The 57,671-nt window shown below is 58.2% G+C and carries 54 protein-coding genes; 40 read left to right on the forward strand and 14 right to left on the reverse strand.

Features of this window, described 5'->3' with window-relative positions:
• Both HMPREF0183_RS12455 and HMPREF0183_RS04060 read right to left on the reverse strand, forming a co-directional pair.
• Window positions 1–367, reverse strand: a 367-nt coding sequence (locus HMPREF0183_RS12455; RefSeq protein WP_156798123.1) for an IS3 family transposase, incomplete at its 3' end; no start/stop codon positions are given.
• Window positions 364–681, reverse strand: a complete 318-nt coding sequence (locus HMPREF0183_RS04060) for a transposase (protein WP_005883074.1) — start codon at window positions 679–681, stop codon at window positions 364–366. The genes HMPREF0183_RS12455 and HMPREF0183_RS04060, both read right to left, overlap by 4 nt.
• A 229-nt stretch (window positions 682–910) precedes the next feature.
• On the opposite strand from HMPREF0183_RS04060, the gene guaB reads away from it, so the two are divergent.
• The 13 genes from guaB (at window position 911) to HMPREF0183_RS04125 (ending at window position 13,163) form a co-directional block, all read left to right on the forward strand.
• Complete coding sequence (gene guaB / locus HMPREF0183_RS04065) at window positions 911–2,437, forward strand: IMP dehydrogenase (protein ID WP_005883078.1); 1,527 nt, start codon at window positions 911–913, stop codon at window positions 2,435–2,437.
• A 118-nt stretch (window positions 2,438–2,555) separates the two neighbouring features.
• On the forward strand, window positions 2,556–3,440 hold the full coding sequence (gene thiM, locus HMPREF0183_RS04070) for a hydroxyethylthiazole kinase (protein WP_005883080.1): 885 nt from the start codon (window positions 2,556–2,558) through the stop codon (window positions 3,438–3,440).
• The gene (thiE, locus tag HMPREF0183_RS04075; RefSeq protein ID WP_005883081.1) at window positions 3,437–4,138 is read left to right on the forward strand and encodes a thiamine phosphate synthase; all 702 of its coding nucleotides are present in this window, start codon (window positions 3,437–3,439) and stop codon (window positions 4,136–4,138) included. The genes thiM and thiE overlap by 4 nt, the downstream gene beginning before the upstream one ends.
• Before the next feature lie 50 nt (window positions 4,139–4,188).
• Complete coding sequence (thiD, locus tag HMPREF0183_RS04080) at window positions 4,189–5,043, forward strand: bifunctional hydroxymethylpyrimidine kinase/phosphomethylpyrimidine kinase (protein WP_040348001.1); 855 nt, start codon at window positions 4,189–4,191, stop codon at window positions 5,041–5,043.
• Between the two features lie 48 nt (window positions 5,044–5,091).
• The gene (locus tag HMPREF0183_RS04085; RefSeq protein WP_005883085.1) at window positions 5,092–5,847 is read left to right on the forward strand and encodes a TenA family protein; all 756 of its coding nucleotides are present in this window, start codon (window positions 5,092–5,094) and stop codon (window positions 5,845–5,847) included.
• 80 nt (window positions 5,848–5,927) lie between these two features.
• Window positions 5,928–7,073, forward strand: coding sequence for an alcohol dehydrogenase catalytic domain-containing protein (locus HMPREF0183_RS04090; protein WP_005883087.1), 1,146 nt, complete (start codon window positions 5,928–5,930; stop codon window positions 7,071–7,073).
• A 20-nt stretch (window positions 7,074–7,093) separates the two neighbouring features.
• On the forward strand, window positions 7,094–8,212 hold the full coding sequence (locus tag HMPREF0183_RS04095; protein ID WP_005883089.1) for a GuaB3 family IMP dehydrogenase-related protein: 1,119 nt from the start codon (window positions 7,094–7,096) through the stop codon (window positions 8,210–8,212).
• Between the two features lie 27 nt (window positions 8,213–8,239).
• The gene (locus tag HMPREF0183_RS04100) at window positions 8,240–9,049 is read left to right on the forward strand and encodes an SURF1 family protein (RefSeq protein WP_005883091.1); all 810 of its coding nucleotides are present in this window, start codon (window positions 8,240–8,242) and stop codon (window positions 9,047–9,049) included.
• Between the two features lie 30 nt (window positions 9,050–9,079).
• Window positions 9,080–9,535 carry a DUF3817 domain-containing protein gene (locus tag HMPREF0183_RS04105; protein ID WP_005883093.1) on the forward strand — a complete coding sequence of 152 codons (456 nt, stop codon included), beginning with the start codon at window positions 9,080–9,082 and terminating at the stop codon, window positions 9,533–9,535.
• Window positions 9,536–9,568: 33 nt separating this feature from the next.
• Window positions 9,569–11,149: a glutamine-hydrolyzing GMP synthase gene (gene guaA / locus HMPREF0183_RS04110; RefSeq protein ID WP_005883095.1), complete on the forward strand. Its 1,581-nt coding sequence runs from the start codon at window positions 9,569–9,571 to the stop codon at window positions 11,147–11,149.
• A gap of 102 nt (window positions 11,150–11,251) precedes the next feature.
• Window positions 11,252–11,860, forward strand: coding sequence for a biotin transporter BioY (locus HMPREF0183_RS04115; RefSeq protein WP_245527104.1), 609 nt, complete (start codon window positions 11,252–11,254; stop codon window positions 11,858–11,860).
• A complete protein-coding gene (locus HMPREF0183_RS04120) occupies window positions 11,857–12,552 on the forward strand; it encodes an energy-coupling factor ABC transporter ATP-binding protein (protein WP_005883098.1) in 696 nt (231 codons plus the stop codon). The genes HMPREF0183_RS04115 and HMPREF0183_RS04120 overlap by 4 nt, the downstream gene beginning before the upstream one ends.
• Complete coding sequence (locus HMPREF0183_RS04125) at window positions 12,549–13,163, forward strand: energy-coupling factor transporter transmembrane component T family protein (RefSeq protein WP_005883100.1); 615 nt, start codon at window positions 12,549–12,551, stop codon at window positions 13,161–13,163. The genes HMPREF0183_RS04120 and HMPREF0183_RS04125 overlap by 4 nt, the downstream gene beginning before the upstream one ends.
• Here HMPREF0183_RS04125 and HMPREF0183_RS04130 read toward each other — a convergent pair.
• Window positions 13,160–14,335, reverse strand: coding sequence for a glycosyltransferase family 4 protein (locus HMPREF0183_RS04130; RefSeq protein WP_005883102.1), 1,176 nt, complete (start codon window positions 14,333–14,335; stop codon window positions 13,160–13,162). The two genes, HMPREF0183_RS04125 and HMPREF0183_RS04130, sit on opposite strands and share 4 nt — an antisense overlap.
• Window positions 14,336–14,509: 174 nt before the next feature.
• Between HMPREF0183_RS04130 and HMPREF0183_RS04135 the strand changes: the two genes are divergently transcribed.
• The 5 genes from HMPREF0183_RS04135 to rpsI all read left to right on the forward strand — a co-directional run bounded on the left by HMPREF0183_RS04135 (window position 14,510) and on the right by rpsI (window position 19,760).
• Window positions 14,510–15,208: a LemA family protein gene (locus tag HMPREF0183_RS04135; RefSeq protein WP_040348004.1), complete on the forward strand. Its 699-nt coding sequence runs from the start codon at window positions 14,510–14,512 to the stop codon at window positions 15,206–15,208.
• Window positions 15,209–16,120 (forward strand): tRNA pseudouridine(38-40) synthase TruA, encoded by a 912-nt coding sequence (gene truA / locus HMPREF0183_RS04140; RefSeq protein WP_005883106.1) that lies wholly within the window; start codon window positions 15,209–15,211, stop codon window positions 16,118–16,120.
• A 143-nt stretch (window positions 16,121–16,263) separates the two neighbouring features.
• Window positions 16,264–18,510: a bifunctional metallophosphatase/5'-nucleotidase gene (locus HMPREF0183_RS04145; RefSeq protein ID WP_005883108.1), complete on the forward strand. Its 2,247-nt coding sequence runs from the start codon at window positions 16,264–16,266 to the stop codon at window positions 18,508–18,510.
• A 288-nt stretch (window positions 18,511–18,798) separates the two neighbouring features.
• On the forward strand, window positions 18,799–19,242 hold the full coding sequence (gene rplM, locus HMPREF0183_RS04150; RefSeq protein WP_040348006.1) for a 50S ribosomal protein L13: 444 nt from the start codon (window positions 18,799–18,801) through the stop codon (window positions 19,240–19,242).
• 26 nt (window positions 19,243–19,268) lie between these two features.
• The gene (gene rpsI / locus HMPREF0183_RS04155) at window positions 19,269–19,760 is read left to right on the forward strand and encodes a 30S ribosomal protein S9 (RefSeq protein ID WP_005883112.1); all 492 of its coding nucleotides are present in this window, start codon (window positions 19,269–19,271) and stop codon (window positions 19,758–19,760) included.
• Window positions 19,761–19,918: 158 nt separating this feature from the next.
• On the opposite strand, the gene HMPREF0183_RS04160 is transcribed toward rpsI, so the two are convergent.
• Entirely contained in the window at window positions 19,919–20,695 is a 777-nt protein-coding gene (locus HMPREF0183_RS04160) for a hypothetical protein (RefSeq protein ID WP_005883114.1), read from the reverse strand.
• Between the two features lie 198 nt (window positions 20,696–20,893).
• On the opposite strand from HMPREF0183_RS04160, the gene glmM reads away from it, so the two are divergent.
• Window positions 20,894–22,246, forward strand: coding sequence for a phosphoglucosamine mutase (gene glmM, locus HMPREF0183_RS04165; protein WP_040348008.1), 1,353 nt, complete (start codon window positions 20,894–20,896; stop codon window positions 22,244–22,246).
• Between the two features lie 15 nt (window positions 22,247–22,261).
• Window positions 22,262–22,696, forward strand: coding sequence for a hypothetical protein (locus HMPREF0183_RS04170; RefSeq protein WP_040348011.1), 435 nt, complete (start codon window positions 22,262–22,264; stop codon window positions 22,694–22,696).
• Between the two features lie 45 nt (window positions 22,697–22,741).
• Here HMPREF0183_RS04170 and HMPREF0183_RS04175 read toward each other — a convergent pair whose 3' ends face one another.
• Window positions 22,742–24,619 carry an ABC transporter ATP-binding protein gene (locus HMPREF0183_RS04175; RefSeq protein WP_005883120.1) on the reverse strand — a complete coding sequence of 626 codons (1,878 nt, stop codon included), beginning with the start codon at window positions 24,617–24,619 and terminating at the stop codon, window positions 22,742–22,744.
• A gap of 23 nt (window positions 24,620–24,642) precedes the next feature.
• Entirely contained in the window at window positions 24,643–25,674 is a 1,032-nt protein-coding gene (gene coaA, locus HMPREF0183_RS04180; RefSeq protein WP_005883122.1) for a type I pantothenate kinase, read from the reverse strand.
• Window positions 25,675–25,801: 127 nt separating this feature from the next.
• Between coaA and glmS the strand changes: the two genes are divergently transcribed.
• Both glmS and HMPREF0183_RS04190 read left to right on the forward strand, forming a co-directional pair.
• Window positions 25,802–27,706, forward strand: a complete 1,905-nt coding sequence (gene glmS, locus HMPREF0183_RS04185; protein WP_005883124.1) for a glutamine--fructose-6-phosphate transaminase (isomerizing) — start codon at window positions 25,802–25,804, stop codon at window positions 27,704–27,706.
• A gap of 33 nt (window positions 27,707–27,739) precedes the next feature.
• Window positions 27,740–28,267, forward strand: coding sequence for a holo-ACP synthase (locus HMPREF0183_RS04190; RefSeq protein WP_005883126.1), 528 nt, complete (start codon window positions 27,740–27,742; stop codon window positions 28,265–28,267).
• 21 nt (window positions 28,268–28,288) lie between these two features.
• Here HMPREF0183_RS04190 and HMPREF0183_RS04195 read toward each other — a convergent pair whose 3' ends face one another.
• Window positions 28,289–31,519: a beta-phosphoglucomutase family hydrolase gene (locus HMPREF0183_RS04195; protein ID WP_005883128.1), complete on the reverse strand. Its 3,231-nt coding sequence runs from the start codon at window positions 31,517–31,519 to the stop codon at window positions 28,289–28,291.
• A 119-nt stretch (window positions 31,520–31,638) separates the two neighbouring features.
• On the opposite strand from HMPREF0183_RS04195, the gene HMPREF0183_RS04200 reads away from it, so the two are divergent.
• The 9 genes from HMPREF0183_RS04200 to HMPREF0183_RS04240 are packed head-to-tail and all read left to right on the forward strand — an operon-like array spanning window position 31,639 to window position 38,951.
• Window positions 31,639–32,853 carry a M20 metallopeptidase family protein gene (locus HMPREF0183_RS04200; RefSeq protein WP_050775344.1) on the forward strand — a complete coding sequence of 405 codons (1,215 nt, stop codon included), beginning with the start codon at window positions 31,639–31,641 and terminating at the stop codon, window positions 32,851–32,853.
• A gap of 1 nt (window position 32,854) precedes the next feature.
• Window positions 32,855–34,267 (forward strand): NAD(P)H-hydrate dehydratase, encoded by a 1,413-nt coding sequence (locus HMPREF0183_RS04205; protein WP_005883132.1) that lies wholly within the window; start codon window positions 32,855–32,857, stop codon window positions 34,265–34,267.
• Complete coding sequence (gene alr, locus HMPREF0183_RS04210) at window positions 34,264–35,418, forward strand: alanine racemase (protein WP_005883134.1); 1,155 nt, start codon at window positions 34,264–34,266, stop codon at window positions 35,416–35,418. The genes HMPREF0183_RS04205 and alr overlap by 4 nt, the downstream gene beginning before the upstream one ends.
• Window positions 35,415–35,900 carry a tRNA (adenosine(37)-N6)-threonylcarbamoyltransferase complex ATPase subunit type 1 TsaE gene (tsaE, locus tag HMPREF0183_RS04215; RefSeq protein ID WP_005883136.1) on the forward strand — a complete coding sequence of 162 codons (486 nt, stop codon included), beginning with the start codon at window positions 35,415–35,417 and terminating at the stop codon, window positions 35,898–35,900. The genes alr and tsaE overlap by 4 nt, the downstream gene beginning before the upstream one ends.
• On the forward strand, window positions 35,897–36,538 hold the full coding sequence (gene tsaB, locus HMPREF0183_RS04220) for a tRNA (adenosine(37)-N6)-threonylcarbamoyltransferase complex dimerization subunit type 1 TsaB (RefSeq protein ID WP_005883138.1): 642 nt from the start codon (window positions 35,897–35,899) through the stop codon (window positions 36,536–36,538). The genes tsaE and tsaB overlap by 4 nt, the downstream gene beginning before the upstream one ends.
• Entirely contained in the window at window positions 36,535–36,951 is a 417-nt protein-coding gene (locus tag HMPREF0183_RS04225; protein ID WP_005883140.1) for a GNAT family N-acetyltransferase, read from the forward strand. The genes tsaB and HMPREF0183_RS04225 overlap by 4 nt, the downstream gene beginning before the upstream one ends.
• Before the next feature lie 2 nt (window positions 36,952–36,953).
• Entirely contained in the window at window positions 36,954–37,424 is a 471-nt protein-coding gene (locus HMPREF0183_RS04230) for an SRPBCC family protein (protein ID WP_005883142.1), read from the forward strand.
• On the forward strand, window positions 37,421–38,485 hold the full coding sequence (gene tsaD / locus HMPREF0183_RS04235) for a tRNA (adenosine(37)-N6)-threonylcarbamoyltransferase complex transferase subunit TsaD (RefSeq protein ID WP_005883144.1): 1,065 nt from the start codon (window positions 37,421–37,423) through the stop codon (window positions 38,483–38,485). Before HMPREF0183_RS04230 ends, tsaD begins: the two co-directional genes overlap by 4 nt.
• Window positions 38,478–38,951, forward strand: coding sequence for an NUDIX domain-containing protein (locus HMPREF0183_RS04240; RefSeq protein WP_005883146.1), 474 nt, complete (start codon window positions 38,478–38,480; stop codon window positions 38,949–38,951). Before tsaD ends, HMPREF0183_RS04240 begins: the two co-directional genes overlap by 8 nt.
• Window positions 38,952–39,106: 155 nt before the next feature.
• Here the strand turns inward: HMPREF0183_RS04240 and HMPREF0183_RS12050 are convergent, their stop codons facing one another.
• From HMPREF0183_RS12050 to HMPREF0183_RS04255, 3 genes are all read right to left on the reverse strand, one after another.
• On the reverse strand, window positions 39,107–40,015 hold the full coding sequence (locus HMPREF0183_RS12050) for an endonuclease domain-containing protein (protein WP_083801439.1): 909 nt from the start codon (window positions 40,013–40,015) through the stop codon (window positions 39,107–39,109).
• Between the two features lie 313 nt (window positions 40,016–40,328).
• Window positions 40,329–41,477: a glutamate--cysteine ligase gene (locus HMPREF0183_RS04250; RefSeq protein ID WP_005883149.1), complete on the reverse strand. Its 1,149-nt coding sequence runs from the start codon at window positions 41,475–41,477 to the stop codon at window positions 40,329–40,331.
• Between the two features lie 42 nt (window positions 41,478–41,519).
• Complete coding sequence (locus HMPREF0183_RS04255; protein ID WP_005883151.1) at window positions 41,520–42,380, reverse strand: sulfurtransferase; 861 nt, start codon at window positions 42,378–42,380, stop codon at window positions 41,520–41,522.
• Between the two features lie 54 nt (window positions 42,381–42,434).
• Between HMPREF0183_RS04255 and HMPREF0183_RS04260 the strand changes: the two genes are divergently transcribed.
• Window positions 42,435–44,045, forward strand: coding sequence for a glycoside hydrolase family 3 N-terminal domain-containing protein (locus tag HMPREF0183_RS04260; RefSeq protein ID WP_005883153.1), 1,611 nt, complete (start codon window positions 42,435–42,437; stop codon window positions 44,043–44,045).
• A 51-nt stretch (window positions 44,046–44,096) separates the two neighbouring features.
• Here the strand turns inward: HMPREF0183_RS04260 and HMPREF0183_RS04265 are convergent, their stop codons facing one another.
• The gene (locus tag HMPREF0183_RS04265; protein ID WP_005883155.1) at window positions 44,097–45,311 is read right to left on the reverse strand and encodes a class I SAM-dependent methyltransferase; all 1,215 of its coding nucleotides are present in this window, start codon (window positions 45,309–45,311) and stop codon (window positions 44,097–44,099) included.
• A gap of 33 nt (window positions 45,312–45,344) precedes the next feature.
• On the opposite strand from HMPREF0183_RS04265, the gene rsmA reads away from it, so the two are divergent.
• The gene (gene rsmA, locus HMPREF0183_RS04270; protein WP_040348015.1) at window positions 45,345–46,205 is read left to right on the forward strand and encodes a 16S rRNA (adenine(1518)-N(6)/adenine(1519)-N(6))-dimethyltransferase RsmA; all 861 of its coding nucleotides are present in this window, start codon (window positions 45,345–45,347) and stop codon (window positions 46,203–46,205) included.
• Window positions 46,202–47,179 carry a 4-(cytidine 5'-diphospho)-2-C-methyl-D-erythritol kinase gene (locus HMPREF0183_RS04275; RefSeq protein ID WP_005883159.1) on the forward strand — a complete coding sequence of 326 codons (978 nt, stop codon included), beginning with the start codon at window positions 46,202–46,204 and terminating at the stop codon, window positions 47,177–47,179. The genes rsmA and HMPREF0183_RS04275 overlap by 4 nt, the downstream gene beginning before the upstream one ends.
• 27 nt (window positions 47,180–47,206) lie before the next feature.
• Here the strand turns inward: HMPREF0183_RS04275 and HMPREF0183_RS04280 are convergent, their stop codons facing one another.
• The 3 genes from HMPREF0183_RS04280 to HMPREF0183_RS04290 are packed head-to-tail and all read right to left on the reverse strand — an operon-like array spanning window position 47,207 to window position 50,510.
• A complete protein-coding gene (locus HMPREF0183_RS04280; protein ID WP_005883161.1) occupies window positions 47,207–48,016 on the reverse strand; it encodes a M56 family metallopeptidase in 810 nt (269 codons plus the stop codon).
• A 5-nt stretch (window positions 48,017–48,021) separates the two neighbouring features.
• On the reverse strand, window positions 48,022–48,378 hold the full coding sequence (locus HMPREF0183_RS04285) for a BlaI/MecI/CopY family transcriptional regulator (RefSeq protein WP_005883163.1): 357 nt from the start codon (window positions 48,376–48,378) through the stop codon (window positions 48,022–48,024).
• Between the two features lie 53 nt (window positions 48,379–48,431).
• Complete coding sequence (locus HMPREF0183_RS04290) at window positions 48,432–50,510, reverse strand: BCCT family transporter (protein WP_005883165.1); 2,079 nt, start codon at window positions 50,508–50,510, stop codon at window positions 48,432–48,434.
• 150 nt (window positions 50,511–50,660) lie between these two features.
• On the opposite strand from HMPREF0183_RS04290, the gene HMPREF0183_RS04295 reads away from it, so the two are divergent.
• From HMPREF0183_RS04295 to HMPREF0183_RS04320, 6 genes are all read left to right on the forward strand, one after another.
• Window positions 50,661–51,008, forward strand: a complete 348-nt coding sequence (locus HMPREF0183_RS04295) for an ArsR/SmtB family transcription factor (RefSeq protein ID WP_005883167.1) — start codon at window positions 50,661–50,663, stop codon at window positions 51,006–51,008.
• The gene (locus HMPREF0183_RS04300) at window positions 51,005–52,144 is read left to right on the forward strand and encodes an MFS transporter (RefSeq protein WP_005883169.1); all 1,140 of its coding nucleotides are present in this window, start codon (window positions 51,005–51,007) and stop codon (window positions 52,142–52,144) included. The genes HMPREF0183_RS04295 and HMPREF0183_RS04300 overlap by 4 nt, the downstream gene beginning before the upstream one ends.
• A 91-nt stretch (window positions 52,145–52,235) precedes the next feature.
• Window positions 52,236–54,032, forward strand: coding sequence for an ABC-F family ATP-binding cassette domain-containing protein (locus tag HMPREF0183_RS04305; RefSeq protein WP_005883171.1), 1,797 nt, complete (start codon window positions 52,236–52,238; stop codon window positions 54,030–54,032).
• Between the two features lie 1,055 nt (window positions 54,033–55,087).
• Window positions 55,088–55,228, forward strand: coding sequence for a hypothetical protein (locus HMPREF0183_RS13215; protein WP_245527105.1), 141 nt, complete (start codon window positions 55,088–55,090; stop codon window positions 55,226–55,228).
• Window positions 55,229–55,455: 227 nt separating this feature from the next.
• The gene (locus HMPREF0183_RS13485) at window positions 55,456–56,217 is read left to right on the forward strand and encodes an ABC transporter ATP-binding protein (protein WP_156798128.1); all 762 of its coding nucleotides are present in this window, start codon (window positions 55,456–55,458) and stop codon (window positions 56,215–56,217) included.
• Window positions 56,214–57,635: an FtsX-like permease family protein gene (locus HMPREF0183_RS04320; RefSeq protein WP_005883177.1), complete on the forward strand. Its 1,422-nt coding sequence runs from the start codon at window positions 56,214–56,216 to the stop codon at window positions 57,633–57,635. The genes HMPREF0183_RS13485 and HMPREF0183_RS04320 overlap by 4 nt, the downstream gene beginning before the upstream one ends.
• Window positions 57,636–57,671 lie beyond the last annotated feature (36 nt).

Genomic DNA, 57,671 nt, shown 5'->3' on the forward strand with positions numbered 1-57,671 from the left:
CCAAATCCGGGCGCAAATCCGGCACGTTAGGCTTGCAAGTGGTTCTAGGCACACGTCCTTTACTCTTGCCAGACACACCGGCCAGGCGCATCAGCCGAGCGGTTTGTTCACGACCGATATCGATTCCGTCGCGACGAAGAGCATGCCACATCTTCCGCACACCGTAAACACCGTAATTATCTCTATGCACTGTACTAATGCGTTCAACCAGCACAGCGTCACGAAGACGACGAGCACTGAGTCCACGGGCTTTGGACTGGCGATAACCACGCGAGGTGATGAACCCACCAGCCCGGCTATTCTTCAACGTCTTACAGATGAACTCGACACAGAAACGATTCCGATACTCATCAATGAACCGGATCATTTCCGACGTTTCGGGTCGAGTTCCGAGGCGAAAAAAGCTGAGGCAGCTTTCAGCAGCTCATTCGTGTCACGCAGCTCCTGATTCTCACGGCGTAGCCTCGCGTTTTCCGCGACCAAATCCTCAGGCATTGGCTCTGAGATCTTTCCAGCGCGGCGAGCCTGCTGAGTCCACTGACGAGCCGTGTGCCATGAAACCCCCAATTTAGGGGCCACTGCCTGACACGCGGCCTGCATCGACATGTTCTCTGCCAAGAAACGGTCCTCTACAAGACGGACCACACGGTCCTTCGCATCCTGATCAAATTTCCTTGGCATGTTCCAAATTTTCCCATCTACTCAAACGGAACAAAACCTGGGACACTTCAGAGTACGAAAACGCCCACCGGGAACAGCAATCAACTCAGACCGCCGACGCGGAACTTATCGACGCCAGGTAACCACTGTCTATGAAACCCGGGGCTTGACACTCACACCCTTATGGTCATGACTGCCAGTCGAAAGCGTTAGGATTGCCTGTATCGGCAGGACGAAGGGGAAGAATCCAATGAGCGAAGTTGAACAGCATTTCCGTGAAGCAGAAAACCCATTTTCACTTACTGGTTTGACCTACGACGACGTACTGTTGCTCCCCGGAGACACTGACGTCATCCCATCTGAAGCGTCGACCCGCACCCGGTTAACACGCGAACTCGACATCAACATTCCCCTGATCTCAGCCGCCATGGACACGGTGACAGAAAGCCGGATGGCCATTGCCATGGCACGGATCGGTGGAATTGGAATCATCCACCGCAACTTGAGCAAAGAAGACCAAGCTGCCCAGGTCGACTATGTGAAGCGCTCCGAATCGGGCATGATCACCGACCCCGTGACCATCACTGCCGACAAGACCTTGCAAGAACTCGACGAAATGTGCGGCCAGTACCGCATTTCGGGCTTGCCGGTCGTGGACGACAACGATGTGCTCGTCGGAATCATCACCAACCGTGACCTGCGGTTTGTTCCACGAGCAGAGTTCACCACCACAACGGTTGGCGAAGTCATGACAAAATCTCCTCTGATCACAGCGCCTGTGGGTGTGAGCTCAGAGGAAGCCTTTGAACTTCTGGCTGAACACAAGATTGAGAAACTGCCGCTCGTTGACGACAACAACGTGATCCGCGGTCTCATCACGGTGAAGGACTTCGTCAAGAGCGAAGAGTACCCCCTGGCGTCCAAAGACTCCGAAGGTCGCTTGCTTGTTGGTGCAGCCGTTGGTTTCTACGGTGACGCTTTAGAGCGTGCTGGCCTCCTTGCTGAAGCTGGTGTTGACGTGCTTGTGGTTGACACGGCAAACGGCCACGCACGCGGTGTCACCGACATGATCAAAACCCTCAAAAAAGACCCCGCGTTCTCTAACGTCCAAGTCATTGGCGGAAACGTCGCTACTCGCGAAGGTGCCCAAGCACTCATCGACGCAGGCGCTGACGCTATCAAAGTGGGCGTTGGGCCGGGGTCAATCTGCACCACTCGAATCGTGGCAGGTGTGGGTGTCCCACAGGTCACCGCGATTCACCTGGCCTACCAGGCTGCACGCGAAGCTGGCATTCCGGTGATCGGAGACGGTGGCCTCCAGTACTCCGGTGACATCGGAAAAGCCCTTGTTGCAGGTGCGGACTCAGTGATGCTGGGCAGCCTTTTGGCCGGATGTAAAGAAGCTCCCGGTGAACTGCTCTTGGTCAACGGTAAGCAGTACAAGACATACCGTGGCATGGGCTCTTTGGGTGCCATGGCGCCACGCAAGGGCCGTTCGTACTCCAAGGACCGCTACTTCCAGGCCGATGTCGCCACTGACACTGACCTCATCCCAGAAGGTGTAGAAGGCCGGGTCGCCTACCGTGGTGAACTCAAGAACGTTGCCTACCAGCTCACGGGTGGACTGCGCCAAACTATGTTCTACGTGGGAGCGCGCACCATCCCTGAGCTCAAAGCGCAAGGTCGGTTTGTGCGCCTGACAGCTGCGGGACTGAAAGAAAGCCACCCACACGACATTCAAATGACGGTGGAAGCGCCTAACTACCAGTCGCGCTAAGGAGGGTTAGCAAAACTCACACAGCACAGGTACAGTGTGATGCAGACTCGGGGTGCCGTTGAAGGCTGAGATCATACCCGTGAACCTGTTTGGTTAAGACCTGCGAAGGGAAGTCAGCATGACATCTGTATCTGAAAGCCGTACTGGAAACGCTTCAGAATTCACTCCTGCGTTTCTCACTCACATGCGTGAACTCACGCCCCTGGTGCAATGCATCACCAATACCGTGGTGCAAGAAGTTGCTGCGAACATTCTGCTCGCATCCGGCGCCTCACCTGCCATGGTTGACCACGAAGCTGACGCAGCCGCATTCGCCAAGGTCGCCAATGGTGTGTCTGTGAACTTTGGGACCCCCAGCTCGCACACGTACTTGTCCATTGACGCTGCCGTGCAGCAACGCACCGAGGACGGAACCACCTGGGTGCTAGACCCCGTTGGTCTGGGCGTGGCTCCGTTCCGAACCGCCCGGGTCTTCCGGGCTTTAAGCGAACGCCCCACCGTGGTGCGCGGAAACGCCTCAGAGGTGGCGGGACTTGCCGGAATGGGTCAGGGTGCCCGAGGTATCGAAGCAGTTGACGACGTCGAATCGGCTTTGCCTGCCGCGAGTAAGATCAGCAACGAATACGGTTCCGTTGTCGCGATCTCTGGCCCCACCGACGCGATCGTCACCACAATCGACGGCACCACCTATGTCAGCCACGTTGAAGGTGGATCCACTTACATGCCTCTCGTCGTTGGAACCGGCTGCTCCTTGGGCGCGCTCGTAGCAGGGTACGCAGGAACAGCCCACCACTTCCTCGGCGAATCAGCCACCACTGAAGAAAAACTCACCCGCTACCACCAAGCCACCGTGACCGCGCACGCACACTTCGCGGCAGCCGGTCTGCGAGCACACGAACTGGCAGACGGGCCAGGCAGCTTCAAAGTTCACTTCCTGGACCAGCTCCACGAAGTTACCGAAACTGACCTGCACGCAATCAACGTGACTACGGAGGAACTGTGACCAACCCGCGTTTGAAAGACATCGACGGGTCTCTGTACTTCATCACCGACACCAAAATGTGCGAACAGGCGGGACGCACGGTGGCGCAAACGGTTGAGCTTGCAGTAGCCGGAGGCGCCGGAATTGTGCAAGTGCGCGACAAGCACGCCACCGACGCCACGTTCGCCGAACTCACGCTGAGCGTTCTCGAAGCCGTCGAGAACGCCCGGAGCGCTTACAACATCACGCGCCCCGTGCCTGTTTTTGTTAACGACCGCGTCGACGTCGCAGCCAGCCTCATCAACGACGGCCACGACATCCACGTCCACGTGGGACAAGACGACACGAGCGTGCCACGTGTCCGCGAACTCATCGGCAACTCCCCGCTGATAGGCCTGTCAGCCAACACTCCGGAAGAAATCGAAGTTGCCCGCACACACGGCGACTTCGGAAACGGGGGAGTGGACCTTCTGGGCGTGGGGCCCGTATGGGACACCGCAACCAAAGAAGGCGCCCCAGCTGGGCTCGGAATCGACACGCTCAAAAACCTCACAGCCATCTCGGCGATTCCTGTCTTTGCCATTGGCGGAATCAACGCGGAACGGGCAGCGCAACTCAAGGACACCTCGGTCTCGGGAGTGTGCGTGGTATCAGCAATCTGCCTTGCCGCAGACCCACAAGCCGAAGCGCACAAAATCTACGACGCATTTCGCAACTGACCCTCGTGGGGGAACCCAAACCAACCACCCCACACGATAAGGAGATCGACATGTCACGACCCCCTGTCGCGTTGAGTATCGCGGGAACCGACCCCTCCGGTGGAGCAGGTGTTCATGCCGACTTAAAGACCTTTACGGCCCTGCGCGCATACGGAACTTCGGTGATTACCGCGCTGGTCGCCCAAAACACGCACGGAGTCTCCCGCGTGTACGGGATTGACACCGACTTCGTGTCTGACCAGTTTGACTCGGTGCTGACGGACATGCCCGTGGACGCGACCAAAACTGGGATGCTGGGCACGCGGCAGCTCGTGGAAATGGTTGCAGAACGCGCCGGCCGAGGTGGTCTAGGCTTCCTCGTTGTTGACCCTGTCATGGTGGCCACCTCCGGGCACCGCTTGCTAGAAGAGGACGCCGTGGATGCCGTGCGGACGCTCATGGTGCCCGCCGCCCATGTCATCACGCCCAACCTCCCTGAAGCTGCGTTGCTCTTAGGTGACGACGTTGAGCCCGCCCACGACCTCGACACCATGCGCTACCAGGCACGCGAACTGATCGAACGTGGCGCTCGCGGTGTGCTCGTGAAAGGAGGACACGGGGAAGGTGATGAAGTCCTCGACGTGCTGGCGCTCAACGACGGCACCGACGTCACTCTCACCGAATACCGCCACCAGCGCATCACCACCCCCAACACCCACGGAACCGGGTGCACGCTCTCGGCTGCGATCACCGCGCTTGCTGCCCGGCAGGCGTTGGAAGGAACCCTCGATGTTCCCGAGGTGGTCGGGACGGCCCTTGACTACCTCGCCCGCGCTTTGGAATCAGGCAAAGACTGGACACTGTCACTCGACCCCAACGGGGCCCACGGCCCCGTCGACCACATGGTCACCATCCCAACCCCATGAAGTCCCACCGACAGCCCCCTAAAACCCACCCCACTGAAAGGAACACTCATGACTGCGACGACCTCGGCCGCCGAAATTGGTCGTGAACTACGTAACCTTTACGTTGCCGGCCCCCGTACGCAAGCCCTGTGGGACTCCTGCGACGACATCATCACCGCAACCGAAAACCTCACGTACCTGCAGGAACTCGCAGCCGGTGACCTGGACGCACGCGCGTTCACCAACTACCTCATCCAGGACGAAATCTACCTAGACGGGTACGCACGCACCATGCTTCTGCTGGGGCACCGAGCCGCCACCAACGACGACATGCGGTTCTGGGCGACCTCGGCGGGAACCGCCGTTGCAGTAGAAAACGAAATGCACGAAGCTCTGCTGGCGTCCGACGAATTCTCACACCACATTGCCGAACTCAACGACGAAAACGGCAAACCAGTCGCTTCCCCTACAACCCTGGGATACGTGTCATTCCTCATGGCAACCGCCACAACTGAACCGTACGAGGTGGGTGTGGCTGGCGTTCTCCCATGCTTCTGGGTATACGCCCACGTGGGCAAGGTGCTCACCCGTTTGGTAGGCGACGGAATGGCCACGCACCCGTACAAGCAGTGGATCGAAGAGTACGACTCAGAAGACTTCGACGCTGGCACACGTGAGGCTGTCAAGATTCTGGAACGCGAACTGGAAAACGCGCGCCCCGCAGAACGCGAAAAGATGGAAAAGACTTTCCGTCAGGCGTGCATGTATGAACTGCACTTCTGGGCGTCTGCACGTGTTGTGGAACGTTTTGAACTCGTGAAGTAATAGTTCGCTAGAACCCCTCACTTTGCGTTGAGTTGCGCATACCATGAGTGCAACGCAGATTTGCCAGGTCAGGAGGGTTCATGAAAATCACCGGTGCGGTCTTACGCGAAATGCGTGCGCAACGCCCCTACGCGCAGTCCCGTCCCATCGACATCACGTCAGTGGAACTGGACGAACCCGGCCCTCATGAAGTGCTCATCCGCATGACCGCAGCCGGGCTGTGCCACTCTGACCTGTCAGTGGTGGACGGCAACCGACCTCGGCCCCTTCCCATGCTTCTTGGGCACGAAGGTGCCGGGGTCGTCGAAAAGGTGGGCGAAGGCGTCACCGAATTTACCCCCGGCGACCACGTGGTGACGGTGTTCTTGCCACGGTGCGGGCAGTGCGCCAACTGCGCGACCGACGGCAAGCTTCCATGTACGCCCGGGACCGCGTCGAACAACGCGGGCGTCTTGCCGTTTGACGGGGAAATCCGCCGGCTCAGCGAATCCGGTGACAGCACCCACCCTCGGGCTGGGCAGCCCGGCGAACCCATCAACCACCACTTAGGCGTGAGTGTGTTCGCCACCCACGCTGTTGTCAATGCTGCCTCAGTCGTCAAAGTGGGGTCCGACGTCCCGCCCCAGATCGCAGCGCCCCTAGGTTGCGCGGTTCTCACCGGGGGAGGCGCCGTGCTGAACGCGGGCAAACCTGCTCCCGGCGACGACATCATGGTCGTTGGCCTGGGCGGCGTGGGCATGGCGGCCCTACTCACCGCGTTGAGCGTGGGGACCGAGGAAGTGATCGGTGTGGACGCCAACCCGGAAAAGTTGGAGCGTGCCCGTAAATTGGGTGCGTCCCAGGTGTACACCCCCGCCGAGGTGGCAGAAGCTGGCGTGAAAGCCCCCGTTGTGATCGAAGCAGCGGGGCACCCGAAAGCGTTTGAGACCGCGTATTCAGCCACAGCCGTGGGCGGAACCACGGTAACCGTGGGACTGCCTGCTCCGGATGCGATTTCTCAGATTCACCCGTTGACCTTAACCGCTGAAGCCCGCACCGTTGTAGGCTCGTATTTAGGGTCCGCGGTGCCATCGCGTGACATTCCTCAGTACGAACAGATGTGGCGCGAAGGGAAACTGCCTGTTGAAGAACTGGTTTCTGGAATCGTGCGCCTGGACGACATCAACGCCGCCATGGACACGCTTGCAGACGGTAAGGCTGTTCGACAGGTGGTTCTCTTCGACTGACCGTGCGATACCCTTAAAGGGTGAGTAACGAAGTTGAAATTGGTCGCGGTAAGCGGGGGCGTCGCTCCTATTCTCTTGACGACGTAGCGGTGATTCCCGCTCGACGAACTCGTGACCCTCAAGACGTTTCGCTGGCATGGCAGATCGACGCCTACCACTTTGAACTCCCGTTCATTGGCGCACCCATGGATTCGGTTGTCTCACCGGCAACGGCGATTGCATTGGGCAAGTTCGGCGGGCTGGGTGTGTTGGACCTGGAAGGCTTGTGGACTCGATACGAAGACCCACAGCCGTACCTGGACGAAATCGCATCGCTTCCAGAAGACCAGGCGACCGTGCGCATGCAAGAAATCTATTCTGAACCGGTCAAAGCTGAACTCATTACGGCGCGGTTAAAGGAAATTCGTGAAGCAGGCGTGACAGTCGCTGGGGCTCTTACTCCGCAACGCACGCAAGAGTTCTGGAAGACCGTGGTCGAAGCTGGAGTTGACCTGTTTGTGATTCGCGGGACCACGGTCTCTGCGGAGCACGTCTCAAGCGAAGCTGAACCGCTCAACCTCAAACGCTTCATTTACGAACTCGACGTTCCGGTCATTGTTGGTGGTGCTGCCACCTACACGGCAAGCCTGCACCTCATGCGTACCGGAGCTGCCGGTGTTCTCGTTGGTTTTGGTGGCGGGGCCGCATCAACTACCCGCCGTACTTTGGGAATTCACGTTCCCATGGCTACCGCGATTGCCGATGTTCACGCAGCTCGCCGAGACTACATGGACGAATCGGGTGGGCGCTATGTCCACGTGATTGCTGACGGTGGTTTGGGCACATCCGGTGACATTGTGAAGGCATTTGCGATGGGTGCCGACGCCGTGATGCTCGGTTCTACCTTGTCGAGGGCAGAAGAAGCTCCGGGACAAGGGTTCCATTGGGGAGCCGAAGCTCACCACCCGCACTTGCCACGTGGCCGGCGGGTAGAGATGGGAACCGTTGCGCCACTTGAGCAGCTACTTTTTGGACCCGGCCACTCCGCAGTGGGCGAGGTCAACCTGGCTGGCGCACTGCGCCGGTCCATGGCGACCACCGGGTACTTGGACCTCAAGGAATTCCAGCGCGTCGACGTGACGGTCGCTCCGTACGTTTAAGAGGGTTTATAAGGGAACTGTCACTGTATGTTGCGTTTGGCTTTCACGCCCAGATGGATCGGGAGGTTTGTTCTTGTTCTTGCTTTAGCAACTGCTTTTGTCTTCCTGTCCATGTGGCAGGTAGACCGCGCGCAACACAAGAACGATGTGCAAACCAGTGCGTACGCCGATGACAAAACCCCGCTGAATGAGGTTGTTTCGGCTCAAGTTCCCATGCCGTCGCGTGACACCGACCGTCTGGTAGAAGTCAGCGGATCCTATGTTCCTGAAGCCACAGTGCTCGTTGAAGGGCGTCACCAGAACGGGCAAGCTGGTTTCTGGGTTGTCACCATGTTCACCGTTGATCACGCGCAACTGGGAGGCGGGCTCAGCGGTGATAAACCCGTTGCGATCCCTGTTGTCCGAGGTTTTACCGCTGATGAGGCGACCGCACGTAACTCGCAGGCTCCGTCAGGCACACACACGCTCGTTGCGCGGATTGGTCCCACAGAAGCCCCCGAACCCTCTGTGGGTGACAAGGTCGTGACCACGGTTTCTACCGCGCAGCTCGTCAACTATTTTGACGTTTATTCGTATGGCGCCATGCTGTTTCCGGAACCGGATCAGCGCGCTCAAGCATCAGGGCCCGAACTCGAACACGTGACGTTCCACGCGCAAGAATCCGGCGGTTTGGATGTGCAATCAGCCTTCTACGCAGTGGAATGGCTAGTGTTTGCCGGATTCGCGTTTTATATTTGGTGGCGACTCTTGCGCGACGAATACCGCAGGCAAACAAAAGACGAGCACCAGCACTTCGTTGTTGTAAAAAAGCCAGGCCAAAAGAACCTGGACAACTAGCGCTTCGCTAGCTATTGGAGAGGACATACCGTGCAGGATCCGCAAGACCAGCGACCCGAGTTTGACGAACACGCGCACGACCCGGAAACCGTATTTACGGTCTCACGTTACACCTCGGCACGTAATGCGGAACGTTTCTACCGTGTCATGGCCCTCATCACGGGGACCATGCTGATGATTCTGACGCTTGAAATGATCTACAAGTACATCATTACCCCGCTCATGGGTGGTGATCCTTCAACCGCACTCCTCATTGGAAACTTCAACTTAGGAGCCGCGATCGCGATCTGCCACGGGTGGTGCTACGTGGTGTACTTGGTGGCGAGCTGGTGGCTCACCTCCTCCATGAAGTGGTCGCTACGCCGGATGCTCGTGTTGGCTCTTGCCGGTGTTGTTCCCGTCATGTCGTTTATCTGGGAACGCAAGGTACACCATGAGGTAGAACGGCGTTTAGACGAAGCTGTTGTCATTGCGCCAGCAGATTAAATCCTCCCCGTGTTAGCTCGATAGGATAACGGTATGCAACCTTCAATTCCCACTGCTTCGCGCCCCGTTCTAGTGGTGGATTTCGGAGCACAGTACGCCCAGCTGATCGCACGCCGTGTTCGTGAAGCCGGCTTGTTCTCTGAAGTCATCCCGCACACTGCTCCTGCTCAAGATTTTGTGGACCGGAACCCGGTGGCCATCGTGCTTTCTGGTGGACCGTCTTCTGTCTACGCTGAAGGGGCTCCCCGTTTGGATCCCGAGGTGTTTGAACTGGGTGTTCCCATGTTCGGCATCTGTTATGGGTTCCAGTCAATGGCACACAACCTGGGTGGCAAAGTTGCCCACACAGGATCCCGGGAGTATGGATCAACGCCACTGACCGTGGCAGGGTCCTCGCAGCTATTAGACGGCCAGCCAGAAAACCAAACGGTGTGGATGTCGCACTCGGACTCGGTGGCTGAAGCCCCTGAAGGGTTCACCGTTGTCGCATCCACCCCAGGTGCACCCGTTGCTGCGTTCGAATGTGCTGAACGCAAGCTCGCCGGTGTGCAGTGGCACCCGGAAGTGCTCCACTCCGAGTACGGTCAGGCAACCCTTGAGAACTTCCTGCACTCGATCGCAAGTCTCGAACCAACGTGGACTGCCGGAAATGTCATCGACGAACAGGTTGAATTGATCCGCCAACAGGTGGGGGACAAGCAGGTGATCTGCGCGCTGTCCGGTGGCGTTGACTCCGCAGTTGCGGCCGCTCTGGTTCACAAAGCAGTGGGCGATCAGCTCACGTGTGTTTTTGTTGACCACGGTCTGTTGCGCAAGGACGAACGCAAACAGGTCGAACAAGACTATGTGGCCTCAACGGGTGTGCGTCTAGTGACGGTTGACGCCGCCGATCAGTTCGTAAACGAACTGGCTGGCGTCACGGATCCTGAAACGAAGCGCAAAATCATTGGGCGTGAGTTCATCCGCGTGTTTGAAACAGCTGCTGCTGACTTGGTTGCCCAGTCACGCAACGACGCTGAACCGATCGAATTCTTGGTCCAGGGCACGCTGTACCCAGACGTGGTGGAATCCGGAGGTGGCTCTGGCACCGCCAACATCAAGAGCCACCACAACGTAGGCGGCTTGCCCGAAGACTTGCAGTTCAAGCTAGTCGAACCTCTGCGTGCGCTGTTTAAAGACGAAGTTCGTGAAATTGGGCGTGAGCTGGGCTTGCCTGAAGTTATTGTGGGGCGCCAGCCGTTCCCAGGCCCTGGTCTGGGTATTCGCATCATTGGTGAAGTCACCCGGGACCGCCTCGATGTACTCCGTGAAGCAGACGCCATTGCGCGCGAAGAACTGACGCGAGCAGGACTGGACGACAGCATTTGGCAGTGCCCCGTTGTGCTCCTTGCCGATGTGCGTTCGGTGGGTGTGCAGGGCGACGGCCGTACCTACGGCCACCCAATTGTTTTGCGTCCGGTGTCCAGTGAAGATGCCATGACGGCCGACTGGACTCACGTGCCATACGATGTGCTATCCACGATTTCTAACCGCATCACCAACGAAGTGGACGAAATCAACCGCGTGGTTCTCGACATCACGTCGAAGCCGCCGGGCACGATCGAGTGGGAGTAGCTCGGCGGAGCATAGTGCCCAGTTGCGTCTCCTGAACACTGTTCAGTTACACTAGGTGAGATTTCACCCAAGGTGGGTGAACCTGTGTACAAGGAGAACTACGTGTCTACTTCCACCGCGCCTGAAACACGTCGCGCACCACAACCGCGCAGCGTAGGGATGGATGTTGCATATATTGCCGTTTTCGCTGCCCTCATTTGGGTGTCTGCACTCATTCCACCTATCCCTGTTGGAGGAGTCGGTGTTCCGATTACGGTGCAGACCCTCACGATCGCCATCACCGGAATGGTCTTGGGAGCGTGGCGCGGGTTCGCGGCAACCGGTCTGTACATCGTGCTGGGCCTGATCGGGTTGCCCGTGTTCGCTGGCGGCTCGGGAGGTCTGGGTGCTCTCGCCGGCCCCAGTGCGGGCTACCTGGTATCCTTTCCGTTCTTCGCCGGGCTCATTGGTCTGTTGGCTCAGATTTCAGTGAAGAAACTGACCGGTGTGAAACTGTGGCTGGCTCTTGTGGGTGCGGCTCTGGTTGCCCGTTACCTCATCGTATGGCCAATCGGCGCCTTTGGCATTCACCTCAACGGTGGAGTGCCACTTGGAGCGGCCTTCCTGGCAGACATTCCGTTCTGGCCAGGTGACTTGGTGAAGAACATCCTCGCCGGTGCTATTGCGCTCATGATCCACCGCGCATTCCCCACCGTGCTGGTGCGCCGGTGATCACTTTCGACGGCGCACGCGTTGCGATCGACGAAGTCGGAGGGCCCGAAAGGGTCCTCCTGGACACCACCTCGGTCACGCTGACACAGCCAATGACGTCAGTCATTGGCCCCAACGGATCGGGCAAAACTACGTTCCTTCAGATGATCAACGGTCTGATGGCGCCCACCTCGGGCGATGTTCGCGTAGGCGAACTCAGCGTCACCCAAAACCTCAAGGACGTACGCAAGCGCGTGGGGTTCGTCTTCAGCGACCCCGCGGCCCAGCTGGTCATGCCCACGGTGGTCGAAGACGTGCAGTTGTCCCTGCGCCACCTGCCCAAGGCTGAACGCAAACCGGCGGCCATGGCCATGCTCACCGAACTGGGAGTGGAGGACCTGGCCAGCCGTTCCGTCTACGAACTGTCTGGCGGGCAACGCCAGTTGGTCGCCTTGGCAACTGTGCTGGCGGTAGACCCTGAGGTTTTGGTGCTCGATGAGCCGGCGACGCTCCTGGACTTGAAGAACACGCTTCTGTTGCGGCGCACTCTGCGTGAACTGGTGGACCGGCGCGGGGTTCAGGTGGTGTTTTCGACTCACGACCTGGACTTCGCTTTGGACGGGCATGAGTGCGTGTTTATCGACGGCGGCCAGGTGTGTGGCAAGGGCGCCCCGGCCGAGGTCGTTGCCGAGTACCGAGCGAGTGTCGCATGAGGCGTCGGCAGCAGTTTTTGGGTGTGTGCTCGCCCCGCCGTGGGTGGTTGCACGCGACTCCTGTGGGCCTAAAGTTCGCGTCACTGACGGTGCTGACGCTGGTGGTGATGCTTGCCCGTAATCCCTTTGTGAACGCTGGCCTCATCGTGGCGCTGGTGATCATTGGGTTAACAGCCAAAATGGGTTTGGGACAGATTCTGGGACCCATTCGACGCATGTGGCTGATCTTTGTGCTGTTGGTGGCGTTTCACGTGTTCTTGAGCGACTGGTGGAACGCCGCGCGCATCATCACGGTGATGATCACATGTGTGGTGGGCGCGCAGATCTTCATGCTGTCCACGCCCTTGTCAGTTTTGTTGGACCTTTTCAACATGCTGGTGAAACCGTTGAAGTTCGTAGGTGTCCGCCCACAAGTGCCAGCACTTGCGGCGGCGATTGCGGTGCGTAGCGTTTCCTACTTGGCGGACCTGGCTGACACAGCAAAGGATGCTGCCAGTGCACGCGGGTTAGAAAACGACATTCGCGCACGCACCGTGCCGGTGATGCTAGGTGCTGTTAAATACGCCCAAGACACCGGGCGTGCGCTCGAAGCCCGCGGGATTCTGGATTAGCTGACTCGGTCCTGCGCCCACCGAGGAGCCCCGATGAGCGAGCGGCCAATCACCTGAGGCGCAGGAGAGTCGATCGCCGCCGCGTAGTGACCTACGAGCTGCGAGCACACGCTCTTCCATGTGCGCCCCAAAACCACCTTGCGGGCCGCTTCACCGAACGCTACGCGCTTAGCGTCGTCGCCCACCAGGTCACGAACATGGTCTTCCATAGCAGCGAGGTCCCCAGGTGTGTACAGCCACCCGGTGCGGGAGTGGTCGACCAGGTCCAATGGGCCACCTCGGGCGGGAGCAACCACAGGCACGGCACTTGCCATTGCCTCCTGGATGGTCTGGCAGAACGTTTCAAACTCGCCGGGGGACACCATGACATCAAAGCTGGCAACCGCCTGCGCCAAAGCGTCCCCACCCAAGAAGCCGGTGAAAACAGCGTTAGGTAGAAGCTGTTGCAAGCGAGCGCGCTGCGGTCCTTCACCCACGATGACCAACTGAACGTTAGGGATGTTGCCCAGCCGAACCAAGTCCTCGACCTGCTTCTCAACCGCCAGGCGCCCCACAAAACCAACGATCTTCTTGCCCTCAGGGGACATGCGCGCCCGCCACTCTTCCGAACGGTGGCTGGGGTCAAAGCGGGTGGAGTCAACACCTCGGGCCCACAGACGCACATCAGCCACCCCGTGGCTGTGCAGCTGGTCGATGGTGAATGACGATGGAGCAAGAGTCAGGGATGCATGCTGGTGGATGTTGCGCACGTGGTTCCACATGAGGTTTTCCACTCCGCGTAGACCGTAGCGTGCGGCGTAAGCGGGCACTTCAGTCTGGTAGACAGCAACCGAGGGGATGCCCAGGTCCTGTGCCGCGAGCACGCCGCGCCACCCAAGGACGAACGGGGAGGCCAGGTGGACAACGTCGGGGTCGTAGTCGGCCAAAATGCGACGGATACGAGGGACACCGCCGGGGGCAACACGAACCTTGCGATATCTGGGCATCGCAAAAGAGGGCACTCGAATAATTCGAGCGCCCGAAAGTTCTGTGGGGGAGTCGTGGCGAGTTCCAGGAGCGATCACGATGACGTCGTCACCACGTTCCGCTAAGTGTTCAAGGACTCGGACAACCGTGTGGACCACGCCGTTGGTCTGGGGTAAGAAGGACTCAGCAATAATCGCAACTCTCACACCAGCATTAGACCCCAGTGAAGTAACATGAAAACGGTGTCAGTGCGAACACTGGCTAACTAAACGGTAAACTTAACTGGTGGGTAACTAATTCGATGAGTGGACGAAGCACTTGATGCTGAGTCGAAGTCGTTGATATCCGCTGAAAGTGTCGTTGAACTAAAGGAGCAGACAGTGACGTGGGCTTTGGCAATTCTTCTGATTGTCCTGGTCATTGTTGCTGTTATTGCGATTGGTCTGGTTGTCCGGAACAATCAGCTATCACTTGCCCGCGACCTGTGTTTAGAAGCGCTGCGCCAAGTGAATGTGCAACGTGAACAGCGACACGCGCTCGTGCCAGGGTTTGTGAGCCTCGCACGCTCATGCCGGGACAATGACGGTAAACGTAACGGTGTAGTTAGTGCCTCAGTCGAACAATGCGACGAAGCAGGGCGCGAACTCTCGGCTGCCCTTACCCAAGCCGTGTCGGTAGGTACGGAAGAATCAGCCACCCCCGGCGACACAACGGCCAGTGTTGGGCCAGCGGAAGATCAGCTCACCTCGGCCATTGACGCGCTAGCGCACGCTGCCCGCGTGCCAGGCGAGGTCACGGACGCCGACGAAACATGCCGGATCCAACTCCACGACCTCTACGAACACCTCCTCATGGTCGAACACCGTCTGTCAGCCGCCGTGCGCTACTACAACATGGTGGTAACGCAGTATTCGACGATGCGTTCCTCGTGGGTATCCCGCCCACTGACGGGTGTGTATCGGAAGTTCGCCCACATCGCATACACCCCCAACGATTTTTCCGACAACGTACCCAACACGCTCCGAGTGCCAGAACGCGAAAAAGGAACAGGCTACCGGCCAGGAAGCGTGTTCGGCTAAGTGACGGCTTCCAATACAGAAGAATCAGGCCAACTGGATCATCCGCACCAGCGTTTCCGGATCGACTTGGGGTACGTGGGCACCCACTTTCACGGGTGGGCGCTTCAACCGCATCTGCGGACCGTGCAAGGGGAACTCGAAACCGCGCTCGCCCGAATCCTCAGCGCCCCCGTTCGCGTGACGGTTGCAGGCCGTACGGACGCCGGCGTGCACGCGCGCAGGCAGGTCGTTCACGTGGACATTCCGCACACCGATTTTCCGCGGCTGGTGGGGCAACCTCGGGCGCGGGCCGAGCAACGAACACCGGCGCGAGGCTTGACGTCCCGGTTGCGAGGTGTGCTTGCCCGTCAGGACGCCAGTGACATTGTGATTCACGATGTGACGGCTGTTCATGCTGATTTTGATGCTCGATTTTCTGCTCTGTGGCGTTCATACACCTACCGGTTGGCTGATCCCCAGGCTTTTACCGACCCGTTGACCGCGGCTTTTACCGTGGAGCACCGGGCTGAGTTGGACGTGGCTGCGATGAGTGCCGCTGCCCAGCAGGTGTGCGGCCTACGCGACTTCTTGCCCTTCTGTAAACCGCGCGAAGGCTCGACAACAATCCGCACTTTGGAAGAACTCCGGGTGGAGCGCGTTGGAAGTGGCGTGATCGAATTTTTCTTACGCGCCGACGCCTTTTGTCACCACATGGTGCGTGCCCTGGTGGGTGGGCTTGTCAAAGTGGGTGAAGGTAAGTGGGGACCGGGCAGGTTGGCTGGTATGTGTGAAGAAGCCGGCCGAGGTGGTTCCGAATTTCCGATGTTTGTCTTCCCAGCGCACGGATTGGTTTTGGAAGACGTGGGGTACCCCGAACCGGGTGAGTGGGCTGTGCGCAATCAGCAAACCCGCGCGCGGAGAGACGCTGATTAGTGCGGGGTGGCGTGGAACTGTGAGTCGCTTTTGTAACTGGCTCACATAATTTACTCAGTTATTGCTCTGGTTTACCTCAAGTTCACGCTGCGCTGATAGAAATTGAGAGCATTTGTTAATTTCACTCCCTTGACGAGGACATTATGAAGCGAACAACCCGCGCTTTTGCGGCTGTGTCAGCACTCGCTGTCGTGTCGCCGCTTGGAACGCTCCCAGCATTTGGTACAGCTGACAAGGGCACCGAATTCCAGATCCTGAACATTACAGACTTCCACGGTCGTATCGGCTCCGGCATTGGCGCCGACCTTGCGGGCGCCGTTACTGACAACCGTCAGGAAAACTCCACGTTCTTGTCCGCGGGTGACAACATCGGTGCATCCACCTACGCATCGTCGTCACAACAGGACAACCCCACCCTTGAATACCTCGACGCACTTGGACTAGACGCATCTGCCGTAGGTAACCACGAATTCGACCGCGGATTCGACGACATCAAGTCACGCAACACCAAGTTCGAGCACCTGGGTGCCAACGTTGTGAAGAAGGGAACCGACGAACCGGCGTTCCCTGCGTACACCACTTACGATGTCAACGGTGTGAAAGTAGCAGTCATTGGTGTTGTCACCACGGACACCAAGACTCTGGTATCCCCAAGCGGTATCAAGGGGATTGACTTCATTGACCCTGTCAAGGCAGTGAACAAGGCAGCGAAAGAACTTGAAGCATCAGACGAAAAGCCTGACATCACGATCCTGGAAGCGCACACGGGTCCTTCCTCTGCAGGAAGTATTGAAGAAGCTACCGGATCGAACGACGAATTCGCTTCCCTGGTAGAAAAAGCTGACCCTTCGATTGACGCGATGTTCTTTGGCCACTCACACATCAAGATGAACCTCACGGCCAAGATTCCAGGAACCGACCGCACACGTCCAGTTGTGCAGGCTGGTAACTACGGTAACGCTCTTGCTGACGTGCGCCTTACCTCAGAAGGAAACGGCGACTGGACTCTCAAGTCCTCCGAACTGATTGACGTTAAGGGTAAAGCAACCGAAAGCAACGTTCCTGCAGACGTCAAGAAGATCATCGACGACGCAGAAGCTAAAGCGCAGGAAGTTGGATCGGTTAAAGCCGGTGAAATCACCGAAGACATCACGCGCGCATTCAAAGAAGACGGGTCAGAAGACCGCGGTGCAGAAAGCACCCTGGGGAACCTCGTTGCAGACGCGCTGAAGGAAGGTGTCACGTACTCCAACCTGGAAGAAGCTGACTTCGGTATCACCAACCCAGGTGGTCTCCGTACTGACATGAAGATGGACGACTACTTTGGTGAAGGCAAGCTGAAGGAAGACAAGGGTGTTGTCACCGACGGTGAACTCAACCAGGTTCTTCCGTTTGCTAACGACCACGGTGTTGTCACCATGAAGGGTGAAGACGTCATCGAACTCTTCGCTCAGCAGTGGCAGCCGGCTGAAGCGTCGCGCCCATTCCTCCACCTCGGTATCTCAAAAGAACTGAGCGTTGTCTACGACTCAAGCGCTAAAGACCCAGCCAAGCGTGTGAAGTCAGTCAAGGTCAACGGAGAAGACATTGACCCTGCAAAGGAATACCGCGTAGCTACCCTGTCATTCTTGGCAAACGGTGGTGACAACTTTGGCGCGTTTGCAAAGGGTAAGTTCGAACAGTCGGGTCTCACCGACTTTGAAATCTGGCAGAAGTACTTCGAGAAGAACTCGCCAGTATCGCCTGACAAGAAGGAACGCCAGGCAGACTTTGCACACGACATTCTCGGCAACGGAAGCGCAACTGCCGAAGTTCACACACCTGACACCACCAAGAACAACTTCTACCTCAAGATCGATTCGAAGGTCGAAGCCGAAAACCTTCTCTTTACCGTTGAAGCACCAAAGGGCTACGACGTGGAATGGGAAGACTCCAAGGTGATCGAAGGAACCAAGAACACGGTTCGTGTCGACAAGGTCAAGGCCGGCGAAACGCAGGTGAAGTTCCGCCTGGTGCGCAACTCCGACAAGACCGACGGTGCGAAAGAGTTCAACACCACCCTGGTCGCTGACCCAGCCGCAAAGTGGTGGGACAACAACCCACTCCCAATCCTGCGTGAAACCAAGGTGGGATTCGTGTCTGAAGAAAAGCCTGGCGACGATTCCGACGAAGCCACGCCTGGCGACGGTGGACAGGACGACAAAGGTAAAGACAAAGACGGTTCCGACAAGGGCAAGGAAGGCTCCGACAAGGGCAAGGACACGGACGCCAGTGACGGCAAGCCACTGCCTCGCACCGGTACGGAAACCGCTGGCATGATTGCCGCTGGAATCGCATTGTTGGCCGTTGGTGCAACAGCAGTTGGACTTACCCGAGCCCGCCGCAAGTAACAGCACACAGGTGAGTGGCACCTCGGCGAAGGTGACCCCACCCACCCCGTGAGCGAAGCCACCATTCGACCCCTCCCAAGCATTTGCCTGGGAGGGGTCGAATGCATTAGATTAGGTAGTCGTTGCGTACGTCAATGCACATGCCACAAAACCTCTAGTCGCGTTGCAGGTTGAGGCGAAGGTGCTCTTCGTACAACATGACAGAACTGCACTGGCGGTCTCTAAAGATCACGACCTTTGAGAACACGCGCGGTGCCGCACAAACTAGAGACGAAAAGAAGGCTACACTTGCGTACCTATACTCCGAAGCCCGGCGACATCGAGCGCCAGTGGCACGTCATTGATGCCACTGACGTCGTACTTGGTCGACTTGCTTCGCAGGCAGCTCGTCTGCTTCGCGGCAAGCACAAGGTGACATTTGCCCCTCACGTTGACACGGGCGACTACGTGATCATCATCAATGCTGAAAAAGTTGCTCTGACCGGTGCCAAGCTGGAACAGAAGCGCGCATACCGCCACTCCAACTACCCTGGCGGAATCAAGAGCGTGAACTATGCAGAACTGATGGCTACCAAGCCTGTTCTGGCAGTTGAAAAAGCCGTTGCAGGTATGGTTCCTAAGAACCGCCTCGGCCGTGAACAAATGCGCAAGTTGAAGGTGTACGCGGGGCCTGAGCACCCACACGCATCACACAACCCGCAGACCTACGAAATCAGCCAGGTTGCGCAGTAAGCGCCCCAGGCACTGACAGGAGAATCATGGCTGAAAACATCAACGAAGAAGTCGAACTGACTGAATACTCGACCGAAACCCCTGCTGGCCAGGGCGAAGCTGCAACTGGTGGCCGTGGGCAGTCGCTCACTGCTCCAGGTGCTGGAGTTGGACGTCGTAAGCAGGCTATTGCTCGCGTGCGTTTGGTTCCTGGTTCCGGTGAATGGAACATCAACGGTCGCGACCTTGCAACCTACTTCCCGAACAAGCTCCACCAGCAGCTGGTCAACGAACCGTTCCGCCTGCTGGACCTGGAAGGACGCTTTGACGTGTTCGTCCGCCTGCAGGGTGGAGGACCTTCCGGTCAGGCTGGGGCTGTTCGTTTGGGAATTGCTCGTTCGCTCAACGAGATTGACCGCGAAAACAACCGCCCAGAACTGAAGAAGGCTGGATTCCTGACCCGTGACGCTCGCGTACCTGAGCGTAAGAAGGCTGGTCTGAAGAAGGCACGTAAGGCACCTCAGTTCTCGAAGCGTTAATTACGTCTTACACACGTGTGGCCCCGGTATATACCGGGGCCACACGGCGCAAAGCGAGCGAAACTACGCAAAATATTGCGTAGTTTCGCTCGCTTTGCGCCGTTTCGTGTCACTAAAGGTGAACGATGTTCTGAAACCAGACATACTGGGCAGGTTGGCTAGGCAGATGTTGAACCAGTAGTTTGCGGCGTTTTGGGTTTAGGGGTCCGAGGTTCCTCAGGGTTTGCGTTGTGTGCCGCCTGGGGGAGTGTGCTGTCGATAGCCAGGGCAACCATTCCTGCGGACAGACACATTGTTCCCAACGTCCAGACTCCCAGAACAATGAAACTCTCAATGACCGCCAAACTCAGAAGCGCGATAACCCCAATAACCACGGGTAGTGCATAGCCCACAGGGAAACCGTTGATGCGCACGTTGAGTCCAAAGCATGCTGCGCACGCTATGAGCAACACGGGTGTGATGAAAGCAGAGATCTGGAAGCCCGCGGGCATCGAGATTGATAACGCCCCAATGGTGGGTAGAACAATAGCGACGACTCCCAGCACGCGGACGACGGTCAGGGTAATGCGCCGTTCACGTTCTGAACGGTGCTCAAGCGCAAGTGTCAAAGCATATCCACCGAGGACAAAAGCCTGACCAACGAAGAACACCCACAAATCAGATTCAGCGTCGATGATAAGTGTGAACAAGCCCACGGCTACAAGCGCAAGCAGGCTACTACCAGCCCACGTCAACCGGTGGAGGGAGTGCGTGAGGTGAAAAAGATACGGAACACATGCGATGACGCCTGGGATGAGAACCAGAAGGCCAATACCAAAGCCGTTGACAATAGGGTTTGCCGGTTCTTGCGGAAAGAACAACACGGCGCAGTAAAGCGCGAGCGATGTTGTTGCGAAGAGTGTTGTCAGTGATGTAAAAACGTATAACTTGTTCATGGTGCCTCTTTCTTTAGCCTCGCGGACATGCGAGTGTTTGTATTCACTATGGCACCGCGGCGTCTGCCTTTTGTTTCAAAAGTGGTATCGGTTGGGTAAAGTTCCTTTACGTGTAAAAGCTGGGTGTAAAGCGCACTAACGGTGTCAGTGCCTCTAGCTGCACTTGAGCAAACTGTCGTAGATGTGAAAGTGAGACTCATGGGTCGTCTGTTTGGAACCGATGGAGTGCGCGGACGCGCAAACCGAGACATCACGGCACGGTTGGCTCTCCAATTATCGGTTGCAGCGAGCCGGGTGCTAGCCAAGCCAGAACAGGCGGTGAACCACCGCCCGCGTGCGATCGTTGGCCGTGACACCCGAATCAGCGGAGATTTTCTGTCAGCTGCAGTAGCGGCGGGAATTGCTTCAACGGGCGTCGATGTGTGGGACGCAGGTGTGCTCCCAACGCCCGGTGTCGCTTATGCCGTGAAAGCCACGGGGGCTGAGTTCGGTGTGGTTCTTTCTGCTTCTCACAACCCCATGCCAGACAACGGCATCAAGTTCTTTGGTCCGGGGGGAACCAAACTTGACGACGCTATCGAAGATGAGATCACCGCTCTCGTTGACGTGAACTGGGATCGTCCCACCGCCGAGGCCGTTGGGCGCATCCAGCGCTACCCGGCTGCCGCAGATGAATTTACCGAACACTTGGTCGCCGGGTTGGGCGAAGAGGTGACACCCCTTAAGGGACTCACTGTTGTGGTTGACTGTGCCCACGGAGCCGCCTCCGTTGTGGGCCCAGCGGCTCTGCGTCAAGCAGGAGCCGACGTCATTGTGACTGCCGCAGAACCAACGGGGCTGAACATCAACGACGGGGTTGGCTCCACCCACATCGACAACCTCCAGCGTGCCGTCATCGAACAATCCGCAGACCTGGGTGTGGCATTCGACGGGGACGCCGACAGGTGCTTGGCCGTGGACGCGCGTGGACGCGAAGTCAACGGTGACCAGATCATGGGAATCCTGGCGATTGGGCTGAAAGAAGACGGTGCACTCGCACACGACACTCTGGTGACTACGGTTATGAGTAACCTGGGCCTCCGCCTGGCCATGGAACGCTACGGTATTGATACGGTACAGACCGCGGTGGGGGACCGGTACGTTCTCGAACGCATGAAAGCAGACGGTTACTCCCTGGGTGGCGAACAGTCCGGGCACATCCTCATGCTTGACCACGGCTCTACCGGCGACGGAGTCCAAACAGCGCTCCACCTCATGCACCGCATGGCCACGTCAAAGCGGACGCTTGCCGACCTTGCAGCAGAAATCCCGAACCTGCCTCAAGTCCTCATCAATGTGAAAGACGTTGACAAGAGCCGCACTGCTGACCCTGTGGTCGCAGCTGAAGTCACAGCAGTGGAAAAGGAACTGGGAACAACTGGGCGAGTTCTCCTTCGAGCTTCCGGGACTGAGCCAGTCATTCGCGTCATGGTAGAAGCCGAAAGCGAAGAAGTCGCTCAACAGCAGGCTCAGCGCCTGGCCGATGTCGTTAAGCCCCAACTGGCACTGTAAATGACACCCAGATTCGTGACCGCCATCGCGGCAGCCGGGGCAACTGCTGTTTCAACCCTCATCACCTCGGCAGTGTCCCTGGCGTTGCGCCCTGTCACGCACGACGGTCTGCTGTTCGTCTTCAGCCGGTTAACCACCTCGGTGCTGGTCGTAGGGGCTATCGCAGCAGGCCTTGCCTTGATCTTTGGGTTTGTGCGCGCGAACTATCCTGGGCACCCGGCGGCACGCAATCCTGGCAACCCAAAATGGTTGGCGCTCACAGCCTTATTTGTGGCGGTGGGGCCACCGGTCATCATGTACATGCTCACAGTTATGTGGCTCACCAACGCCATGTATGTAGGGGCGCTGGCCCTTCTTGTTGGTCTCATTGCCGGACCACTCTTTGCGGTGGCAATGCGACCCATGAGTCGCCTGATTAGTGAACCCGGGGCAGCTGGCAAGAAAGCGTAAGCAGCGCAACCTTAGAGGGCCGTTACTGGCTGATGCAGGAAGCTTTCACGTAGTTTCCTGGTCCGCAAACTGGGTTTCGTACAGTTCGGCATACCGGCCACCGGCAGACAGCAACTCGGAGTGCGAACCGCGCTCCACGATGTGCCCACCTTCTACCACCAAGATCTGCGATGCCGAACGCACGGTTGACAAGCGGTGAGCGATCACAATAGCCGTGCGGCCGGTCATCGCTTCGTTCAGCGCCTGCTGTACCGCCACCTCGTTCGTGGAATCCAAAGCACTCGTCGCCTCGTCCAACACCACAATCGGAGGAGCCGCCAGGAGCAAACGCGCAATCGTCAACCGTTGCCGTTCACCTCCAGAGAGCCGATACCCACGTTCCCCAATCACCGTGTCAACCCCGTCAGGCAAAGCTTCGACAACACGGTCCATGCGGGCACGGTGCAAGGCGGACTGGATTTCCTCATCTGTGGCATTCGGCTTAGCAAGCAATAGGTTTTCGCGAATCGAATCGTGAAACAAATGCCCATCCTGTGTCACCATGCCAACGCCTGCCTTGAGATCCGCAAACGCAAGGTCACGGGCATCAATACCGCCCAAACGCACACACCCCGAAGTAGGGTCGTACAAACGCGGAACCAAAGACGCAATCGTCGACTTACCCGCCCCAGACGAACCCACGAGCGCAACTGTTGACCCGGCAGGCACCGTGAACGAAATGCCGTGCAACACCTCGGCGGACTCCCGCGTATCCAACGCAGCCACGTCCTCTAAAGACGCAAGCGACACCTCCGCAGATGTGGGGTACGTGAAGCGTACGTCATCAAACTCCACTGACAGCGCACCCCGTGGCAAGGCATGCGGGTGAGCAGGCTCAGTGATGATGGGCTTGAGGTCTAAAATCTCAAAGATTCGCTCAAAGCTCACAACAGCGCTCACAAAGTCCATCCGCGCGTTCGCAAGCATGGTCAACGGTGCATAAAGGCGGGTGAGAAGCATTGCCAAGGTGACCACCATGCCCGCGTTGAGCTGACCCTGCACGGCTTCGAAACCTCCCAAGCCGTACACCAGCGCAAGAGCTAAAGCCGACACCAAAGTCAGAGCCGTCACGAATGTGGTCTGCAACATGGCAGTCCGAACCCCAATTGCGCGGACACGATCGGCACGTTGCGCAAACTGGGCAGACTCACGATCAGGCGAACCAAAAAGCTTCACCAACGTGGCGCCACCAGCGTTAAAACGTTCAGTCATTCGGGTAGACATCGCCGCGTTGAGATCAGATGCCTCGAACTGAAGTGTGGCCAACTTCGAAGCCAAGAACCGTGCAGGCAACAGATAAATAGGAAGCAGAACCAGCGACAAAACCGTGACCTGCCACGAATATGCAAACATGACACCCAGCGTGAGCAAAAGAGCCACAAGATTCGACGCAACAGACGGCAACGTGTTCGCAAACGCGCGCTGAGCTCCCATGACGTCGGTACTCAAGCGTGAAATCAACGCCCCAGTGCGTGTGCGGTTGAAAAACGCCACCGGCATGGTCTGCACGTGATCGAACACAGCCGTACGCAAATCAAAAATGAGACCTTCGCCCACCTGTGCCGAAAACCACCGGTTGATCAAAGACAGCGCGGCATCCAAAAGAGCAATCGCACCCATCGCTACCGCAAGCCACACAATCGTGGACACCGGCCCACCGTCAGTAATCGCATTGACAACCCGGCCAGACAGAGTTGGAGTAATGACACCCAACAGCGCGGCCAAAGCTGAAAGCAAAACGTAGGCCACCATGCGACCGCGATGACGACGGGCAAAGATGAAAATCCTGCCCACCGTGGACCAACTCACCGACTGCGACTTACCACCGTACTTTTGTGCGGCCGTGGCACGCCGCAACACCATATGCGGTGAAATGTTCGACATTCAGATCCCTTAAGTAGCCACGCTTACAGCTTCCGCAACTGGATGCTCTTCACCTTGTGGTCACTTGCCTTTTTCAGAATCAAGTCCGCACGACCTCGGCTAGGAAGAACATTTTGCGACAAATTAGGTGCGTTAATAGAGTCCCAAATTTCTCCCGCCAACGTGACAGCCTCTTCACGCGTCAACTGCGAATACTTGTGAAAGTACGAGTCAGGACGGGAAAACGCGCCCTCCTGCAGGCGCAAAAAGCGGCGAATGTACCACTCGCGAATGTCGCTCGTGTTGGCATCCACGTAAACGGAGAAATCAAAATAGTCACTCACGGCCACGCCAATGCGGCCGTCAGGGCGTGGACGCGGAGCCTGGAGAACATTCAACCCCTCAACGATCACAACATCGGGGGAGCGGACCGTCACCTCGGCGCCGTCAATAATGTCATACGTGTGGTGGGAATACACGGGAGCGCGAGCCTCCGGTGCACCTGCCTTGATCTTCGCCAAGAACCGCAGCAGCCGCCTGCGGTCGTAGGACTCCGGGAAGCCCTTCCGGTCAGCGATCCCACGGCGCTCGAGTTCCGCGTTTGGGAACAGGAAGCCATCGGTTGTGATGAGTTCGACCCGTGGGGTGTCTGGCCACCGTGACAACATTTCACGCAGAAGGCGCGCCGTCGTTGATTTACCAACTGCCACAGAACCCGCAACGCCAATAACAAAAGGGGTGCGCTTAGGTGTGACGTCCTTGCCCTTTTCACGTAACGGGGTGAAGAATTCGCGCGTCATCTGATACTTGTTGCCCCGGGCGGCAACGTACACGCTCAGCAGTTCGGACAGTGGAAGGTAAACGGAGCGAACCTCGTCTAAGTCGATGCGCTCACCCAAACCGCGCAGTCGCTCAACTTCCTTTTCCGTCAGCGGCGAGGATGTGGTTTCCGCAAGCGCTGCCCACGACTCTCGATCGAAGAGCCAGTAGGGCGACGGCAGTGAGTCCGAATCTGGCCGCAAACCGGCCAGGCGCCGTGCGGGATCAAGGTTGGTGAGCGCATTCATAGCCCACATTGTCCCACTTTTCCCACACCCTTCCACTTTCAGTGGCACAACGGGCTTATCAGGGGGGCGTAAAAGTGAATGTACCTTTTTCGTCCTGTATTTCTCGCTTGGTTAGGCAATCGGTACGATTGGTCCCATGTGTGGAATTGTGGGATATGTTTCAACTTCTCGTGCCCAGTTTGCAGGCGGGTCTGAGCAGGCAACAGCAGGTCGCGACCATTCAGCTATCGACGTGGTCATGGGTGGTCTCAAGCGCATGGAATACCGCGGTTACGACTCCGCTGGTGTAGCGCTTGCAACCCCTGGCCAGCCGCTTTTCAGCGAGAAAAAATCCGGTAAGTTGTCTAACCTCAAGGACGTGTTGGAGACTCACCAGATTCCGGACGCCACCACAGGAATTGGTCATACGCGATGGGCTACGCACGGCGGCCCCACTGACCAGAACGCCCACCCTCACCTGGCCGATGACGGCAAGTTGGCCCTCATTCACAACGGAATCATTGAGAACTTTGCGCCGTTGAAAGAACGACTTGAAGCTGAAGGCGCTCAGTTTGTGTCTGAAACCGACACGGAAGTTGCCGCTCAGCAGCTGGCCAAGAACTACCGGGAAACAGGTAATCTGACCGAAGCCATGCGCATCACTGCAACTCAGCTTGAAGGTGCGTTCACACTCCTAGCTATTCACCAAGACGTTCCGGACACGGTTGTGGCTGCTCGCCGCAACAGCCCACTGGTCGTTGGCCTAGGTGACGGCGAAAACTTCCTTGGCTCAGACGTCGCAGCGTTTATTGACTACACGCGCGATGCAGTTGAAATTGGTCAAGACCAGATCGTGACCATTACCCCGGATTCAGTCGACATTATCGACACTGACAACAACCCGGTGGAAGGGAAGTCGTACACGGTTGACTGGGACCCAGCGACCGCTGAAAAGGGCGGCTTCGCATCGTTCATGGACAAGGAAATCCATGACCAGCCTCAAGCTGTTGCTGACACTCTGTTGGGTCGCATGGACCAACATGGTCACCTGCAGCTGTCAGAGATGAATATTGACGAATCGGTGCTCAAGAGCATTGACAAGATCGTTGTGATCGCATGTGGAACAGCTGCCTACGCAGGTCAGGTTGCTCGCTACGCAATTGAGCACTGGTGCCGTATTCCCACCGAGGTCGAACTGGCTCACGAGTTCCGTTACCGGGACCCGGTGGTCACTGAGAAGACTTTGGTGGTGGCTATCAGCCAGTCGGGTGAAACCATGGACACGCTCATGGCCGTGCGCCACGCCCGTGAACAGGGTGCCAAGGTGATCGCTATTTGTAACACCTACGGTTCCACCATTCCGCGTGAATCCGATGGCGTGCTCTACACCCACGCTGGCCCAGAAATCGCGGTTGCGTCCACGAAGGCGTTCTTGGCGCAGATCGTCGCATGCTACCTGTTGGGTCTGTACTTGGCACAGCTGCGTGGCAACAAGTACCAGGACGAAATCAAGGTCATCCTAGACGAACTTGAACAGGTGCCTAGCAAGATCGAACGGCTTCTGGACGAAAGCAAACAGCAGGTAGTCGACCTTGCACAATCCATGCAGGACACCACCTCGGTCCTTTTCTTGGGCCGGCACGTGGGCTACCCCGTTGCCATGGAAGGCGCGCTCAAACTCAAGGAGCTCGCCTACATTCACGCAGAAGGTTTCGCAGCTGGTGAACTCAAGCACGGCCCCATAGCGCTGATTGACGAAGGCCAGCCGGTGTTCATTGTGGTGCCAAGCCGTGCATCGCGTTACTCGTTGCACGACAAAGTGGTTTCCAACATCCAGGAAGTCCGTGCGCGTGGTGCCAACACGATCGTGATCGCAGAAGAAGGCGACACTGCGGTCGAACAGTTCGCATCCGAAGTGATCTACGTGCCTGCAACGCCTACGTTGCTGGCGCCACTTCTGACCACGATCCCGTTGCAGATCTTTGCGATGGCACTGGCCTCTGCCAAGGGCTTGGACGTCGATCAGCCGCGTAACCTGGCCAAGTCGGTCACGGTCGAATAACCCGCCCAACGTATTCAGGGCTGACTCGTAACCGTGGCCATTATTGGGATTGGAGTCGACATTGCCGATGTCGAGCGGTTCCGTGAACACATTGAACGCGTTCCGGAACTGCTTGACCGGCTCCTCACACCTGCTGAGCAGTTAAAGAAGAATGGTCAGCGACGCACCCCGGAGTCTTTGGCCGCCCGCTTTTCAGCGAAAGAAGCTCTGGTGAAGGCTCTGCAGTTGCCACAGATCATTCCGTGGCACGAAGCTGAAATCGTGTCAGCGTTCACGGGTGCTCCCAGTTTCCGGCTTTCAGGTTGGGTTCTTCAACACTTCCGCGACATGGGTGGCGAGACAATCCACGTGTCGATCACCCACGACGCAGGCCGGACTGTCACGTTCGTTGTAGCGGAGGGAAACCCGGTGCACAGCCACCCGCCCGTTGACCAGCCGGCTCCGTTGCTCCCTGGTTCGTCCGAGGCGTTAGCAGCTCTTGCTGAATTCCGGCAACGCGCTGAAGAGACTCGAGAGGCGCGGCGCAAAGCGCGCGAGGAAGCACGGCGAAACGCGGAGTAAAGCGCGTCAGCGCGCACTTCCTTACAACTGGAACGTCAGGCGCGCGCCACCTTCCAGAGTGTGCGACTCCCCGTTGATGTACACGCTCACAGAGTGAGTTTCCCGTGAACGCGACACCAGCGTGAGTTCCGTGTGCGTGACGTACACTTCGATGATCTGTCCTTGGAACAGAACCCGGAAGCGTGCGTCGGCAACGTTTGCGGGCAGGTTCGGGTAGAACTCGATCCGGTTGAACCGGATGAGAACACCTGCGAATGCGCGAAGAATAACGTCGACGGTTCCGGCCATGGCACCCAGGTGGATACCTTCTGCGGTTGAACCCCACTGGGTGTCGTCAATGTCGATGCGTAGCGCTTCTTGCCATTCATTCCACGCGTCCTCGCGACCAATCATGGCGAGCACGGCAGCGTTGGCGACCCGGGACAAGCTGGACCCGTTGGTGGAATGAGCCACGTAGTAGTCGATGGTGCGTTCGACTTCTTCTTCACTCATGCCGTAGCCCATGCGGCGCAGTTCTTTCACTACTCCAGTGGGGCCCAACAGGTAGAACAACATGTTGACGTCAGACTGTTTGGACAGCCTGTAGTTGTTGGTCGAGTCGTCCTCTGATTCCAGGATCAGGTCCATGCGCCCGATGTTGCCGTACTTGCGGCGGTAGGCGTCGAAGTCAAGGTCCTTGAGGTCTTCGTACCCAGCAAATTGGCTGATCCGCCCGTCTGGCGCGAACGGCACGTACAGGCGTGCGGCCATGCGTTCCCACAGGGTGACTTCCTCTGGGTCGATGTTGAGCCTGAACTCCAGTTCGTCTGCTTCGTGGGATGACAGCACTTCAAAGATGCGCACAGCGTGACGTGCCAGCCACGCGACCATGACATTGGTGTACGCGTTGTCGTCCACACCTGATCCGGGGGTTCCCGGGTAGCCGTCGTGGTATTCGTCGGGCCCCATGACGCGTCGGATGTGGTAGCGGTCCTCGGCAGCGTCGTATTCGGTCATGGAGGCGAATAGGCGCACAATTTCGATGATGAGTTCACCGCCGTGTTCGGCCAACCATTTGGTGTCTGCTGTGACGCGGTAGTGCTGCCACGCGTTGTACGCCACGGCGAGCCCCACGTGGTATTGCCTGCGTGAGTTGTCTGGCATCCACCTGTTTGACCGGTGGTTCCACAGCTCCACCGGTGTCTCTTCGCGCCCGTCAGAACCCGACTGCCAAGGGAACTGAGCTCCCTTAAAACCAGATTCGCGGGCCAATTGCCGGGCAGCGTCGAGCCTACGCCACCGGTACATGAGTAGAGATTTGGAAATCTCCGGGAACCGCATGTTCAGCAACGGCATGACGAATACTTCGTCCCAGAAAATGTGCCCGCGGTAGCCTTCTCCGGTCATTCCGCGCGCGGTGGTTCCCACGTCTTGTGCAACGGTGTGTGGGGACATGGATTGGATGAGGTGGAAGGTGTGGAGGTCCACCATGAGTTGTGTTTGGTCCGCCGCGCCCGAGGTGGTGTCCACCTCCACGCCGAACCGGTCCCAGAGTTTGGCAAGAGCTGCCCGGTGGCCGGGCAGGAGGGCGGTAAAGCTACAGTCGGGCAACCAGTCGAGGTGCTGGACCGCCCCGCCTCGCACGGAACTTAAGGCGGGGTCGCGGGAGTGGACGGTGGAGGTGACGGTGTCGAAGTCGAACGCGTGACCTGGGTGTACGGTAAATGCGTGTTCGCGATAGATGGCTTTTCCGCGTTCGTTTTCTTCGCTTACGGTTTCGACGTCGTATCCCATGGTTTCGCCGGGAACGCGCTGTGTTGAGAAGTCGACTCGGCGTTCTGTCACGCGGGTGCGTTGGGCCATGGCAACCCGGGTGCGGCTCTGTTCGGTGATGACTTCGGTGAGCAGGGTGCCGTCTTCGAGTACTTTTGCGTGGCGAGTCTCGATGTGTTGTTTGGCCAGCTGGTCGTATTCGGCCACGTTGTCATTGTTGACACGCGCGTCGATACCTAAGCGCACGTGCACCGTTTGTGGCTCATCGCTCAGCGTTTCAACCCGGGTGAGAGTTGCGCTTAAGTGCTGTTTGTCCATGGACACGATGCGACGCTGGCACAGTTTAAGCGAACGACCGTGGCGGTCTTGAACAACCAGGTGGCGTACCAGTGCGCCGTCGTCAAAGTTGAGGGTCCGTTCTTCGGACACCACGGTGAGACCGCGGTCTGAGAGCCATTCTCCGTCAGCGAATTTCACGTCCAAGGCGGCCCAGTGTGGCAGGTTCACCATGGACTCGTGAACTTGCGTGCGCCTCTGAACGGTGGATGTGAGCCGGTTGAAGATGCCTGCGATATACGCCCCGGGTGCCCCACGGTGCCCGGTTTTGATTTCCGAGGCGGTACCACGGATAGCCATGTATCCATTGCCCAGGGTGGTGAGGGTGGCGCGTTTGCCTTTGTGATGGTCTTCTCCACCCACGTAGACGAGGGTGCGAGGGCGGTCGCGACGTTCTCCCAGGTCGAGTTCGTGCAGGTCCCCAATGACCACATCGGCTCCGGCGTCGATGAGTTCGTCGCGGTGGCCGTGGCGGTCAACACCTACGACCAGCCCAAATTTCCCAGCGCGTCCTGCTTGAACACCTGAGATGGCATCTTCAACAACAACGGCGTTGCGGGGTTCTGCGCCGAGGTTGTTGGCAGCCCGGAGGAAGGTGTCAGGTTGGGGTTTGCCGGGCAGGTTTTCGTCGAGTGCGGTTTGTCCGTCAACGATGGTGTCGAAGAGTTCCGTGATTTGTGCGTTGTTCAAAAGGGCGGGTGCGTTGCGGCTGGCGGTGACGAGGCCGATCTTGCGTCCGCCTGCGCGCAAACGTTCGATGAGGTTGATGGTCCCTGGGAAGGTGCGGACGCCCTGTTTTTTGAGTTCTTCGTTAAATGCGTCGTTCTTGTGACGGGCCAGCCCGTGTACGGTCAGTGCCCCGGCTGGGTCGTCGTCGTCACCTTCTGGAAGTGTGATGCCACGGGAGGCAAAGAACTCGCGCACGCCGTCTTCGCGTGGACGCCCGTCCACATAAGCACGGTAGTCAGTGGCGACAGAGAACTCAGAGGCGTTGAGTTCCTCCGGGAACTCGACTGCTGCGTCCTTGAGTTGGGGATTGGCGAGGGCGGAGTCAAACAGTTGTTTCCACGCGACGGCATGGAGTGAAGCGGTGTCGGTGACGACTCCGTCCATGTCGAAGATCACTGCGTCGAATGGTGGGGTGGCTGTGAGAACCTCAGTCATATATCTAGCTCATCATGAATGAGTGACGCGTGGGTGAACGTCACGGCCTTGTTCAGAAACTTTTGTGTTTGTTTGACCACGTTGTTCGGCCCGTGACCGGGTTTACTAGGCTTAACGTCATGACAGCGAACGAAGGTGTACTCAAGAAGGTTGTAGAGGTTGCAGAGCAGTTAGCTCCCCGGTTGCGAGACATTCGCACACGGATTCACCAGAATCCGGAACTGGGTCTGACTCTTCCTGCCACGCAGAAAACTGTGCTGGATGCTCTTCACGGCTTGGATCTTGAGGTGACGACTGGAACCAATCTGGATTCGGTCGTAGCCGTGCTGCGTGGTGACAAGCGTGGCGAAAACCCGCAAGCGGTGCTTTTGCGTGGTGATATGGACGCGCTGCCTGTCACCGAAGCTACCGGGTTTGAGTTCGTTTCGACGAACGGCAACATGCACGCGTGCGGGCACGACTTGCACGTTACTGGCCTTATTGGTGCCGCCCACATCTTGCACGCGTGTAAGAGCGAACTGGCAGGTGACGTGGTGTTCATGTTCCAACCGGGCGAAGAAGGCTATGACGGAGCTGGGAAGATGGTGGACGAGGGTGTCCTTGAAGCTGCCGGCGTCCCGGTAGTCGCAGCGTTCGGGGTCCACGTTTCGGCTGATCAGCCCCCAGGACACGTGTACTCCAAGCCGGGTTCGTACATGGCGTCTGCGAACAATCTAGAAATTACTGTCCGCGGCCGAGGTGGTCACGCCGCCCGTCCGGAAGCCGCCTTGGATCCGGTACAGGTTGGGGCAACGATTGTGGGCCAGTTGCAAGAGTTTGTGTCCCGGCACTTTTTTGCGTGGGACCCCGTGGTACTCACGGTGGGGCAGTTCCAGGCGGGAACTGCGCCCAACGTCATCCCCGACTCTGCGTATCTGGCCGCGAGCGTACGCACGTTTTCGGAAGAAACCACCAGCGAATGTGAACGGGTTCTCCCCGCCCTGGTGGAGGGGATCGCGCAGGCACACGGCCTGACCGCGGAGGTCAACATGTACCGCCTGCTGCCAGCCACCATCAATAACAACGATGAGAACGCCCTGTTCCTCGAAACTGCTGAAGCCCTGTTTGGCACCGAACGCGTTCACCTCATGGACCACCCCAGGGTGGGCTCGGAGGATTTCTCCCGCATCCTCGACCTGGTTCCGGGATCATACGGACACTTCGGTGCGGCGTACGGGCCGGAAGACACGTGGGAAGCTAACCATTCACCTCGGGCGCGGCACACGGATACCGCGCTAGGTGACCAGGCAGCGTTTCTTTCTGCGCTGGCACTCAACCGTTTGAACAAGGACTAGCATGCAACCGCTGTACACCTCGCAACAGGTGCGCGACGCAGAAGCGCCTCTCCTGGCAGCCGGGCAGGGCAAGGAACTCATGCTGAAGGCGGCCACGGGGCTTGCGCATGTGGTTGTGCGGGAACTGCAGAGCAGGTACGGGCGCGTGTATGGAACCCGCGCGGTCGCGTTGGTGGGTTCTGGCAACAACGGTGGGGACGCGCTGTACGCGCTGGCGTTTTTAGCCCGCCGAGGTGTCAGCTGCCAAGCCGTGACCGTCGCCGGTTCTGCTCACGAGGAAGGGTTAGCCGCCGCGGTGGCAGCGGGCGTGTGCGTCACCACGGAGTGGGACAGCGTGCGGGACGCGGACGTAGTCATCGACGGGATTCTGGGCACAGGGGCCTCTGGGGCGCTTCGCGAACCCTTGGCGAGCCAGCTGAGCGATTGGCAAAACAACGCGTGTGATCAGCTGTGTATTGCGGTTGATACCCCCACGGGTGTGAACGCGTCAACGGGTGAGGTTGATCCGCATGCGGTGCGTGCGACCCACACGGTGACGTTCGGCATGTTGAAGGCTGGGCTGTTTGTGCACCCAGGGGCTGGGTTTTGCGGGCACGTGGAGTGTGTGGACATCGGCTTGACCAGCACGGACGCTCCGGCTGGCTACCTGCACACCACGGCGAGTGTGCGGGGGCCGGGCGAACAGGACCACAAGTACTCACGTGGCGTTCTTGGCGTTGCGGCCGGGTCACAGCAGTACCCAGGTGCCGCCGTGCTGACCTCACTTTCCGCCCAGAACACTGGCGTGGGCATGGTGCGGTACGTGGGTGACGCGGCTGGGTTGGTTATGCATTCCGTGCCCGAGGTCGTTACCGGGTGGGGGCGCGTGCAAGCCTGGGTTGTGGGCCCCGGGGCGCCAGAAGATGAACTGGTCGATGAGGTTTTGGATCAGGCGTATGAGAAGTGTCTGCCTGCCGTAATTGATGCAGGTGCGTTGGCGCGGGTGAGCAGGGCACGTGACAACTGGGTTCTCACCCCGCACGCAGGCGAAGCCCAATCACTGTGCGAGTCGCGGGGATGGACTGTGACGCGTGAGGAGATTGAGTCAGCACCTGCACACTGGGCGCGACGCTTGGCCTCTGAACTGGGGTGTTGTGTTCTGATTAAGGGTGCGCGCACTGTTATCAGTGAGCCCGACGGCACGTTGCACCTCACGCCGGTAGGGCCGGCACGTTTGGCTACAGCTGGTAGTGGCGACGTTTTGGCTGGCATCATGGGTGCCCTCATGGCAACAGAACAGCCGGCTGGTTCGCGGAGCGCCGCGGTGGTGGCAGCGAATGCTGTTCTTCTTCATCATGAAGCTGCCGGGAACCGCGCATTGGAAACTGCTCAGTCTATTCTGGAAGTCGCACGTTCACACAGGGAGGAATCATGACGTCTGCACCACTGACGGCCGTGATTGATACGCGCGCGCTTGTACACAATGTGCAACTGTTGCAGGAACGCGCTGCAGGAAAACAACTCGTGGCAATTGTGAAAGCAGACGCATATGGACACGGGGTGAACCTGGTGGTTCCTGCGCTCGCCCGTGCTGGCGTGACGCACTTTGGTACTGCGACAATCCCGGAAGCTGTGGCTGTTCAGGACATTCTGGCTGGCCTTAGTGATCATGGCGATGACTGCGGTGAGAGCGACCACACCGTCATGTGCTGGCTGTACGAACCAAACGCTGACCTTTCTGAGCCTGTTGAACGCGGAATTGAGCTGGGCGTGGGATCACCTGCGGCCCTTGAATCAATCTTCAATGCCGCCCACACCACCGGAAAAACCGCACGTATCCACCTCAAAGTGGACACGGGTCTGGGCCGCAACGGCCTCAACAGTACGCAACTACAACAGGTGTTAGAACAACTGACCACTGCGCACGGCGTGCAGGTGTGTGGTGTCATGTCTCACTTCGCATGCGCTGACGAACCAGACAATGACTTCAACACAACCCAGATTGAGCGGTTTAACCAAGCTGTCGACACGGTAAAAGCAACGCTTCAGATCGACAACCTGATGGAACACATCGCCAACTCGCCTGCGATCCTCTCCATGGACCCCGTGCCAGGAAACGCGGTGCGGGCCGGTGTCGCCATGTACGGGCTCAGCCCCTTCGCACCAGTTGACCACGCCTACTCGGAAGGTCTCCAACCTGCGATGACGCTGGTCTCACACGTGTGCGCAGCCAAAGACGTCCCTGCAGGCCAAGGTGCCTCATACGGACTGCGGTACACCACCTCGGCGTCGTCCAAATTTGCGCTGGTAGCCGGCGGGTACGGGGACGGAATCCCGCGCCAAGCCTCCCACAAAGCGCACGTGGCCATTCAAGGAAAAGCGTTCCCAGTCGTAGGGTCGATTGCCATGGACCAGATGATCGCTGACGTGGGCGACGCGCAGGTATCTCCCGGGGACCCCGTGGTGATCTGGGGCAACGGCGGCCCACACGTCGACGAATGGGCACAGTGGGCGGGCACAATCAACTACGACATCGTTACCCGATTGGGAGCTCGCGTGCCACGAGTAGAACAGGAGCACACGTGATCCGCACGTCTTCCGTGGAACAGACAGCCGTTTTTGCCCGCGTATTGGCCGCCCATGTGCAGGCCGGGGACGTGATTCTGTTGACCGGAAATCTGGGGGCTGGGAAAACCACACTCACGCAGATGATCGGGAAAGAGCTCAACGTACGAGGCCGGATCACCTCACCCACCTTCGTCATTGCGCGTGAACACGAAGCGGTAAGCGACGGTCCGGGGCTTGTCCACGTTGATGCGTACCGTTTGGAGGACGCGATGGAACTGGACGATCTGGACCTCGACGCAGAACTCGATGACATGGTCACCATCATCGAATGGGGCCGGGGCAAAGCTGAGCAGCTCAGCGACTCCTACTTGGACATTTTCATCGACAGGCCCGAACCCGACCCCGAATCCGAAGCGCGAACCTACACGCTGAGCGCCCACGGGCCACGGTGGGAAGGTCGTATCGAGCAACTGACAACCGCGTGCCAGGAGGCGCTGTGATCACATTGGCGATTGACACCTCGGCGGCGGCGAGCGTGGCACTGGTGGACTCAAACGGGGAGGTGCGTGCTCAACGCACCACGTTTAGCGCGCGCAAGCACGCCGAATTCGTGGGCCCCGCGATCCGCGAAATCACGCAAGACGTGCAACCCCAACGTGTGATCGTGGGCGTGGGGCCGGGGCCCTTTACCGGCTTGCGCGCTGGGATCGCCACCGGGATTGGCTACGCGCTAGGTTTGGGTATTCCCATTTACGGTGTGCGCAGTCACGACGCGTTAGCATTCCGTGCGGCAGTCCACGGCATCACCGGCGACATTACGGTTGCCACCGACGCTCGCCGTAAAGAGGTGTACGCAACCACCTACCGTTTGGGGGATACCGTGACCGTGATCGACGGGCCACGCGTGATCCTCCCGGCAGACCTCACACCGGCGGCCACCCGGATCGGGCGAGGCTTTGTTCTCTACGCCGAAACCCTGGGTAACCCGGCACGTACGGAAGATGAGTTCACCGAACCCACGGCCGGCGACCTCGGCCTGTGCGCCCAGAACCAGCCAGGCAACCTAGAGGAGCTGGGGGCGTTGCTTGACACTTCGCCGCTGTACTTGCGTGAACCGGACGCCAAACCCCGCCAATGATCGAACGCATGCGGTGGATGGACATTGCCCCCGTGACGGTCCTCGACGAGAAGAGTTTTGGAAACCAAGCCTGGACCGAAGAGTTCTTCTGGTCGCAAATGGCAGTTCCCGGCAACCGATTTTGGGTCGCGCGGGATGGCAGCCAGGTTGTGGGGTATGTGGGGCTCTCAATTTCCGGCCCCCAAGGTGACATTCTGACGCTGGCCAGTGACCGCCGAGGTGTTGGCAGCCGGCTCTTGGACGTCGCCATGGACGCGGCGCGAGAAGCGGGTGTCGAAGCGTTGTACCTTGACGTGCGCGACGACAACGAACGCGCCATCTACTTGTACGCCTCGCGCGGGTTTGAAGAGATCAACCGGCGGGCTGGTTACTATGCGGGCGCAGACGCCCTCATCATGCGTAGTAGCCTGTGAGTATGGACATTGAGGCCACACTCACCGAGTGGGAAGACGGTTGTGATTTGGTGATCAGCGCAGTCGCTCCCGTGGACCGTGCAACCGTGTGGAGCTATGTGACAGACCCTGATTCTGCTTCGCAGTGGTTCGCTCCGTGGAGTCGCGATGACGACGTTGTGACTTTCGACTTTGACGGTGAGCAGCTCACGGGCGAAATCATGGGGAGCGAAGATGAGCGGTTCTTCTTGCTAGAACTTCCGTTTGGGCGAGTGGGCTTGAGCGTCGGTGAACAGACGCCTGATTCAACACGTCTGACGGTGACCCACACGTTTGCCACGTGTGAGGAAGCGGCACACACGGTTCCCGAGATCGGGCCAGTGTGGGACACCCACCTGCGCGCCCTACTCACAGAACTTGGTGTGAAAAACGTGGACATCGACGAAGACTCCCAAGCGCGCATGTACGCGAATCTCACGGTGGAGGACCAGTGACCGAACCTTTGGTGTTAGGGATTGAGAGTTCCTGCGATGAAACCGGTGTGGGGATCGTGCGTGGTCACACCCTGCTAACGAACACGGTCGCTTCGTCCATGGACGAACACGTGCGTTACGGGGGAGTGGTTCCCGAGGTGGCTTCCCGCGCGCACATCAACGCAATTGGACCTACCGTGCAGGCCGCACTGGATGATGCGGGCGTGACCTTGAACGACTTGGACGGGATAGCAGTGACAGCCGGTCCGGGACTGAGCGGGGCGCTCATGGTGGGAGTGTCAGCCGCTAAAGGTCTGGCCGCTGCCACGGGCCTGCCGCTGTACGGGCTGAACCACTTGGCGGCACACGTGGCAGTCGATATGGTGGCCCCCGATTCGCCCGGACTCACACTGCCTACCGTGGCGTTGCTGGTGTCTGGCGGGCATACCGAGATTCTCACCATCACCGACATCGTTGACGGGGTGAAACTGGTAGGCGCCACGATTGACGACGCGGCTGGTGAAGCCTTCGATAAGACGGCGCGGTTGCTGGGCCTGGACTATCCAGGTGGTCCCAATATTTCGCGTGCTGCTGCAGGTGCTTTCACTGACGGAGTCGCTGGGGATCCGCACGCGGTTGCGTTCCCGCGGGGGCTCACGTCTGCAAAGGACATGCGTGACCCAGAGCGTCGCTATTCGTTTTCTTTTTCTGGTTTGAAGACCGCGGCGCTGCGGTATGTCACTCAAACGCCGGACGCCAATGTTGCGGATGTCGCGGCCAGTTTCGAAGAAGCGATTGTGGACGTGCTGGTGAAGAAGGCGCTTTTGGCGTGTGAAGACCTCAACATTCCTCACTTGCTTGTAGGTGGGGGAGTCGCGGCGAATAGGCGGTTGCGCGCTCGCCTTGAGCACGACTGTGCGCAGGCTGGAGTGACGTTGCGGATTCCGCCGTTCGCGCTGTGTACGGATAACGGTGCCATGGTGGCTGCGTTGGGCGCGGAGATCATGAGTCGTGGGCTGGCCCCGTCGGACTTTTCGTTTGGAGTGACAAGTTCATTGGAGGTCGACCACGTCTATGTCTGACCCACAGGTTTCGCGTGCTTCTGGTGACGGGTGGTGCAAAACACCCCAGGGTCGTTTCTGGGGGTTGTTTGGCGCAGCCGGTTTACTCATTCATGATTCGGAGCGGGGCGTTTTGCTCCAGCACAGGGTTTCTTGGTCGGCTCACGGAGGGACGTGGGGTATTCCTGGAGGGGCTAAGCATAAGGGCGAAAGCGACACTGATGCCGCGATTCGGGAAAGTCACGAAGAAGCAGGGGTGCCGGCTCTAGACGGACACGACATTGAGATTCTTGATCTGTACACGGTTGATAAGAGCGGCTGGACGTACACCACGGTGATTTGCCGGGCTCTGGGGCGTCTGGAAGAAAGCATCAGTGACCGTGAGAGTGAAGAACTCGCGTGGGTTCCCGTGGACCAGGTTGAGGACTACCCGTTACACCCCGAGTTCGCGAAGGCGTGGCCTACCCTGCGTAAGTCCCTGGGGTGACTTCCGCGCGTGAGCGGTTTACTCTACAACCCTCGATCCAGAGTGTAGAGTAAACACCTCTTTTGTTCGTTTTGTTCACGTTTTCGGGCCAAAAACGGCGCGTTACTCTACACAGCACGCGAAAGTGGGCTGGCCATTGTAGAGAAATCAGGTTTCTAAACATTCAGACACTCGCGGACCTTAAGCACAATACTGTCCATCTCGTGTAGTGCGGTTACGCGAATTACTGTCCACCCGAGTCGGCCTAGTTCGTAGTATCGGTCCGTGTCTTTCAGCACCTGCTCTGTGAGCTCGAAGTGGTGACGCCCTTCGTATTCGATCGCGATTTTTGCAAACGGGTACGCCAAGTCCGGGTGGATGTGTGCCCCGAATCGTTCAATCCACACCGGGTACGCGACTACTGGTTCGGGAAGACCCGCACGTACCAGCGCTAACCGGAGACGTGTTTCTTGAGGTGACGCAACGTTCTCACGGGCCAGCGCACCAGCTTGCTTCAGCTTGGACCACCCGTGAACCTTGGGCCCGGCAGCAACCAGCTGGTCGAGTTTGGTGCGTGTGAGTTCCGCTGGTCTACGCCATGGCCCCATAAGCGCGTCAAGAACTGCGACCAGGTTTTCCACAGACTCTTGCCGTGCAATGACATGAAGAATCCCGCCGAGGTGGTGAAACCGCAAGCCTTCTTTAGTGACGCTCGCGGTGTCAGCCATACGGAAAGACTTCACATGCGGAACCGCGATCGGGCCGTGTTCATTGGGAACTGCAATGTCTAGCTCTGGTCGAAGTTTGATTGGCAAGCCACGCAGATACGCGGCGCTGTTACCCGTGACCATTGCGTGGGGGCGTGTTGCCGTTACTGCGCTGAGCTCAGTAAATAGAGTCCACCAGTGAGGGTCCTCGTGCGCCCAGAGCGGTATCCGCACGGTGCGAACATGCGCATCAGAAGTGAAGGTTCCCCTCAGTTTGTGGCCTTTGAGGAATACCGGTGTGAGTTGTGATGGGCGGAGACCACGCGTACGCGCCTCCTGTAAAGACATCGGAATGTGCAGGGTGCGTTGTGAATCCATGCGCTGAATGTAGGCGCCTGAGCTCACTACCGCTATAGCCCTTGAGCGACCTGTGGAAAACCCAGCTTCAAGGGGACGCCTGTGCCACCAAGTCGCGTGTGCTGGGGACAATGCTGAACGGTTTACCCTACAACCCTCGATCCAGAGTGTAGAGTAAACACCCTTTTTGTTCGTTTTGTTCACGTTTTCGGCCCAAAATCGGCCCGTTACTCTACACTCCACGCGAAAGTGGGATGGTCATTGTAGAGAAACGGGTCAAACCACCTCAGTGGTCCACCCTACGTAAGTCCCTGGGGTGACCTGCGGGTGCAACCTACTCCGCGCCGGGCGCAATAACTTGAGAAGGCCGCGTGGACTTAAATTCGTCAACCAAAAGCTTGGCCACTTGGAACATATCGCCCGTGTTTTCGTAAACAGCCCGTTGACGCTGATACGACGCGCCAATGCGTGCGAACTCCAACATGCCCAGAAGCTCATCCTCGCACCCAAGCTCACGGGCAATCGGGGTTAAGAACTCCACCTCATCAGCAATCACGTGCTTCACTAGGCGTTCACGCCCAAGCTCGTTTTCAATGATGATCGCGTCCATCCCATAACGCGCGGCACGCCACTTGTTCTCCACATGGAACCACTGCGGCATGGTGGGCAAACTCAACCCGCGGTCTAAGCGATCGCAGAAGTGATGCACCAGACACTGGACGAACGCGGTCACTGCTGCGACCTCGGCGATGGTGGGCATCCCGTCACACACCCGCACTTCAATGGTTCCCCACTTAGGAGCAGGCCGGATATCCCACCGGATCTCATTGATCTGCTCAATCACACCGGTCTTCTGCATGTCGTGAACGTACTTTTCATATTCGCGCCACTCGGTAAACGGATACGGTAGCCCAGCGGTAGGCAACTGCTGGAACAGCATGGCGCGGTTGGAAGCGTAACTGGTGTCCGTGTCTTCCCAAAACGGGCTAGAAGCACTCACCGCTTGCAGGTGCGGCACATAGCACATGAGCGCATTCATGATGGGCAAAACGTACTCACGTTTGTCGATACCCACGTGCGTGTGAACCCCGTAAATGAGCATGTGGTGACCCCACCACTGCGTACGGTTAATGAGTTCCGCGTAACGCTCTTTGTCGGTCACCTGCTGCTCACGCCAGTGCGCAAACGGGTGAGTTCCTGCGCTCATGAGGTCCAGGCCCAGCGGGTTGGTGATCTCACGCAACTGCGCAACTGAAGATTTGAGGTCCGCTACCGCGCCAGACACCTGCTCGTGGACACCGGTAACAACCTCAACTGTGTTCGTGAGCATTTCGCCCACAATGCACGAATCAAGACCAGCTTTACCAACAAGATTGAGGACCTCACCGGCACGCGGGACGAGGTCCAAATTCGTCTTGTCTACCAAAGCTAGCTCCCATTCGACTCCCAAGGTCGAACGGGGGGACTGCGCAAAATCAACCATGATGGCAATCCTAGTGTGTAGCCCAGGAATACACGGTGTGAGCTAGCTCGCGTGATCCCCTGTGGCAACGGGGTTTGAATCGTCCGATGACCACCCTGACCAGGAAGGACCGTACAAAACGGGGGTCACGCCCACTTGCATCAAGCTCAACGCATTGTGACAAGCTGTGACACCAGACCCGCAATAGACACCCACCTCCGCGGTAGGCTTGCCCGTTTCGTCCAGGACGCCGAGGTCGTTCCACGCTTTGCGCAGTTCGTCCTCTGAGAGCCACCGCCCGTTAGGGGTGTTGAGGGTTGTGGGTCGGTTGATGGCACCTGGGATGTGGCCTGCTTTGGGGTCCATGGGTTCGTGGTCACCGCGGTAACGTTCGGCGGCGCGGGAGTCGATGAGGGTGCCGGTGCGGGCGAGATCAGCTGCCCCTGCTGCGTCGGTAGTGGGAAGGGATGGGGTGACGGAGTATGACGACGGTACACGTTCATTAGTGTCTGGGCCGTGTTCCAGTTCGTAGCCAGCGTCCTTCCACGCGGTCAGGCCACCGTCGAGAACGTGAACATCTGTGAGCCCCGCCCACAAGAGCAACCACCACGCGCGGGCTGCCGCAGTTGAGGCAGCGTCGTCATAGATCACCACAGTGGTTTTTTCATCGATACTCAAGCACTGCAGCGTTCGTTGGAATTCCTCAACGCTGGGCAGGGGGTGACGGCCCAGGTGCGGTTCATCAGGACGGTGACTGGACAGCTGTTCATCCAGTGACACGTATGTGGCACCGGGAATGTGACTTTCCAAGTAGTCCGGGTAGCCGTTGGGCTTACCCAAGGTCCACCGCACATCCAGGATCCGAACACGGGGTTTGCCCACAAGCGGGTGAAGTTGATCCACGCTGATCACGTGCTGCGTCATAGAGTCGCCTCTCGTTAAGCAATTGCACATTACAGCCTAGCTAAACTTAGCCCCATGCGTCGTTTAATCACCGCAGGAATCTGTGCTCTGTTATTGGCCGGTTGTGGAGGGACCCAAGGGACCTCCACACAAACGTCTGGCCCTGCCCAGGAAACTGAGAAGTCCGACACCGCTTCCAACGCCCCTGAAACCCCACAGGCTCAAGGCCCAGCGCCAGTTGAAGGGATCAGCGATGAAGACACATCGGAAGCAAAAAAGATCGTCGAAAAGATGTCGGATGAAGAACTGGCCGGATCTGTTTTGATGATGACATACCAAGGAACAGATCCGCAGGTCGCTGCGGATACCATCGAACGCTTGCACCTTTCCGGCAGTATCGTGATGACCTACAACCTGGGCGAAACAGCCACCTTAAAAGACCTCAAAGCGACCACCTCGGCGATCAAAGCGGGGGGCAAAGACCGCGACTGGCCGGTTCTCACCTCGGTCGACCAGGAAGGCGGGCCCGTTGCCCGCGTGCGGTCCGCAACCATGCCGTTCCCACCGCTCATGGCCGGTGGGGCGGTGCGCAACAAAGACACGGTCACCAACGCGACCCACGCGCAAGGTGCGGAACTGCGCGACGCCGGTTTCTCAATCGACTTCGCCCCTGTCGCCGATGTCACCGTGGGCGCAAAAGACCCAGCAATCAACGTGCGGTCTGCCGGCGACAAGTCTGACGCGGTGAGCGACACGGTCGCGGCCGCAGTGAGCGGGTACAGCAAGGCGGGGATTGGTTCGGCAGCTAAACACTTTCCGGGCCACGGTTCCCTCACGGTCGATTCACACGAATCCCTCCCCGTGTCGAAAAAGTCGCTGAAAAAGCTGAGCAAAACGGAATATGAGCCGTTTAAAAAGGCCGCCGAGGTGGGAGTCCCGTTGATCATGGTGGGCCACATTGCGGTGCCCGGGAACGAAAAGCTTCCCGGTGACCTCAACCCCGAGGTGTACGAAGCTTTGCGTAAAGACGTTGGCTTTGAACATGTGGCAGTGACCGACGCGCTGAACATGGGGGCGGTTACGCAAAAGGACTCGGCGCTCACCGCGATCAAGGCGGGGGCAGATTTGGCTCTCATGCCGCATGACACTGAGCAAGCACACGCAAGCATTGTGAAAGCGGTCAAAAGTGGCGACCTACCACGTAAACGAATAACGGAGGCTGCGACTCGGGTGGTGTCGCTGAGTCTGTGGCAAAAGCGCAGCGCTGAAATCGCTCAGGGCAGTGCCCCTAAAACTGAAGATGCGTTGCGTGCGTATGCAGAAGAGTCTTTGTCAGTGATTAGTGGGACGTGCCAGGTTGCCAAGCCACTCAAAAAAGCGCGAGTAGTGGGTGACGATGAGGTTGCAGTTCAACGCCTGTCCAAGGCCTTCGAAAATAACGGTGTATCTGTTGGCAGCGGCCCAACCGTGAGTGTGGGGCAGAAACCTGCGGACGGTGCGAAGTACGTTGTAGGGATCGGTGCGCCGTGGAACGTGGACCGAGCCAAGGCAGACACTGTCATCGCCACATATTCTGGCAATGAGTACGCAATGGATGCCGCAGCCAAATACCTGACAGGCACACTGGAGGCGAAGGCGCAGGTTCCCGTGAAGGTTCGCGCTAAGTCGCCTCAGTGCGGAAAGTAGCGGTGGCTGGCGTACCGGCGCCCGTCCGCGGCGCTATGGGGAGCCGGCTAGTTACAGCGTCACGGGCTGTGTGAACAGCACCACGTGCTTCTCGCCTACACGGGTGAAAACCAAGGTCGCTGACTCACTGCCCTGGGTCAGCTTTAACTGACGTCGAACCTTCTCAGGAACAATATCCATGCCACGTTTCTTAATGATGACCTTGCCAATGTTGCGGGCCTTCAGCGCTTGACGCAACGCTTTAATACCAGCAGGCAGCACATCCACAATCCGGTACTGCGACACCGCGCGCTGAGCAATCCCGGTCACAAGACCATCACCAGTCAGGTACGCAATTTTGGGGGAAATCCGCCGCACACCTAGAGGATCACACAGGGCAGTGACTAACCCAGCACGTACCAGGGCACCGTTCGGCTCAAACAGATACTCGCCCAGCTCACCAATCCCGGGTTCGTCCTCCTCGGGCACCTCGGACTCGTGCACCGTGAGTGTTCCGGGCTCATCGCCCATGAGAAGAGCAGAACGCCCTGCCCGCTGACACGCGTCGCCAGCGTACAGCCCCACTTCAACAACATCACCGTTGTGCGAAACCCACTGGGCCTCCCACCCATCCGGCACGAGCCCATGATCCAACGCCGGACCCATTTTCACTCCAGCTGCCCGCACCTCGGCGGCCTTCTCAACCACCCACGACAGCGACGGCGAAAACGACTCCGGATCACTGAGTCTGCGCGCCTGCCCATCCCGATGCGAACCAGACCTGCGGGCAGGGTCGCACCACAGCGCGTCAAACCCCGCCAGGTCTTGATCTTCAGCGGCACCGTGAACCACCTCGGCGGTGGGAAACTCACGCATATTAAAAGCCGCGATCGCAGAGGTAACTTCATCAATCTCAACTGCGCGCACCTGCACATCCGTACCCGCAAACGCCAGCGCATCCGCGCCAACTCCGCACCCCAAATCGGCAATCGAGGTGACTCCAGCCTGACGCATGCGGGCCGCGTGGTGGGCAGCGACAGGAATCCGGGTGGCCTGCGCTAACCCGTCGCGCGTGAACAACATGTGTGAGGCAAACGGGCCAAACTTGTCTTCCGCTTCGATGCGCAACTGAGCCTGCGTGAGGATCGCCGCAGTGAGTTCAGGGCTTAAGCCCTGCGCCCGCAACTGCTTGTTCAGCTGCAACTCACGCGAACGGTCGTAATCGAGAGAATCCAGAATCTTAAGAGCAGAAACGTCAAGAAGTTGTTTCAAAGTGCTGGGATCCATTTCACTATGGTAACTGGCGTATAGGGTGGAGGTGTGAGCACACTTTTGACCGCGCGCACAGTTCGCGAGTTTGCACATGAACTGGGGTTACGCCCCACTAAAACGCGTGGTCAAAACTTCGTGATCGACCCCAACACGGTGCGCATGATCGTGGAAGAAGCACAGCTCACCACTGGCGAGCAGGTCGTGGAAATCGGTCCGGGACTAGGGTCGCTGACCTTGGGACTTCTGGAGGCCGGCCACCCGGTGACGGCGGTCGAAATCGACAGGCTGCTGGCCTCCCGGCTCCCGCGTACGATCGACGAACACGCCCCGGACGCCCACCCGCTCACCCTCATCAACGACGATGCCCTCCACGTCACCGAACTCCCCACCACCCCCACCGCGCTCGTGGCGAACTTGCCGTACAACGTGGCCGTGCCCGTGCTCATGCACTTCCTGGAAACGTTCCCGTCACTGAACTCGGTGTTGGTGATGGTGCAGGCCGAGGTGGCAAACCGGCTGGCTGCCACCCCAGGTTCGCGGGTGTACGGGGCACCCAGCGTGAAAGCCAAGTGGTATGGGGCTGTGACGCGCGGGTCAGACATCGGGAAAAACGTCTTTTGGCCAGCCCCCAACGTTGGTTCCGGGCTGGTACGGATCGTGAAGCACGCGCAACCGTACGGAGATGAGGAACTGCGCACGGCCACATTTGATGTGGTCAACGCGGCATTTGCCCAGCGCCGGAAAACGCTCAGGCAAGCGCTCGCAGGTCTGTTAGGTTCAGGCGCGGACTCTGAGCAGGTGCTGGTCGACTCCGGTATCGACCCTAAGACGCGCGGCGAAGCTCTGGACATCGACGCGTTCATCACAATCGCACGCACGTGGCTGGCCGGCAGAAAAGGCTCACAATGACCGAGGTAACCGCGCGAGCCCCCGGAAAAATCAACGTGTTCCTTCACGTTGGGGATCGCATGGATGACGGATACCACGAACTCGTCACCGTTTTTCAAGCCCTCAACATGTTTGAGGAAGTGACCCTGCGCACGTGCTTCAACCGCACCGACACGGTAGTTCGTAATGTCTCTGGAAACGACAAGTACCCCGGCCGTAGCCCGGTGCACGCAGTGACGCTCAAGGGTCGGTTCGGTTCGACAGCGATCCCGCTGGACCACTCAAACCTGGCAGTGTCAGCGATCAACCGTTTAGCCGTCCGCACCGGTGTGCACGTCCCGGTTGCGGTCGAAATTGAGAAGAACGTCCCCGTTGCTGGTGGAATGGGTGGTGGATCTGCCGACGCGGCTGCTGCGCTCGTTGCGTACGCGAAGCTCACGGACCTCGACGACCCTGATCTTCTGCGCACCGTGGGTGCCGAACTCGGTGCAGATGTTCCGTTTGCTCTTCGTGGCGGTTGCGCTGTGGGAACTGGCCGAGGTGATGAACTCAGCCCCATCTTAAGCTCCGGTGAGTTTACGTGGGTACTTGCCACCTCGGTCGACGAACTTTCCACCCCCGTGGTTTATCAAACTTTGGACGACCTCCGTGATGCCGGCGAGGCTCCGCCTGCCGGGGACGTGCAGGAGCAGCTAGCTCTGGTCTTGCAGGCGGTAGGTTCGGGGGACGCTCACGCGTTGGCGCAAGTTGTGCACAACGATATGGAGCCCGCGGCGTTTGGGTTGTTGCCCGCCGTCGCCGAGGTCGTTACCACCGGGCGGCAGGCAGGCGCCTTGGCTGCGTTGATGTCCGGCTCTGGGCCCACGGTGGGGTTCTTGGTTGAAGACGCGACGCATGCGTTGGATCTGACTGTTCTTTTGGAAGCGAGCGAATCGGTGAAGCACGTGGTTCGTGTTACGGGTCCGGCGTGTGGCGCCCATATTGTGACCCAGTGACCACCGTCTAGCGTTCGCTTTGCGCCGTTACGTACGAAGCTTGTCGACCCGGATCGGTTCGGGGATCGTACGCCAGTGTTCGCGGGGCCATTTTTTCGTTGTGAGTCGTTCAGCCCGCAGGAACATCGTTTCATCGCCCGTCGCTTGGGCCATCACAGCTAATGCGTTAGCAAGTTCTGCCGGTCCTGCTTGTTTCGCCGCAATGTCGTCTGCTGCCAGTTCAACCAACAGTGTTGCGGACCGCTTGAGCGGAGCAAACACGTGCAACATCTGGTCCAGAGTTGTGAGGATTGAGAGGATTTTGCCGTGGCGTTTGGTCACGTGCGCGTACTCATGGGCCAAAACGGCTTGAAGTTGCCCAGGCGTCAATGCGTCACGCAAGCCCGTCGTCACCATGATAGTTCCCGGGCGACCGTCAGCAGGAGGAGTCGACAGTGCTGCAGGGTACGTGTGTTTTACCGTGGCCAAGGTGAACCCGGGGCGCTCTTCTTGGGACACGACATGCGTGTTGAGCGCTGTAATGACCTCACGAACATCTTTGGTCACGGGAGCGGTTGCCATGATCCAGAAACTCACGGCTGCGACGGTCAACAGTGTCGCTAAGCCATATGCCCAAAGACTCGCAAGCGGAATGGTGTCAGTAAGAGCCGGGAGCATGTGCAAGGCAAATGAAATGGCCGCAACGAACAGGAACCACACGCCCAACACTGCGGAACCGAGCTGGACATACAGCGTCAGGGACGGAAACCGTAACTGAAAGCGGGTGCGCGCAAGAACGGGTATCAGTACGCCCGTGACACATGCCAGGACGGCACACGTGATTGCGCTAGCGAGCACTGAGCCTATTTCGTGAACGCCGAACGCAAGAGTTCAAGATCGCGGCTGTCCAGGTTGCCTGCGAACGCCAAAAGAGCGGCTTCACGGTCATTTGCCTGGTCTAAAACGCTCACCATGTCGTCGACAGTCTGCTCTTCATTAGTTCGAACAGCTTCAAACTTGGTCTTACGAGGCGACGGGCCACCGCGCTTCACGTGCCCCTTCTTCTCTAACCGCGTGAGAGTGGTCATCACAGTGGAGTACGCGGGGGTGTGATCGGCAAACAGACGCTGAATGTCACGGGCGCCTAATGGAACCGGGGAATCCCACAAGAAGTTCATGATTTGGGATTCCAGCTCACCCCATTCGCGGATTCGTGCCACGATCGTCCTTTCACTCAGATAACCACTATTGTATGTCGCACTAGCAGAATAAGCTACGGGGTTTCTTCGCCAGCTTCTTTATCGGTGCCTTTCGAGTTCTTTGATGTATCAGAATCATCCAACGCGTCTACCTCGATTGGGTCACCGTTCTCATCTAAGTATTCACCCGTCGCATAGTCGTAGTTGACAGGGTTTCCGTCTTCGTCGGTTCGCTGGTACCAAGCAGTCAAGTCCTCGGCTCGTGAATCAAACGTTGCGCCGGCGGCGTACTTAGACGTGCTGGAAGTTGGTTCGATCGAAATGGCGAAGTCGTCTCCGTGCTTCTCAATACCGCGCCGCACCATCGACTTCAACGCCTGTTGCGTGTAGTTAACCCGCAGCGTTTGCGGGTCGCTTCGCAGGTCCTTCACCAATCCCACACACATGAGAACAATGACGAAGGTAAACGGCAAAGCTGTCACCGTGATGAAGTTTTGCAAGCCCGTCAATGCGCTGGGCCCACCCACCAGAAGCATGACAACAGCGATCCCTGCCATGCACAGCGCCCAAAACGCGGTGATCAACCGGTTAGGTTTGGGGTTTCCTCCCTGTGTGAGCTGCGCATTGACCAAAGAAGCGGAGTCAGCCGTGGTGATGAAGAAAATGGCCAACATCACCATGACAATTGGCGCAATCAAGGCCGCTCCAGGCAGGTAGTCGAGCACAGTGAAGAAAATGTTCTCCGGTGCAGGCAGAGTTTCAATCGTGCCGTCGGTAGCCACTGCCTGCTGTGTGTGCTGCAAGTAAATCGCTGTTCCACCCAAAATGGTGAACGCCAGAACAATGATTGACGACGGGATAAACAGAACACCCAGAACGAACTGGCGGATCGTGCGCCCGCGAGAAATCTTGGCGGTAAACACACCCACAAACGGTGACCAGCTCACCCACCACGCCCAATAGAACGTGGTCCACGCCGACAAAAACTCCTGCATCTCAGGCGAGTCCGCCATGGTAGCCGAGAGCGCCTCGGGGGCGGTTGCGAAATACTCCATGATGACACCCGGGATGATGTTCATCAAGAACACTGTTGGCCCAGCCACAAAGAAGAAGAAAGCCAGCCCCACAGCCATCACCATGTTGATGTTAGAAAGGCGACGAATTCCCTTTGTCACACCGGAAACAGCGGACAGGATCGTGCCAATCGTCAGCACCATGATGATGACGATGGCCACCGTGTTCCCGGTGGTGTTCCAACCGGTGACAATCTGGGCTCCGCGCGCAATCTGAAGCGAACCCAGACCCAGACTGGACGCAGTACCAAACAAGGTCGCAACAATCGCAAGCGAATCAATAATGCGACCGCCCAGAGAGTCGCTCTTCTTCCCAAACAGCGGTTCCAAAACGGAACTCATCAACGGGAGACGACCTCGGCGGAAAGACATATATGCAACAGTGAGGCCCACGATCGCATAAATCGCCCACGCGTTGACACCCCAGTGCAGAGCTGCCTGCGCCATGGCACCCTTAATCGCTTCAACCGTTGCAGGGTCATACGCGCCAGGGCGAGGTGACAAGAAGTACTGGAGAGGCTCGTATGGGCCAAAGAAAATGATCGCAATTCCGATCCCAGCAGCGAACAACATCGCCGCCCACGAACCAGTGGAAAACTCCGGCTTTTCACCGTCCAGGCCCAGCGGGATACGGCCGTAACGTGAAAATGCAATGCACAGCAGGAAGATCACCAGGACAACTGCCAGTCCGTTGAAAACCCATCCAAGATTGCTCATCACCCACTGCAACGCCGTAGTGGACACTTCCAGCACCTGTTCTGGCGCCAAAATTCCCCACGTCACGAACCCAATGATCAGCAACCCAACAATGACCAGGATGCCTTTATCCACCCGGTAACGAATCAGCTGATCCTCAATCGAAACACCGGGCACCAGCGCGGGGTGGATGCCGTGCGGGTACTCGATCTCCTCTATAAAGCGCTTGGCTTTCTTAGTGCGCTCTTGGCGGACTTTCTTTTTACGCGCGGCCTTCTCTTGCTGCTCTTGGAGTTTGGGGCCCATGCGGATATCGATTTCGGGCTCTCCGGAAGGAGCGGTTTCGTCGTGAGAAGAGTTACGTTTCGAATGGTCGTTGCTCATTTTTCCTCGCTGAGAACCCGGGGGCTTCTTCTCAGACTATCGCGCATGTGAGAACAAGTGAGGTTCGTCTCTCTACTGTGCAAGAAATCTTGCAATATAATTGTGCAGGAAATCTTGCACGATGACTTGTGAATCAACCTAGGAGGCGACGTGACACCACCTCGGACATACACCCACCCAGACGCCGACGACCTGGTTCTTGCTCGTGTGTTGTATGCGCTCAGCGATCCGGTTCGCCTAGAAATGGTCAGGCGGTTAGCGTCTGTGGAGGAAGCCGACAGCCTAGATCTGGCCGATGACCTTCCTCGCTCGACGCTGACGTATCACACGCGTATCTTGCGCGAGAACGGTGTGACGTTTACTCGATCGCAGGGCCGTTCGTGCCTTATTTCTTTGCGCTTTGATGATGTGGAAAGGCGGTTTCCGGGTTTACTGAAGTCCCTCATTGTGTCGCTGGAAGAGGAGCGTGCTGGCCAAGGAGGGGTGGATCGCGCGTGATAACGAAGCTGTGGCCATACGTTCTTGGCAGTGTTGTGCTTGGTCTGGACGCTTACGTGATCGCCGGGCTGTTGCCCACGATCGCAACTGATCTTGATGCCACTGCGGGAATGGTTGGGATCGGTGTGGCCGGGTTTACCGCCGCGTATGCTGTCGTCGGTCCGATCTTGGCTGGGGCGGCCGGAAGAAGTGCGTCCCGGTCGTTATTTCTCGCGCTTGTCGTGTTTGTGATTGGCAATGTCGGGTCGGCGATTGCGGTATCTGTCGGTCTGTTTATTATTTCCCGTGTCGTTGCAGGGGCGGCTGCAGGTATATTCTCGCCGCTCTCGTCATCCGTGGCGGCAGCTTCAGTTCCTGCTGAGCGAAGGGGGCGTGCGTTGTCCCTCGTTTTGGCAGGTTTGGCGTGTGGAACGGTGTTTGGAGTCCCGGTGGGGCTACTTGTTGCGCACGCGATGTCATGGAGGTGGACCTTTGGTCTGATTGCCGCAGTGGGGCTTATAGCAACGATCGGAATATCTATGCGTGGCAAGAGCGGTATCGCGGATGTTGCTGCGCCATCGCTTCGGGCCCGTCTAGTCACACTTACCCGAGGACCCAATGTGGTGACAATGCTAGTGACGCTTTTGACGGGTGTATCTTCGCTTGGGCTGTACACATACTTTTTGCCACTGCTGGATGGGCTGGGGCTCAGTCATCACAAGATGTGGCTAATTTGGGTGTGGGGAATCGGCGGCGCGGTCGGTGCCCTCTTGGTGGGACGTGTGGTTGACGCAGTGCCACGCCCCTTGATGGTGACGGTGTTTATTACGGCTTTGTTGGCGGTAACCTTTGCGCTACTCGGCTGTAACGTGTCCATTGTTGTTACTGTCACGTGCGTCTTCGCGTGGGGTGTGCTCGGTTGGTCGTCTCTAGCGCCACAACAGCACACGTTGATTACGGCGAACCCGGCCGATGGTACAACCGCAGTTGCGGCTAATGCTTCGGCAAACTACTTGGGCTCTGCGCTTGGTGCTGCGGGCGGTGCAGTTTTTATTGACACCGGTGTTGCAGGTGCGGGTTTGGCACATTTTGCGGTAGTTCCGGCTGTTATTGCATGCATTCTGCAACTTTTTCGCACCCGGATGGCGCGTGCTTAAGTGCGTTGCGTGTTCAATGCCTGGCAGCCGCATGGATACAGTCGCAGTCGGAAGTAATCTAGGTATGACGTATCTATAGAAGGGACCGTGCGTGCACCTGTTAGGCGCTGAATCGATCAGTCTGTCCTACCCCAACCGGGTCGTTCTTGACGACGTGACCGTTGGGGTGTCTGCGGGGGACCGCATTGGGATCGTGGGGCGCAACGGTGACGGGAAGTCCACGCTCATTCGGATTCTGTCCTCTGATTTACCGCCGGACTCCGGCCGGGTAACCTCCCGAGGTGGCACCCGGATTGGGTACTTGCGTCAAAGTGACGTTTTGGGGGAGTCTGCCACGGTGCGCCACGCGGTGGTAGGCGACGTTCCCGACCACGAATGGGCCTCGGACGCCGAGAAACGCGACGTGATCCATGGGCTTTTGGGTGACCTTCCGCTCGATACTCCCACTCATAGCCTGTCTGGGGGACAGCGACGCAGGGTCGCACTTGCGGCGCTTCTGGCTCAACCGTGGGATGTGCTCATTTTGGACGAGCCCACCAACCACTTAGACATGACGGGTGTGCGGTGGCTGGCGGAACACGTGAAGAAGCGGTGGCCAGCCGGGCAAGGTGCGTTCTTGACCGTCACCCACGACAGGTGGTTCCTCGACGAGGTGACGACCCGCACGTGGGAAGTCCACGACGCCACAGTGGATGCCTACGACGGCGGCTATGCGGCATATGTTCTGCAACGGGTCGAACGTGACCGGCAGGCACAGGCGGAAGAAGCTAAACGCCAAAACTTGATGCGAAAAGAACTCGCGTGGCTTCGCCGAGGTGCCCCCGCCCGCACGTCCAAACCCAAGTTCCGTATTGATGCGGCGAACGCTTTGATCGCAGGCGAGCCTCCTGTGCGCGACACAGTTGAACTCGTGTCCATGGCAACTTCGCGGCTGGGTAAAGATGTTTTTGAAATGGTGGGTGCCTCGGCGGCGTTTGCCACAGATGACAATCCCGAGGTCGTTCGCACGGTCATCGAACCGACCGACTGGATCGTGGGGCCCGGCGACCGGATTGGCATTTTGGGTGCAAACGGTGCTGGAAAATCCACGCTGGTAGGCCTCTTAACAGGGCGAGTTGAACCCGCCTCGGGCAGGGTGAAGCGCGGTAAGACCGTGCGCGTGGCTTTACTTGACCAGCAGTTACGAGAACTTGACGATGTCCAAGACGACTTTGTGCGCGAAATCGTGGGGCGCAAACGCGAAGTGCAGACCGTGCAAGGGGAGCTGACGCCTAGCCAGCTCCTTGAGAAGCTGGGCTTGGGAGGCGTTCTCAAGTCGCGGGTGAAGGACCTTTCAGGTGGTCAGAAGCGCAGGCTTCAGCTGTTCATCGTCCTCATGGATGAGCCGAACGTTTTGATTCTTGACGAGCCCACGAACGACATGGACACCGACATGCTCGCTGCCGTGGAAGATCTGCTCGATCAGTGGCCGGGCACGCTCATCGTCATTTCGCACGACCGCTACTTCACGGAACGCGTCACTGACTACCAGTACGCGGTACTCGGCGGGCACGTGCGTCACCTGCCCGGCGGAGTCGATGAGTATCTACGGCTTCAACAAGAGCCCGACGCTTCGTTGCCGCGGAAGGCCTCTGCTGGAGCAGAAGAGGCTCCGGAAGTGAGCTTGTCGGGTGCCAAGTTGCACGCCGCTCGAAAGGAGATTGCCTCGATCGAGCGTCGTGTCGAGAAGATCAGTGGCCAGATTGAAAAGGTCCATGAACGGATGGCCGCCTATGATCAAAGTGACTTCGAAGGGCTCCAAAAGTTCACAGGTGAGATCGACGCCCTGAGACAGGAAACGGATGATCTCGAAGCTCGATGGCTCGAGCTCTTGGAGGAAATTGAATAGTTAATACCACATGTGTTGACGGCTCACTCCTGACCGGTTGGAAGCGTGACAGCTAGTCCGTGGTTGTGCCCAGTGACCGGGAACAACCGAGTAGCATGACTCTCACGAGGGTGTTGTCCACAGCTCAGCGGGCGGGAGCAGTCGTCGCATATAGAATAGGGGCATGACAAACTCGGACCCGTCGCCCTCCTAGAACACCGCCCAAGCATCACATGTGACTAGTCCCAGGCTGTCGTACTCCGCACGTGCCCGGACCCGTGAAGCTAGTGGTACAACGGCGGAGCAATTTTCTCAATGAGCGAGGAACTTGTAGGTCTAGTATGCAACACGTTGCGCAACGCGGTCTCGTCGCGTGATCGTTGATCCGAGTCAGGGATTAGGCGGTATGTAATTGTAAGTTCACTTAGTCCACTACATCGCTCGGGTAGCCCCTGGAGGACGTGGCGACCGAGCGGCATCCAGTTAGAACGTATCGGCAACTCTTCGCGCGGACGGCCGTGGCAAACTCGGCATCATGAGCCGCAGGCGCTGACACGACGCGTGAGGACGGGCGCGGTCGAACTTCTCCTGAGTCAATGCCCACTGAACGGCGGGTTATGCCGGGGCCTGCTTCGAAGATGTTGGTTTGCGCCGAGGCTATTGGTCCACTTTCTCTTGATCCATCGCCAGCAACAAATCACACCACGATGGATAGGACAGCCGAGCTCCGTAGGTAGCCTCCGGATACCGCCCCGCTCGATGCGCCCATCACGGCGATCACGGTCTGAGGAAGTTCCTGGTCTCTGGGTTGAGCACATAACATGGTCGTTCATCTTGTGTGGCAGCCCTCCCTTAGTCAGACAAACCGAGGACCGCGTGCGCTACCCAACGCTTGCCGGGGTCCGCGATAGCGGAGCAAGACACTTCTGGGTCGTATCTCCCATATTCGCAACGAGCTGCGCCGCCTCGGCATTAGGACCATCATCCCAGACGGGCGAGACCAGAACGCCGCCAGGAAGTCTAGAGGCAGTCATGGCGGTCATTCTCCCGGCATGGGCGCCCACAGTGGACGGAACGTGATCGAGCGGTTTCTCGCCCTGGCCATTCAATGGCGCGGTATCGCCACTCACTTCGACAAGCGCGCGATCACCTACCGTGCTGGCGCAACTCTTTGCGCCATCCTCATCTGGAAGCGCCCATTGGGAGACACGCCCTAGTCAGTGGGCCGGCTACTCCCGCATAAGCCCCGCCGGGCGCGACCTGGTGCTCGGAAACTGGTGGCCACAGCCACGCTTGCAGCGATCCGGAGGCCGCGGAAATCGTTACAACTGTCATCACCCGTGGTCAATCGACGTGTGACGGTGGCGAGATGAGACGAAGCTTGGGAAGTTGTACACAGCAGGCCATGTACTGCCAGATGTTAGAGAAAGGGTGCTCACTCACAATGTACGCAACAACAGCGACTGCCGCCGTGCAGGCGAGGTCTGTCAACCTTTCAGCCGGGAACACTAGGATTCTACGAGACTGCTCGGTAACAATCCCGCAGAGAGGTCTGACGTCCATAGTCGGACCGAGTGGCGCCGGAAAAACGTCACTCCTATACTGCCTGAGCGGACTCGATCAGCCAGACACAGGGCAGATCCTTGTGGGTCAAACCGACATCTATAGCCTGCGTAGCGAAGCGAGAGCAAAATTCCTGAGGGAGAACGTTGGATTCATATTCCAGCAATACAATCTGATCCCGTACTTAACCGTCGAAGAAAACATTACGCTACCCTCAACTATGGCCCACAGGAAAATGGATCATGGTTTCCTAACCCATACGATGGAAACGTTTGGATTGCTTGAGAAACGGAAAACTCGGGCAAGTCTACTTTCAGGTGGCGAGCAACAGCGGGTTGCGCTCTGTCGTTCGATCGTACTATCGCCCGCTGTCATTTTCGCAGACGAGCCGACTGGTGCTCTTGACTCAAGAAACTCGGCACTGGTCCTGCAGTCTCTCGGAGACTTGGCTTCCCAAGGTGCGACGATCGTTATGGTTACGCACGACGTCGATGCTGCTGCACTCGCAGACAGAGTCGTATTCATGCACGACGGAACCGTAACAAATATCTCTTCGAATCAAATCAGCCCAAATGAAATATCATCCGTTCTTCGAGGCGAATGGGGAAGCACTACGGAGCAACGGGGAAGTGCGAAGCCATGACACGCTATATTTGGAAAATCTTTGCCAGTGACGCGAAGAGTTGGATTCCAACGATATTTGTCGTGGCTATAGTGACTGCTCTTATCGGGGCTTGCATTAACCAGTTTATCTGGACGAACAGCAGCCCCTTTCAAGTTGCTGCCGCGAATGCGAAACTCGATCCGAGTGAGTTTTCAATGGTATCGGTTACCATCTACATCCTGATTGCTGTTGTGGCCGTCTTTACACTCACGGTAATTGGTGCCGCTACCGTAGACCGCACCCGTCAAACCTTCTCCCAGTGGCGCCTAGCCGGAGCCAGCCCTCGTCAGGTGCGCGGCGGGCTTTGGCTTCTTTTGGGGCTATCGAGCGTCATTGGAGCTGTGCCGGGAGCGGTTCTTGGGGCCTTTTTGAGCACAGAGGCTGTTCCACTATTTAACGAGATGGCAGCCGAAAGTTTCCCAGACGGAACCGGCAACTTTAGCGCGCCGCCCTTCTCTCCCTCTGCCGTGGCCACGATTTTGTCGTTCCTCATTGGAGTCGTCACCTGCGTAGCTGGAGCAGTCGTGCCAGCTAGACGCGCCTCGAAAGTAAAGCCCGTTGAGGCAATACGTGGCGTGGCAGCGGTCACAGGACGGCACAGGGTGCTCAGATGGATAGTCGGTTTGATCATGCTGCTTATCGCGGTCTTCCTCGCATTCAGCAGCTCACTCATGCCCCAGAATACTGATATCGGTGTTGAAGCCGGCAATATGGTCAACTCAGCGATCATGGCGGGGCTCGTGGCGGCGTTTGGGGCCCTCCTCCTAGGCTCCGAAATCATCTCCATCGTGCTGGGTAGTATCCGAATGTTGCTTCGGCCCATTCCGGGCACAGCTATCGCACAGGTGGCCGTTAAGCAAGCGAACGCCCGAGCGACATTCAACGCGAATATGATCGCTCCTCTCGGTGCCGCAGTGGGCCTAAGCGTCGTTATGTTCACCACGCTACGTTCCTACCAAAGGACGATGGCGGCCGAAGGGTTTGCCCTCACGAATCCCAACTACACAGACACAGCACTCATGACCGGCCTATTTTGCCTTGCCGCTTTGTTGACCAGCATCGCAGTTATCTGTCTTTCAGGACGAGATTCCGTATTGGAGCAAGGCGCCTTGAGGACAGCAGGGCTCACGCCACATCAAGTCCTGGCTCTCCTAGTCTGGCAAACTTTCCAGCTGACAGTTAGTACAATCATCATCGCGTTGATCCCGGTACTCACCACGAGCGCCGTCTTGGTGGCCAGGTCTACATTAATCGCTGGAACCTCAATGCTCTCAATCCCATTACTCCATTTTATCGCCGCAGCATTTGTATGCTGGCTTGCGCTATTCCTCGTTCAATGGGTGCAGTTGGCTCCATGGCTGTGCCGTAGTCCCGCGGTTAGCCTAAGGAGGGCTTGACGTGATGGGCACACCGAAGTCATACTGCTCGCCAAC

Source organism: Brevibacterium mcbrellneri ATCC 49030 (assembly GCF_000178455.1).
GTDB classification, from domain to species: domain Bacteria; phylum Actinomycetota; class Actinomycetes; order Actinomycetales; family Brevibacteriaceae; genus Brevibacterium; species Brevibacterium mcbrellneri.

Bases quoted from the DNA above. Each gene is read 5' to 3' on its own strand.
- HMPREF0183_RS04320 (WP_005883177.1), top strand. From the start codon at position 56,214: ATGACACGCTATATTTGGAAAATCTTTGCCAGTGACGCGAAGAGTTGG.
- glmS (WP_005883124.1), top strand. From the start codon at position 25,802: ATGTGTGGAATTGTGGGATATGTTTCAACTTCTCGTGCCCAGTTTGCA.
- HMPREF0183_RS04160 (WP_005883114.1), bottom strand. From the start codon at position 20,695: ATGAACAAGTTATACGTTTTTACATCACTGACAACACTCTTCGCAACA.
- alr (WP_005883134.1), top strand. From the start codon at position 34,264: ATGACGTCTGCACCACTGACGGCCGTGATTGATACGCGCGCGCTTGTA.
- HMPREF0183_RS13485 (WP_156798128.1), top strand. From the start codon at position 55,456: ATGTACGCAACAACAGCGACTGCCGCCGTGCAGGCGAGGTCTGTCAAC.
- HMPREF0183_RS04255 (WP_005883151.1), bottom strand. From the start codon at position 42,380: ATGACGCAGCACGTGATCAGCGTGGATCAACTTCACCCGCTTGTGGGC.
- guaB (WP_005883078.1), top strand. From the start codon at position 911: ATGAGCGAAGTTGAACAGCATTTCCGTGAAGCAGAAAACCCATTTTCA.
- HMPREF0183_RS04260 (WP_005883153.1), top strand. From the start codon at position 42,435: ATGCGTCGTTTAATCACCGCAGGAATCTGTGCTCTGTTATTGGCCGGT.
- HMPREF0183_RS04265 (WP_005883155.1), bottom strand. From the start codon at position 45,311: ATGGATCCCAGCACTTTGAAACAACTTCTTGACGTTTCTGCTCTTAAG.
- HMPREF0183_RS04205 (WP_005883132.1), top strand. From the start codon at position 32,855: ATGCAACCGCTGTACACCTCGCAACAGGTGCGCGACGCAGAAGCGCCT.
- glmM (WP_040348008.1), top strand. From the start codon at position 20,894: ATGGGTCGTCTGTTTGGAACCGATGGAGTGCGCGGACGCGCAAACCGA.
- HMPREF0183_RS04195 (WP_005883128.1), bottom strand. From the start codon at position 31,519: ATGACTGAGGTTCTCACAGCCACCCCACCATTCGACGCAGTGATCTTC.
- rpsI (WP_005883112.1), top strand. From the start codon at position 19,269: ATGGCTGAAAACATCAACGAAGAAGTCGAACTGACTGAATACTCGACC.
- HMPREF0183_RS04230 (WP_005883142.1), top strand. From the start codon at position 36,954: ATGGACATTGAGGCCACACTCACCGAGTGGGAAGACGGTTGTGATTTG.
- coaA (WP_005883122.1), bottom strand. From the start codon at position 25,674: ATGTGGGCTATGAATGCGCTCACCAACCTTGATCCCGCACGGCGCCTG.
- HMPREF0183_RS04225 (WP_005883140.1), top strand. From the start codon at position 36,535: ATGATCGAACGCATGCGGTGGATGGACATTGCCCCCGTGACGGTCCTC.
- HMPREF0183_RS04100 (WP_005883091.1), top strand. From the start codon at position 8,240: ATGTTGCGTTTGGCTTTCACGCCCAGATGGATCGGGAGGTTTGTTCTT.
- guaA (WP_005883095.1), top strand. From the start codon at position 9,569: ATGCAACCTTCAATTCCCACTGCTTCGCGCCCCGTTCTAGTGGTGGAT.
- HMPREF0183_RS04290 (WP_005883165.1), bottom strand. From the start codon at position 50,510: ATGAGCAACGACCATTCGAAACGTAACTCTTCTCACGACGAAACCGCT.
- HMPREF0183_RS04085 (WP_005883085.1), top strand. From the start codon at position 5,092: ATGACTGCGACGACCTCGGCCGCCGAAATTGGTCGTGAACTACGTAAC.
- HMPREF0183_RS04125 (WP_005883100.1), top strand. From the start codon at position 12,549: ATGAGGCGTCGGCAGCAGTTTTTGGGTGTGTGCTCGCCCCGCCGTGGG.
- HMPREF0183_RS04090 (WP_005883087.1), top strand. From the start codon at position 5,928: ATGAAAATCACCGGTGCGGTCTTACGCGAAATGCGTGCGCAACGCCCC.
- HMPREF0183_RS04200 (WP_050775344.1), top strand. From the start codon at position 31,639: ATGACAGCGAACGAAGGTGTACTCAAGAAGGTTGTAGAGGTTGCAGAG.
- HMPREF0183_RS12050 (WP_083801439.1), bottom strand. From the start codon at position 40,015: ATGGATTCACAACGCACCCTGCACATTCCGATGTCTTTACAGGAGGCG.
- HMPREF0183_RS04145 (WP_005883108.1), top strand. From the start codon at position 16,264: ATGAAGCGAACAACCCGCGCTTTTGCGGCTGTGTCAGCACTCGCTGTC.
- HMPREF0183_RS04060 (WP_005883074.1), bottom strand. From the start codon at position 681: ATGCCAAGGAAATTTGATCAGGATGCGAAGGACCGTGTGGTCCGTCTT.
- thiD (WP_040348001.1), top strand. From the start codon at position 4,189: ATGTCACGACCCCCTGTCGCGTTGAGTATCGCGGGAACCGACCCCTCC.
- HMPREF0183_RS04175 (WP_005883120.1), bottom strand. From the start codon at position 24,619: ATGTCGAACATTTCACCGCATATGGTGTTGCGGCGTGCCACGGCCGCA.
- HMPREF0183_RS04275 (WP_005883159.1), top strand. From the start codon at position 46,202: ATGACCGAGGTAACCGCGCGAGCCCCCGGAAAAATCAACGTGTTCCTT.
- HMPREF0183_RS04240 (WP_005883146.1), top strand. From the start codon at position 38,478: ATGTCTGACCCACAGGTTTCGCGTGCTTCTGGTGACGGGTGGTGCAAA.
- thiM (WP_005883080.1), top strand. From the start codon at position 2,556: ATGACATCTGTATCTGAAAGCCGTACTGGAAACGCTTCAGAATTCACT.
- HMPREF0183_RS04250 (WP_005883149.1), bottom strand. From the start codon at position 41,477: ATGGTTGATTTTGCGCAGTCCCCCCGTTCGACCTTGGGAGTCGAATGG.